Genomic DNA, 57,671 nt, shown 5'->3' with positions numbered 1-57,671 from the left:
GCACGGCCCCGAGCGCGTTGCCGCCGGCGGTGAGCAGGCCGGTCACGTCGTACGTCTGCACCTGGAGGCGGGAGCGGTAGGCGGTGAAGCCGGGGGTGAGCTCGTCGTCGCCGACGCGGTGGCCGTTGAGGAACAGCTCGTAGACGCCGTGGGCGGTGGCGTAGAGGCGGGCGGAGCGCACCGCGCCGGGGAGCGCGAAGCCGTGGCGGAAGAGGTGGGCCGGGCGCCGGCCGGCCGGGGCGGGCGCCGTCTCCACGGGCTCGATCCAGCGCGCCCGCCAGTCGTCCGGCTCCAGCAGACCGGTCTCCCACCACGACGGCTCCGACCAGTCGCTCTCGCCCAGGTCGGTCCACACCTTCACCTGCCAGTCGGTGCGGGTGGCGGAGGCCGGCGCCGGACCGCCGTAGCGGACGAAGGCGGTGTCCGGGGAGGCGACCCGCCCCGAGTCCCAGTCGCCCGCCCGGACGCGGTAGGCGAGCTGGCGGGTGGCGCCCTGTGGCAGCCGCCACGACAGGCGGGGCCTGCGCACGTGCGTACCGAGGGGGCGGCTGAGGTGTTCCACCCGCAGGCGAGTGGGACGGGGCGAGGGCACGGTCGTTCCTTCCGGTCCGGTGTGGGGGTCAGGCGGTGGCCGGGGCTGCTTCTGCGGAGACGGCCTCTCCGGTGGGGCGGCGCAGCCGGGGGATGGCGAGGGAGACCAGCAGGCCGAGGCCGACGACGGCGGCCATGGCGAGGTAGGCGTTGGTGTAGGCCTGGTCCTGGTAGAAGGCCGTGCCCTGCACCACGGTGGCGTCGGCCGCGAGCACCGTGTACAGCATCTGGCTGGTCAGGGTCAGGAAGACCTGGGTCAGCAGCGAGGACATGCCGTTCGCCGCCGCCTGCTCCTCGGGCGAGACCACCGAGACGATCATGGCCTGCTGGCCGGACATCAGGATGCCGCCGCCCAGCCCCATCACCACGCCGGTGAGCACGATCTGGGTGGCGTCACGGTGGTAGAGGGCGGCCAGCGCCATGCCGCCGGCGAGCAGGACGAGCCCGAGGTACCAGACCGTGCGGGGGCTGACCTTGCGGACCGCGTGGCCGACGCCGACGCCCGCGGCGAAGGTGATCAGTCCGGCGGGGATGCCGACGACGGCGTTGTGGGTCGTGGTCCAGCCCAGCCCGTCGGAGACGTGGGGGATCGCCGGGAACAGGGCGAGGAAGATCAGGACGGACTGCGAGGCGAAGAAGGCGGCCTGCGGCACGGAGGAGCCGATGAGGACGGTGGCCACCGGACGGCGCCGGAGCATGCGCAGGTCCAGGATCGGGGTGGTCACCTTCAGCTCCCAGACCGCGAAGGCGGCGAGCGCGACCGCCCCGGCGGCCAGTGCCAGGAGGAACCCGGTGGAGGACCATCCCCAGTCGCCGCCCTGCCCGAGGGCGAAGACCACGAGCGCCAGACCGCCGCCGAGCAGCACGGCGCCCGGCCAGTCGAGCTTGCCGGCGGCGGCCCGGCGCGGGGTCTCCGGCACGGCCAGCAGCAGGAGCATGGCGGCCACGGTCGAGCCGACCAGGAACCACAGGGCGCCGCGCCAGCCGAAGGCGTCCAGGAGCCAGCCGGACAGCAGGGGCGTGATCAGGCTGAGCACACCGACCGATCCGGCCACGGTGCCCAGGGCGACGGCCACCTTCCGCGGCGGGAACAGGTCGCGGACCGCGGCCAGCACCAGGACGGCGACCGGACCGTACATGCCGCCGATGACGCGGCCGGCGACCATCACCGGGTAGGTCGGGGCGACGACGGTGATCACGTCGCCCACCAGTCCGGCCGCCGCCAGCACGAGCATGACGCGCCGCTTGCCGTACGTCTCGCCGAGGCGCACGGCGAACGGGGTCGCGGCGATGGTGGCCAGCGTGAACGCCAGGCTGAACCAGGCGATCTGCGTGGTGTGGAAGTGCTGGGCGATCTGCGGCTGGGCGTTGGCGGCGACGATCCCCGCCACCACCAGGAGCTGACCGGGCCAGATCAGCGCGGCGAGCCGACGCAGTTCGGGTGCGCTCCACCGCGCGGTGTCGGCGCCGGACGGCGCGGTACCAGCCGGGACGGTACCGGTCGTGCCGGTCTCGGTCGTGCCGGTCTCGGTCGTGCCGGTCCCGGCCGAGGCGGTCCCGGCCGAGCCGGTCCCGGCGGCCGGGAGGACGGACGTCGGCGGCTGCGCCGGGTCGGGCGAAGTGTTCATGATCGCTCCGGGGGGAGGTCGGCGCTTCGTTACGCCGAGGTGTCCGGATGATGATGCGAAGCAAAAACCTAGCGCACTAGGTTTTTGGCCGGTGATCCATGTCACATGCACTTCGCGCAGGTGTGCCCCCTCGGTCCTTCCGGGCGACTCCCGGCTGGCTACGGTGAGGTCCATGAGCAGCAGAACCCGAGCCCCGCGCGGCAGCTACTCGGTCGGTATCGCCCGGCGTCAGAGGATCGTGGAGGCGGCCGCGGAGCGGTTCGCCCAGGAGGGCTACCACCGCACCGCGCTGTCCCGTATCGCCGAGGACGTCGGCATCACCGAAGGCGGCCTGCTGCATCACTTCCGCAGCAAGAAGCATCTGCTTCTGGCCGTGATGGAGCACCGCTTCACCACGGCGGCGGAATGGTGGGCCCGCCTGCCCGACGAGACGACCGGCCCCGACGTGCTGCGCGCCATGGTGGGGGCCACCGAACGCCATGTCGCCGAGCCCGGCCTCATCGAGCTGTTCGTGCTGACCTCCGCCGAGGCCGCCGATCCGACCAGCGCGGCCCACACCCTCTTCGCGGAGCGCTACCAGCGCGCCGTCGAGGAACTCGCCCACCACCTCCGGCTCGGCGTGGACCGCGGCACCCTGCTGGCGGACACCGACTGCACCGCCGTCGCCCGCGAATGCATCGCGGTCAGCGACGGGCTCCAGTTGCAGTGGGTCATCGCCAAGGGCGCCCTGGACCTGGCGGGGGCGGTACGCCTGCACGCCGACCGCATCGCCCGCACCATCACCCCCGGCGGCCACGGCCTGTGAAACGCGACGGCCCCCGTGCCCGTGCGGCACCGGGGCCGTCTGCGGTACGGGGCCTCTGCGGTACGGGGCCGTCTGCGGTACGGGGCCGTCTGCGGTACGGGGCCGTCGTGTGCATGCGCGCCGGGCGACCGTATACGAGTAGGGATCGGCTGCGGGGCCGGATATCGGACGCCTGAGGGGGATCGTGGGCCGTGCGCCCGGGCCGCGCGGGCTCAGGCGAGCGGCGCGTGCCGTTCCGCCGCCCGGCCGAGACGGTCCTCGATGCGTGCCAGAACGCCGATGATCGCGTCCTGTTCGTCCGCGTCCAGGTCGGCGACGACGCTGTCCTCGAGTTCCGCCCAGATCTGTTCGACCTCTTTGCGCAGCGCGAGGCTGGCGGCGGTGGGTTCGACGAGGGTGGCGCGCCGGTCGTTCTCGCAGGGGCGCCGGCGGACGAAGCCCGCGTTCTCCAGTCGCCTGACCGTACGGGTCATGGTGGCGGCGTCCGAGCAGAGCAGTCGCACGAGGTCGGTCTGACGCTGTGGACCGAGATCCCACAGCTGCATCATGACCAGTTCCTGCCCGGGGTGCAGACCCACGCGCCGCAGGAGCTGACCGGCGAGCATCCGGTGGAGGCGGGCCACCCGGAAGATCGCGTGGGTCATGGCCCCCGCCCGGACCGAGGGCGGCATCGCGGCACGGGCCACTTCCTCGGAGGGGGTGGCGGGAGGTGTGGCGCCTGGTTCCTTCGACACGTCGTTTCGGGGCCTTCTCGCGCAGATGACTGACCGGACAGGGAGATCTTACCGCCGCCCGGCGTTGTGTGTCTTGTCAGGAGATTTCCGGTACGTCTCCGGCAGGTGTGAGGTCAAAGTGATCCATGCGACCCGGATGCAGGAATGCGTCGAGGTATTTACCTGTTCGGACAAGTAATGGCGCCTAGGGGCGCCGGACACCTTCTCTCCTCCGAACAGGAACCCACTCATGACCACGGCCTTCACCCCCTTCGACCTCGGCGGCGTCCGTCTGTCCAACCGCGTCGTCATGGCTCCCATGACCCGCGGCCGCGCCTACGGTCCCGGCCAGAGCCCGACCGATCTGATGGCGGCCTACTACGCGCAGCGCGCCGGCGCCGGCCTGATCATCGCCGAGGGAACCCAGCCGTCGGCGATCGGCCAGGGCTACCCGGACACCCCCGGCATCCACTCCGCCGAGCAGATCACCGCCTGGCGCAAGGTCACCGACGCCGTGCACGCCGAGGGCGGCGCGATCTTCCTTCAGCTCATGCACTCCGGACGCATAGGCCACCCGAGCCTGACCGGCCTCACCCCGGTCGGCCCCTCCGCGGTCCGGGCGAAGGGGCAGGTCCACACGCAGGCGGGCCCGCGGGACTTCGTCACCCCGCACGCGCTGACCGAGACGGAGATCGAGGAGACGATCGCCGACTTCGCCACCGCGGCGCGCAACGCGATCGAGGCGGGCTTCGACGGCGTGGAGCTGCACGGCGCCAACGGCTACCTCATCCACCAGTTCCTCGCGCCGAACTCCAACCGGCGCACCGACGCCTTCGGCGGCAGCCCCGAGCGGCGCGTCCGGTTCGCCGTCGAGACGGCACGGGCCGTCGCCGAGGCCATCGGCGCCGAGCGGGTCGGCCTGCGCATCTCGCCCGGCAACCCCTTCAACGACATCGACGAGAGCGACCGGGCGGACATGGAGGCCACCTATACCACCCTCGTCGACGCGCTCGCCCCGCTCGGCCTCGCCTACCTGCACCAGATGGAGGCCCCCGACGTCCGCGACCTGGTCGTGCGGCTGCGCAAGGCGTGGCCGGGCGCCTTCCTCCTCAATCCCTACACCGGCACGGAGCCCACCGGCCCCGACGCCCTGGCGCTCCTCGAGGACGGCACCGCCGACCTGATCGCCTACGGCGCCCTCTTCCTCGCCAACCCCGACCTGCCCGCCCGCCTGGCCGCCGGCGGCCCCTTCAACACCCCCGACCGCGCCACCTCCTTCGGCGGCGACCACCGCGGCTACACCGACTACCCCACCCTGGGCTGACGCCCTCCGCGGGTGCCTTCCGCCCGGGTGGGCATCCGCTCTTCCCTCCGGACAGCGGCGCGGCTGCCCGGCCGCACCGGTGTCCGGGCCGAGGACGTTCCGGTCCGGGTCGGGGAACGCCCTGGTCCGGGTCGGGGCCGCTCCGGTCCTACGAGGGGAGCTGCCCCAGGGCCGCCGGATCGAGGAGCAGCCGAAGGCCGTCGCCGAGCCCCGTGACAGACCCCGCGGCCCGGGCGGCTCCGGCGGCCTCGGGGGTCTCGGGGGTCCCGGGGACCGGGAACGGCCGGTCCTCCACCAGTCCCCGGAACAGCGCGGCGGCCTTCTCCTGGTGGGGGAGCGCCTCCGCGTACCGCTTCAGCCGGACGTACGCGATGCCGAGGTGGGTCAGGGAGGCGGCGAGCAGGGGGCGCGCCCCGGCCGGGGGCGCGGCCGACCGCAGCAGTCCCGGCAGTGCCGCACCGCCTCCCGGCCCGTGGCGGCCGACTCCCGGTGGCGGCCGGCGGCCAGCGCGGCGGCGCCGGCCTCGACCGCCAGCCGGGGGACGGCCCGTAACAGGGGGTACAGGCAGCGTGTCCCGACGTGCGGCCAGCGCTCGGGGGCGGCGGTCGGGAAGGTCACGGCGCGGGCACCGGTCTCACGCCTCCCATCTCCCGCGCCCTCACGGCCCCGCCGTGTCTCCCCGTCAGGGCCGGATGCCGTCGCAGGCGATGGGCAGGTGCCGCGGCCCGCGCAGGACGGCGTTCTGCCGGTACGGCGGCGGGTCCTCCAGCAGGCGGGGGTTCTCCAGTCTGCGGGCCAGCTCCGCCAGGGCGAACTGGGCCTCCAGCCGGGCGAGCGGCGCGCCGAAGCAGCTGTGGATGCCGCTGCCCAGGCCGAGGTGCTGGATGTCCCCGCGGTCCGGGTCGAAGCGGTCCGGGTGCTCGAAGCGCTGCGGGTCGCGGTTGCCGGAGGCCAGCACCAGCCACAGGGAGGCGCCCTTGGGGATGGTCACGCCGCGCACCTCGATGTCGGCGAGGGTGGTGCGCTGCGGCACCAGCTGCACCGGCGGCTCGAAGCGCAGCAGCTCCTCGACCACGGGCACGGCGAGCTGTGGATCCGCGCGCAGCCGCTCCAGGACACCGGGGTTGCGCAGCAGCGTCAGCATGCCGTTGGTGACCAGGTTGACGGTGGTCTCATGGCCCGCGATCAGCAGCAGCGCCGCGGTGCTGAGCAGCTCCATCGTGGTCATCGTGCCGTCCGGGCCCGCGGCCGTGGCCAGCTGGGAGAGCATGTCGTCGCCGGGCTTCTTGCGGCGCTCCTCGATCAGTCCGGACAGGTACATGCCCAGCTGCATACGGGCGTCGTGCGACTCCTTGCCCCGCTGCGTGGGATCCGCGTCCGGGTCGGGGTCCAGGCTCGCGGCGATGGTGTCCGCCCAGCTGTGGAAGCGAGCCTCGTCCTCGCGCGGCACCCCGAGCAGCCGGCAGATCACCGTCACCGGGAACGGGTAGGAGAACTGCTCCACCAAGTCGATCCGGCCGGGGTCGCCGATGCCGTCGATGAGACCGGAGACGATGTCGTGGAGCTCCGCGCGCATCCCGTCGACGCGGCGGGGGGAGTGCGGCGGCCCGAAGGGCCGGTTGGTCATGCGCCGCAGCCGGTCGTGTTCCGGCGGGTCGAGCCGCAGGAAGCTGGGCGGCAGGGCGCTCTGCTCCTCCTGGACCGACTCGGCCAGCGGGTCGTGGGAGGTCGACGCGAGATTGCGGGCGTCGGAGCTGATGCGCGGGTCGTGCAGCAGGCTGCGGATCTCGTAGTAGGTGCTGACGACGTACGGCCCGTCCTCCTCGTGGTGGACCGGCGTCTTCCGCAGCTCCTCGTAGATCGGATACGGATCGGCGCGGTTCGCGTGGTCAAGGATCTGGTGCAGCAGCGATGGCGTCATGGCGGGTCCTCGGGGCCGGGCGGGTCAGTGCGCGGGCGTGAACGTCAGCCGGCGGTCGGCGGGCGCGTATCCGCTGAGCGTCACGGTGGGGCCGTGGCTGGGCACCGACGGGTCGGGGAAGTCGGCGTCCACCGGCCGCTGCCCTTCCGGGTGCCGGTCGACCGTGGGGAACGACGGCGGGAACGGCGCCGTCGTCTCGATCAGCTCCTGGTAGAACGGCAGCCACCGGGCATGGTCGAAGGCGACCGCGCCGATGACGCGCCCCTGGTACCCGTAGACGCCGAGGAACCGGTGGGCCTCCAGCGAGCCCTGCGGGACGACGATCTCCGTCCCCAGCGTGGGCACGCCCACCGACTTGATGTTCACGCCGAACTGCGACGACCAGAAGGCCGGCACCCACATGTGCGGGAGCCGGTCGGAGGACGCGCTGAGCATGTTGTGCGCCGCGATCTCCGCCTGGGCGACGGCGTTGCCCCAGTGCTCCAGGGAGAGGAACTGGTAGCCGAACAGGGGGTGCGGGGAGCGCGCGACGTCCCCCGCGACGTAGATGTCGTCGGTCACTATGCCGCGGATGTCGAAGGCGCGGCAGCCGGCGTCGCAGGCGATGCCGCGGGGGCCCGCCCCCAGCCCGGACCCGGTGAGCCACTCGGTGTTCCGGGTGGCGCCGAGCGAGACGACCACCACGTCCGTCTCCACGGTGGAGCCGTCCGACAGGTGGGCGGCACGCACCCGCCCCGAGGCGTCGCCCTCCAGGGCGGTCACCATCACCCCGCACCGCAGGTCGACGCCGTGCTCGCGCTGGAGCTCGGCGGCGACCGCGCCGACCACCCCGCCGAGCGCGCCGACCAGGGGCGCCGCGCCGCGCTCGGCGACGGTGACGGCGAGGCCGCGCTCACGGCAGGCGGAGGCGATCTCCGAGCCGGTGAACCCGGCGCCGATGACGAGGACCCGCCGGGGGCCGTCGGCGAGCCGCCGGGTGAGCGCCGCGCTGTCGTCCCGGGTCCGCAGCACGAACACCCCGTCGAGTTCCGCCTCGGCCTCCCGCGGCCACGGGCGCGCCCGCACGCCGGTCGCGATCAGCAGCCGGTCGTAGGGCACCTCGTCGCCGTCGGCCAGCCGCACCCGGCGGGCGGCCATGTCCAGGCCGGTGGCCGCGACGCCCAGCCGCCACGTCGCGTCCAGGGCCCGGCGCCGGGGCAGCGCGGTGCGGTCGGCGGCCGCCCTGCCCAGCAGCACCTGCTTGGACAGCGGAGGCCGGTCGTACGGCTCGTAGGGTTCGTCACCGATCATCGTCAGGGATCCGGCGAAGCCCTTGGCGCGGAGCGTCTCGGCGGCCCGCAGGCCCGCCAGCGAGGCGCCGACGACGACGATGCGGCCCTCGCGCCGGAGGCTCTCCAGGGACGCGTCCGCGTTCACCGGGCACCGCCCCCGCCGGTCACCGTCTCGGCCGGCGCGTCCACCGCGTCGACGAGGATGGCCTGGACGGGGCAGGCCGTGGCCGCCTGCGTCACCTTCGCGCGCTGCGCCTCGTCGGGCTCGGGGAGGTAGAGCAGTCCCTCCTCACCGTGCATGGTGAAGACGTCGGGCGCCAGGAACGCGCACTGCGCGTACCCCTGGCAGCGGTTCAAGTCGACGGCAATCCTGACCACGGGACCGGTCCTCTCCGACGGCCCCTGCGACCGTCTGCGACCATCGTGGGCGGACGCGGCGGACGCGGCGACGAGAGGGAGCCCGTCGGAGTGAACGCCGCCCCCGTCATCCGGGGCCCGGCCGCCGCGCGCCGGCGGGCCGCCGCCCCCACAGGATGTGCAGGCTGACGACCAGAGCCCAGCCCGGGAAGACCAGCTCCGACCAGGGCAGGTCCGCACCCGCCACGAGCAGCGTCAGACCCGCGAGAAGGCTGAGGACGACCAGCGGGCGGGGGAAGATCCCGAGGCGGCGACCGATGGTCGAGGAGGTGAGGACGAACACCGCCGCCATCCGCATCGCGTACGTGGTCAGCAGGGCGTAGGCGTAGCGGCGGCCGAACGGCGAGTGCTGCCCGCTCTCGTCGAGCACGGTCGCCGCCGCGGCGGCACTGCCGAACAGGGTGGCGACGAAGACCAGGCCGCTGCCCAGGAACACCGTGGCCACGAACCGGTCCTCGCCGGCGCCGGCCTGCTCGCGCAGGGCGCCCATGAACCACAGGAAGGCGATCCCGGCGAACGGGAGCAGCGCCAGCGCCGTCCGCACGGCGCTCCGCTGCCCGGCGTCGACGGTGATCTCGTCCGCGCCGGCCCCGGCGGGCAGGGCGAGGCGCACCAGCACGATCGCCGTGGCCATCAGGACCGCGAACACCACTCCGGCGATCCCGACGGCCCGGGGCGTCCCGAGGTGCTCCTGTCTCTGCCTCATGGCCCCTCGCTCTCCTGTCCGCACCGTTCTGGTCCAGACAGCAGCAATCCGGCACCGCGCGCCACCGGGGCGCCACCCGGGGCCCTCCGTCCGCCCGGCCGCCCCGTGCGGGGGCCGTGCGGGGGCCGTGCGGGGCCCTGTGAGGCGGTGCGCACCTTGCCTGGGCCGCCCGCCCGGCGCAGGCTGAGGGTATGGCTGCTCACGAGGGCCCGACGCTCATCACGTCCGTGCAGCGAGCCTTTCGCCTGCTGGAGGCCGTGGGCGCGCACGAGAACGGCGCGCCGGCGAAACAGCTGGCGCGGGAGACGGGCCTGCCGCTGGCCACCGCCTACCACCTGCTGCGGACCCTGGTGCACGACGGGTACATCCGCAAGCTGGACGACGGCGGCTTCGTCCTGGGCGACAAGCTCCAGGCGCTGCACAGCAACGGCCGCGGACAGGCGCTGCTCAGCCGCGTCCGCCCCACGCTCGCCGCGCTCCGGGACGAGCTGGCGACCGCCGCCTACCTCACCTTCTACGAGGAGGGCGAGATCCGGGTCGCCGAGATCGTCGACGGCCCCCGGGCGCCCAGGGTCGACCTGTGGGTGGGGTTCGAGGACGCCGGGCACGCCACCGCGCTGGGCAAGGCCGTCCTCCGCGAGATGGACGAGGACTCCCGCACGGAGTACCTCTCGCGCCACCACCTCGCCGACCTCACCCCGCGGACCGTCACCAGCCTTCCGGAACTGCTCCGCCGGCTCGACCTCTCCCCCCTGGCCCCGGCCGTCACGGACATGGAGGAGTACGCCCTCGGCACCGTCTGCGTGGCCGTGCCCGTCTACAGCGGCACCACGCTCGGGTCGCTCGGCGTCTCCCTGCCGGTGGACCGGCTGTCCCGTCTCGACGAGGTCCGGGCCCGGCTGCTGCCCGTGGCGAGCCGTGTGACCAGGAGCCTGTCGCTCACTATCTGAAAAACCACCGCTTGTGGCGCCCGGGCCGAACCCCGTTTCCTGTATTAAGTACGACATATCAGTGCTCGTGTACAGATGAGGACCCCGGACGGAACATGAGTCAGGCGCAAGACCATGGTGACGCCCACCGGCCGATACGGCCGTCCAGAGACCGAGCGGTCCCTCCCCGGGCGGGGGCGTGGCGGAAGGGCGCCGCACAGCTGGCCGCCGGCACGCGCGTGCTGCCCGTTCTGATCATCTCCGTCGTCGTGCTCGTCGACTTCGTCGGCGGAGCGCGCATGATCTGGCTGCCCCTGCTCACGGCCGGACCGGCGCTGGCCGCCGTCACCAACGGGCCCCGCGGAGTGCTCTGCGTCGGTCTCCTCGCCGCGGTGCTGAGCGGCACGCACGGAACCGTCCACGCCGTTCCGGGCCGGGAGGTCCTGGCCGTCCTGTCCGCCGTGGTGGCCGTCACCCTGGCGAGTGCCCTGGCCAGCACGATGCGCGGCCGCCGTGAGCGGGTGCTCGCGGACGTCCGCTCCGTCGCGGAGGCCGCCCAGCACGCGCTCCTCACCCCGGTACCCGAGACGGTCGGCCCGTTCCGGGTGGCCGTCCGCTACAGCGCCGCGGCGGCGGAGGCCCGTATCGGCGGCGATCTCTACGCGCTGGTGCCCACCCCGTACGGGGTCCGACTGATCGTCGGCGACGTGCGCGGCAAGGGGCTGCCGGCGGTGGGGACCGCCGCGCTCGTGCTGGGCGTCTTCCGCGAGGCCGCCTACGACGAGCCCGACCTCCTCGCCGTCGTCGGCAGGATCGAACGGAGCCTGGCGCGCAACCTGGGCAGCGACGACTTCGTCACCGCCGTCGTCGCCGGATACCCGCGGGCAGGGGAGCTGGAGGTGGTGAACTGCGGACACGCCCCTCCGCTGCTGGTCCGCGCCTCCGGCGACGTCATACCGGTCGAGTCCGCCCGTCCGGCGCCGCCGCTGGGCCTGCGCGCCCTGTCCGGACAGGTTCCCACCCTCCAGGTGCTGCCCTTCGCCGACGGGGAGCAGTTGCTGCTCTACACCGACGGGGTCACCGAGGCCCGCGACCACGGCCGTGCGTTCTACCCGCTCGCCGAAGGACTGGCGCGCCACGTGTCCGACGAGCCGGCACGCACGCTCACCGCGCTCCACGACGAACTGCTGACCCACGTGGGCGGCCGGCTGCACGACGACGCTGCGCTGCTGCTCCTGTGCAAGCCGCCCCTCCCGGAGCCCGCCGCGTCGGTACGGGCCGTCCCCGCGTCGGCGTCCGACGCCGGCCGGGCCCCCGCCCCCGTCGCAGGCCCGCACCGCTGACGGGCGGCTGAGCGGCAGGTGCGTCCGGCCGCGCATGCCGCAGCGGAAGGCACCGGATAATGGCGCCGGAGTGTCGGGCCGTGCATGCCGCACGGGACAGGCACCGGAGTGTCGGCCGCGCACACCGCACCCGAAGGACGCGCACACCGCACCCGAAGGACTCGTGCCGCGCACGCCGTACCCGAAGGACCCGTTCCGCGCATGCCGCACCCGAAGGACGCCGGAAGGGTCAGACCGCGCACGCCGCACCGGAGTGCGGCCGGTCCGCCGCACTCCGGTGCGGCGCGCGCTCACATCGAGACGAGTTCGGCCCACCGGGTGACGCCACCGGGGTGGACGTGCATGCCGTGCCGAGTCGCCAGCGCGTGGACGATCGTCTCGCCCCGGCCGTGCTCGTCCGGATCGACCTCCGGGCACGCCGACCCGGCGGCAGGTACGGGTCCCCCGTCGGTGACCTCGATGAGCAGGGTTCCGAGCCCGCCGCCGCGGAACCACGACAGCCGCAGCTCCGCCGGGGGCAGGGCGTGGACGAGCGCGTTGGTGAGCAGCTCCGACACCACCAGGAGTGCTTCGTCGGCCGTCTCCGGGGAGACGTCCCAGTGGGCGAGGACCACTCCCGCGTGCTGCCGTACGGCCGAGACCGCCCCGGTGACGGGCGGGAGTCGCCAGACGTGCTCGACGCCCTCCCGCGTCATCCTGTTGAGCTCTACCGCCATCTGCCGTCCTCCGGTGAGAGCTGTCGGCCGAAACTGGCCTCGACGCGCTGTGCCGGGCCTCGATGCACCGTAGGGAGTGACAAGGAGGCGGTCAATGAACAGCGGTCGCCATTGCCGAACGCCCGCGCCCGGTCCGGCGGCGGGACGCCCGCCGCCACGACCGGCGTACGCCGCGCGGCGGTAATAAGCTCGCATCATGGCCGGACCGGTCCAGTCGATCGAACGGGCGGCGGCGATCCTGCGGCTGCTCGCGGGCGGGCCCCGCCGGCTCGGGCTCGGCGAGGTGGCGGCCTCCCTCGGGCTGGCGAAGGGCACCGCCCACGGCATCCTGCGCACCCTCCAGCACGTCGACTTCGTGGAGCAGGACGCCGCGACCGGGAAGTACCAGCTCGGGGCCGCCCTGCTGCACCTGGGCACCAGTTACCTGGACGTCAACGAACTGCGGTCGCGCTCCATCAACTGGGCCGACGCCCTGGCCGCCCGCAGCGGGGAGGCGGTGCGCCTGGGCACCCCCCTGGAGGGCAGGGTGCTCGTCGTCCACCATGTGTTCCGGCCCGACGACACGCTCCAGACGCTGGACGTGGGCTCACTGCTGCCGCTGCACGCCTCCTCGCTCGGCAAGGTGCTGCTGGCCTTCGGCACCGCACCCCTGGAGCCCGCCGTCGACCTCGGCCTGGAGGCGTACACCCGGCACACGCTGGTCGTCCCGGAACAGCTCACCCGGGCGCTCGCCGAGATCCGCGAACTCGGCTGGGCGGGCGAGGTCCAGGAGATGAGCATGGGGGAGGCCGGCATCGCCGCGCCGATCCGCGGGCACGGCGGCCTCGTCGTGGGCGCCGTCGGGCTGTCCGGCCCGGTCGAGCGGATCTGCGACAGCCAGGGCCGCCCGCGGCCGAGCCTGGTCACCCTGCTGCGCGAGGCCGCACGGGCGATCTCCCGGGACCTGGGTGCCGCTCGCTGGTGACACCACCGCCTCTCGGCATGTCGGAAGGCAGACCGATCATGGTTGAACGGTACGTAATGTCCATCGATCAGGGCACCAACTCCACCCGGTGCATCCTGTTCGACCACCACGGCCGGCTGGTGTCCGTCGCCCAGCGGGAGCACCAGCAGCACTTCCCCCGGCCCGGATGGGTCGAGCACGACGCCGCCGAGATCTGGCGCAACGTGCGGCGCGTGGTGCCCGAGGCGCTGACCGACGGCGGTGTCGGGGCCGAGGAGGTCGCCGCCGTCGGCCTCGCCAACCAGCGGGAGACGACGGTGCTGTGGGACCGGCGGACCGGCACCCCGCTGGGCAGGGCGATCGTCTGGCAGGACACCCGCACGGCATCCCTCGTCGACGACCTGCGACGCCACCCCGGGGACGGCTTCTTCCTCGACCGGTGCGCCCTGCCCCCCTCCACCTACTTCTCGGCGCTGCGCCTGCGCTGGCTGTTCGACCACGACCCCGCGCTGGCCCGGCGCGCCGAGGACGGCGAGGTGCTGTGCGGCACGATGGAGAGCTGGCTGATCTGGAACCTCACCGGCGGCGCGGACGGCGGCCTGCACATCACCGACGCCACCAACGCGAGCCGCACCATGCTGATGAACATCCGCACGCTCGACTGGGACGAGGACCTCCTGGCGTTCTTCGGGGTCCCCCGCGCCGTGCTGCCCGCGATCCGGCCGTCCGCCGAGACCTACGGCGTCGCCCGCTCGGTCCTCCCCGGGGTCCGCATCACGGCCGCCCTCGGCGACCAGCAGGCCGCCCTCTTCGGCCAGACCTGCTTCTCCCCGGGCGAGGCGAAGTGCACGTACGGGACGGGCGGCTTCCTGCTGCTCAACACCGGCACCGACGTCGTACGCTCCCGGAACGGGCTCCTCACGACCGTCGCGTACAAGATCGGGGACCAGCCCCAGGCCTACGCCCTGGAGGGGTCGATCGCCGTCACCGGGGCGCTGGTCCAGTGGTTCCGCGACCGTCTGGGACTGATCAGCAGCGCGCCGGAGATCGAGACCCTCGCGCGCACGGTCGAGGACAACGGCGGCTGCTACATCGTCCCCGCCTTCTCCGGCCTGTTCGCACCCCGCTGGCGCAGCGACGCGCGGGGTGTCATCGTCGGCCTCACCTCGTACATCACCAAGGGGCACCTGGCGCGGGCCGTACTGGAGGCCACCGGCTGGCAGACGCGGGAGGTCGTCGACGCCATGAACGCCGACTTCCCGGTCCCCCTGGAGCGGCTCAAGGTCGACGGCGGCATGACGGCGGACAACCTGCTCATGCAGTTCGTGGCCGACGTGCTCGACGTGCCCGTGGTACGGCCCATGGTCGCCGAGACGGTCTCCCTCGGCGCCGCCTACGCGGCCGGGCTGGCCGCCGGCTACTGGACCGACCTGGAGGTGCTGCGCCGCAACTGGCACCGGGCCGGCCAGTGGCTGCCGGACATGGACCCCGATCGACGGGAGGCGGAGTACGACAACTGGCGGCGGGCCGTCGAGCGGTCGATCGGGTGGATCAGACCCGCCTGAGGGCACATGGCGAAGGAGCGTCGGCCGGCACCTGCGGGCGGGAACCCGCCGACCGGCTCAGCCGTCGTGTCCGCGCCGGGGAGACCGTCGGCGGGACGCTGTCCGTGCGCCACCGGGACGGCCACCGGGTGGCGAGGGACATCCCCTGGACCTGCGGCCGCGTCCGGCGGCTGTCTGGTCGGCCGAGCCGGCCACCCCCCACCGGCGGGGGCGGAGGCGGCCGATGCGGGTGCCGCCCTCCGCCGGGAGGACGGAGCGGCGCCTGGCGCGCTCGGCGTAGGCCACCCCGCCCGCCGGTCGGACACCGCCGCCACCCGCCCGCCGGTCGGACACCGCCGCCACCCGCCCGCCGGTCGGACACCGCCGTCACCCGCTCGCCGGTCGGACACCGCCGTCACCGCCCGGCGGCCGGCCGGCACCCTCTGTTTCCGTCGGGCCGTCAGGTCCTGCCGTCCCGCCGTGCGTCCGGCTTCGCGAGCGCCCGGAACTCGGACCACTGCACCGCGGGCCGGGACAGACCGCGGCGCTCCAGATACCGGTCGGTGGCCCGCTTCGTCCGCCGGAGCACCCGCAGCGCGTCGCTCGGCCGTCCCGAGCCCATCGGCTGCACCACTGTGGCGGGCACGAGGGACCAGCCCGCACCGGTCCGCTCCAGCTCACCGCGGACGAGCGTGTTCTCCATGCGGTTGAGCCGTTCGTCGTGCCGGTGCACCAGCAGCGACGCCGGGCCGGGCGCCACGGCGCAGTCGGACGGCACCTCCACCGTGAAACCGGCGTCCCCCGGCACCGGACGGGTCCGGGCGAGCACGGGCGCCCCGGACGCGTCGCGGGCGGCGAGGACCGCGGTGGGGTAGCGGGCGAGCTGAGCGGCCCCGGGCAGCGCTCCACCCCCGTCCGGGCCCGGGGACGCGTGCCCGGACGAGGGCGGAGCGAGCGGAGGACGCACGATCACCCGCTCGGGCGTGACGGTGATGAGCAGCCGCAGGTAGTACCAGTCCATCAGCCACCGCAGGGGAGGGGAGAGGTACGACCGGCTGTGCGGCTGCCGCTCGAAGAGCATCCGCCAGTAGTCCTCGGCGCCCTGCGGACCCGTCATGATCTCGTCGGGGCACTCGGCCCGGCCGCCGACGTAGATCTGCGGGGCGTGGTCGAGACCGCTGCCGGTCGGGTCGGACAGGAGCAGCGCGACGCGTCCGTCCCGGCGGACGTTCAGCGCCTTCTGCGCGAACGCCAGGGACGTGGTCAGCAGGAGGGTCCCGTCCGCGCGGCGCGACACCGCCGCCGGCCAGGCCAGTGGGGTGCCGTCCCGGCCGAGCGTGGCGAACTCGCAGGTGCGGTAGGCGTCGAGGACGTCGAGCGGGGCGGAGTCGAGTACGGTCACCGTCCCGCCTCCCCGTTCAGCGGGCCCCGCACGGCGCGGCAGGCCGCGGCGTACCGACGCCTGCCGACGGCCCGCCACAGCAGCCGGCCGGCCAGCGGTGCCTTCCCGAGGAAGTGGGCCCGCTCCTCGGGCGTGGCCTCCTCGAGGAGCGCGCCGAGGGCGAGCATGAGCTTGTTCCGGGGGACGGTCTCCAGCCCGCGGCGTCCGACCGCGTCCCACTCGGCGACGGACAGGTGCTCGGCGACGAGGGGGAGGACCATCCGCTCCTCGTCGTCGAGGTGGCCGAGGAGCACACGGCGGTGCTCGTCCAGCGCCAGGGCGAGTTCCTCCCCGGCGACACAGTCGGCCGTCCGCCGCCACGCGGGCACCCACCCGGTGACGGCCGCCAGACTGTGGTCGATGCGTTCGTGCTGCTCCTCCATCCGCACGATCAGCCCGTCGTCCGCGGCGCGCGCACGCAGCAGTGGCCAGATCAACTCGTCCTCCACGGTGTGGTGGTGGTGCAGACCCGTCAGGTAATCGTCAAGGTACGCCGCGACCTCGGCGGCGCGCACCGTACCGCCGTCCGGTACGGCGCGTACGAGGCGGGGCAGGAGGGCCGACTCACGGCGGAAGACCCGGTGGACCACGACCATCTCGTGGGTGTACGGACGGCCGGTGACGGGGCGTTCGAAAGCCGTACTACTGGGGGACACGCTTGCTTGCTCCAACAACGGTTCGGACAGGGCATGAGGCGCCAAGGGTGCGGCCGGCCTCTTGGCGAACGCTTGGCGCCGCACTTGGCGCCCCGGGCGCCGCCTCGGCCAGGACGTTCACCGTCCGTCGAGGAGGCCGGTCCGCCCCCCGGCGGATGCGTGCGGCGTACTGCGTCTACGAGCCCTGGGCCCGCCGGGCGCCGACGTCGGGGGGCCGGGGGGGCGGGGGGAGGCCGGTCGCCCTCGGGGCCCGAGGCAGCGCGCCGTCCTCGCGCCGCTGCTCGCGGCCGGCCGGGCCGGGAGGCGGCACACGCCCGACCGGCACTGGTCCGGGCCGACGGCGAACCACGCCTGTCGGCCCGGTGGCGGACCGCGCCTGTCGGGCCGGTGGCGGACCGCGCCTGCCGGTCCGACGGCGGACCACGCCTGTCGGCCCGACGGCGGACCACGCCTGTCGGCCCGGCGGTGGACCCTCGCGACGCAGGGCAGCGGCGCCGGCCGGGCCCGGGGCCGGGCACCCGTCCCCGGGGCGTGCGGCCGGGGCCGGCCGCCGGTCAGTCCCGGGCGGCGTCCGTCCGGGGAGCCGCGTGCCGGGCCGCCCGCTCGTACGGCGGCAAAGGCACGGCCACCGTGTCCCGGACGTCGCGCGGCGCCCCGGCGCGGCGGCGGGGGAGCACCGTGCCCAGCCAGCCCAGCAGGAAGCCGAGGGGGATGGTGACGGCCCCGGTGGTGGCGAGGGGCAGCCAGTTGATGTCATGTCCGGGCAGGACAGCGTCGGGCGTGCCCGAGACGAGGCTCGTGGCGGGGAAGAGGAGCAGTACGCCCGCCGTGCCGCCGATCAGGGTCCACAGCAGTCCCGTCCGGTGGAAGCGGGCCCAGAACAGGGAGTAGAGCAGCGCGGGCGCGATCACCGATGCGCCCAGGGACATGGACAGCATGCTCAGCGCGTGCAGGCTGCGGTGCTGGACGGGGATGGCGAGCGCGACGGCCACGACCCCCACGCCCAGCGCGGCGGTACGCGCGGTCCGTATCTCCCGGCGCGGCGTGGCGGGGGTGCCGTCCCGTGGGGTGAACACGTCGTGCGCGAGCGTGCCCGCGCAGGCCAGGATCATCCCGGCGACGGAGGCGAGCAGCGTCAGGAACAGCGCCGTCGTCACGCCGGTGAGGAGCAGGGCCTCCACCAGCGTGCCGCCCTGGCCCAGCGCCGCACGGGCGGCCAGCAGATAGGCGGTGTCGCCCTGGGGGTCGGCGGCCCGGATCGCCGGGCCGCCCACGAGCGCCGCGGCGCCGAACGCGAACACCACGATGATCAGGACCGACAGGGCGACCAGGGAGACCGCCCACGACATGGACCGGCGGACCTGGCGCGCGCTGCGGGCGCCGTACAGCCGCATGGTGATGTGGGGCAGGCAGGCCGCGCCGAGCGCGAGCGTCACGGTGGTCGCGACCATGTCCAGGCGGGGGTGGGACCCCGTGGCGAACTGGAGCCCGGGCCGCAGGTACGCCTCCGGGGCGAGGGAACGTCTCGCCGCGGCGTCCAGCAGGGCGCCGGCGTCGTAGTCGAAGCGGCGCAGCAGCAGCACGCTCACGACCAGACCGGAGCCGATCAGCGCGACCATCTTGAGGACCTGCACGAAGGCGGTGCCCTGCATGCCCCCGATGGCCGCGTAGCTGATCATCAGCAGCCCCAGGGCGACGATGCACCCGGTGCCGGCCACGGACCCTTCGAACCCGAGGAGGAAGGCCACCAGATCTCCGCAGGCGGCCAACTGGACCAGCATCAGGGGCATGAGGGCGATCACGGTGACGACGGCCGTCGTGACGCGCGGGGAGCGGCCCGGCATGCGGCGGGCGAGGGTGTCGCCCATCGTGAAGCGTCCGCTGCCGCGCAGGGGTTCGGCCAGGACGGCCATCAGCAGGGCGAGGGAGACCGAGGTGGCCAGGGCCAGGACGATGCCGTCGTACCCGGCGAGGGCGATGACGCCCCCCGTGCCGAGGACCGTGGCCGCCGAGATGTAGTCACCGGCGATCGCCAGGCCGTTGCGCAGGGGGGAGAACCGGCCGTAACCGGTGTAGAACTCCTCCAGGCTCTCGCTGTCCGGGCCGGAGATCACGCACAGCATGAGCGTGACGGTGACGATCGCGGTGAACGCCATGAGCGCGAGGCTCTGGAGGGAGGTTCCGCCGCTGTTCACCGCGGCTCACCGCCGCGGCCCGCGTCGTCCGCCGGCGCCGGCGGGACATCGCCCCCGCGACGGGCGGCGCGCTCGAACCACCACAGGACGCCCGCCATGAAGGGCAGTTGCGCCAGACCCGCCAGCACGCCCACGGGCGGCCCGTCACCGGTGACGGGCCGGGACATCGGACCGGGCGCCCACGCCGACAGCAGCAGGAACGTCAGGAACGTCCCGCCCGTCAGCACGGCCGCCGTACGACGGGGTCCGCGCAAGGCGGCGTACGGCGGTCCCGCGGGACGCCGTCCGGCATCCGTGGACCGTCCGGTGGGGGCTGCTCTCCAGACCATGCTCGACTCTCTCGTGGCGTCGTTCGGGAGTGTCCGGCCCGCGCGGAAAGCCGGGGCACGGGAAGCCGCGCTCCCCCGGGCGTCCTGGCCGACGACAGCGTCACCGGACGGTGACCGCTGGTGAGTCTGGGGCACGGGGGAGGGCGACGGCGCCCCGAACACGACACCGCGTGCCCCGGGAACAGTCCCGCGCGGACAGATCTGTGCCCTCGCACAACGGCGCCCTCGCACAACGGCGCCCCACCGGGCGGGGGCGTGGGGACCGGGCGGGCCGCCGCACTGCTCCATCCGTGTACAGCAATCACCGCAGTGGCGGTGTGTCGCTGCCGCGCGACGTCGCCTCCGGCTGCGGGCGGCCAGGATGGCGGCGGACGCACGCACGGCGCGGACGAGCCGCGATCACGGGAGAAGCACGCTTTGAGCATCGTCGACGAACCTCAGGGTGCCGCGGCACCAGGGTCCCACTACGAGGACGAGCTGCCGGTCCGGCGCCAACGCCGCGGCGAGGTCGTCGTCAAGTGGCTCAGCACCACGGACCACAAGACGATCGGCACGCTGTACCTCTCGACGTCGTTCATGTTCTTCCTCATCGGCGGCGTGATGGCGCTGGTCATCCGCGCCGAACTGGCCCGGCCGGGCATCCAGATCGTCTCCAACGAGCAGTACAACCAGGCGTTCACGATGCACGGCACCGTGATGCTCCTGATGTTCGCCACCCCGCTGTTCGCCGGATTCACCAACTGGATCATGCCGTTGCAGATCGGCGCGCCCGACGTGGCGTTCCCGCGGCTGAACATCTTCGCCTACTGGCTCTACCTCTTCGGCTCGCTGGTCGCCGTCGGCGGCTTCCTCACTCCGCAGGGCGCGGCCGACTTCGGCTGGTTCGCCTACACCCCGCTGTCGGACACGATCCGCACCCCCAACGTCGGCGCCGATCTGTGGATCATGGGCCTGGCCTTCTCCGGCTTCGGCACGATCCTCGGCGCGGTCAACTTCATCACCACGATCATCTGCATGCGCGCCCCCGGCATGACCATGTTCCGCATGCCGATCTTCACCTGGAACGTCCTGCTGACCAGTGTCCTGGTCCTGCTGGCCTTCCCGGTCCTCGCGGCCGCGCTGTTCGCCCTGGAGGCGGACCGCAAGTTCGGCGCCCACATCTTCGACCCGGCCAACGGCGGCCCGCTGCTGTGGCAGCACCTCTTCTGGTTCTTCGGACACCCGGAGGTGTACATCATCGCCCTGCCGTTCTTCGGCATCATCACGGAAGTCATCCCGGTCTTCAGCCGCAAGCCGATCTTCGGCTACATGGGCCTGGTCGCCGCGACGATCGCGATCGCCGGCCTCTCCGTGACCGTGTGGGCCCACCACATGTACGTCACCGGCGGTGTGCTGCTGCCGTTCTTCGCCTTCATGACGTTCCTCATCGCCGTCCCGACCGGGGTGAAGTTCTTCAACTGGATCGGCACGATGTGGAAGGGCTCGCTGTCCTTCGAGACCCCGATGCTGTGGGCCGCGGGCTTCCTGGTGACGTTCCTCTTCGGCGGTCTGACCGGGGTGATCCTGGCGTCGCCGCCGATGGACTTCCACGTCTCCGACTCGTACTTCGTGGTGGCGCACTTCCACTACGTCGTCTTCGGCACCGTCGTCTTCGCGATGTTCGCCGGCTTCCACTTCTGGTGGCCGAAGTTCACCGGCAAGCTCCTCGACGAGCGCCTCGGCAAGATCACCTTCTGGACGCTGTTCGTCGGCTTCCACGGCACCTTCCTGGTCCAGCACTGGCTGGGCGCCGAGGGCATGCCCCGCCGGTACGCCGACTACCTGGCCGCCGACGGCTTCACCGCACTGAACACGGTCTCCACGATCGGCTCCTTCCTGCTCGGCCTGTCGATGCTTCCGTTCCTCTACAACGTCTGGCGGACCGCCAAGTACGGCAAGCCGGTCGGCGTCGACGACCCGTGGGGCTACGGCCGCTCCCTGGAGTGGGCGACCTCCTGCCCGCCGCCGCGGCACAACTTCCTCACCCTGCCGCGCATCCGCAGCGAATCCCCGGCCTTCGACCTGCACCACCCCGACATGGCGCTGGCCGAGGCCGAAGCCCAGGTCCACTGACGAACGACGAGGGGACGCAGGTGAGCGAGCCGTCGTACCGGCAGGCCGGAGGCACCGGTCTCGGCGAAGAGGTCGAGGGGTACCTCCTGTGGCAGGCCACCATCGCGGAGGCGGAACGACGAGCGCGCGAGTTCGTCCGCCCCCTGGAGTGGACCACCACCGCACAGCGCATCGAGATCGAACAGCACTACGTCACCGACCGGCTCGAACGCGCCCGCGAGGACCTGGAGAGGATCGCGAACCGGTGCGTGTCCCTGCGCGGTGAGTACGAACGGCGCTACCGGACGCTCCGGCTGCGCTGCGTGGGCTGGACGGTCGCCGCGAGCGCCTGCTGCGCCGCCACCGGCGCCCTGTCCCTGCTGTGGCCCCACTGACGCGTGCCCGGGCCCGCCGCCGGTCGGCGCCCGGTGTGCCGCCGGGCAGCGTGAGCCGCGTCGACACCGACGCGTACGCAGTGACGGTGAGTTGACCGGTCCGCGCTCGTCCGCCGCCGCGGGAAGCGTTGTCGGCGGGGGCCCGCCAGAACCCCCGCCGGAGGCCGGCGACTCCCACCCGGGACTCCGGCCGGGGGCAGCAGCGGCGGGAGGAGCACAGCGGTGTCCTCCACGCCCGTGCCGCGTGGACGTAGGCCCGGTGGTGGTCGAGTTCCGGGGACGCCCCGCATCCCGGGGACGGGCATCCCGCCCTCGACGAGGCGATCGCGGAGCAGATCGCGGAGCACGAGCGGTGCCGCGGCGCGGCACCGGGCTCGTCCACGAGCACGACAGGACCGCGGAACGCTGGGACCAGGTCGTCCGGACGGAACGGGGCGACTGACTCCGCGGTGCCCACCCCACAGCGGGGGCCGCACCACGAAGTCAGTCCGAAGTCAGCCCCAACCCCTCCCGTCACCGGGGCGCGGCCCTCGGCCGTCCCGCGGGGCGGCCTGCCCGCTGTAGTGGGCGGATCCGGCCTTCCGGCACTGGAGCTTGACCGTCTGCCCGGCGAACCCGTGGTACTTGAGGTCCTCCCAGTCCGCCCGGCCCGCGACACGACGCACGGCGGGCGTCGCACCGCCAGCGCGCCCGGCACTTCGGGACTGGTGGTTCACGCGGTCCCCGGCGCCCGGTGGCCGACCAGACTCCGACGACCGTTGTCATCCATCCCCACGGAGGTGCCGATGTCCGGCCCAGCGAGAAGAACGGCGGTCCCGTGCCGCCGCACCTGGTCGTCGATCCGACGGACAGCAGTGCGGTCGGTGGTCGTCGCGGGGGTCCTGCTGCTGTCCGCCGCCGGCCTGGCCGTCACACCGGCCGCGGCCGCCGACGCGCCCGTCGTCACGACCCGGTACGGGCAGGTGCAGGGGAAGGCGGACGGGACCGCCACCTCCTACCTCGGCATCCCGTACGCCGCTCCACCGGTCGGCCCCCTGCGCTGGAAGCCGCCCGCTCCCCCCGCGCGCTGGTGGGGAGTCCGGGACGCCGCCACCCCGGGCGACCCCTGCGTGCAGCGCATCCAGTCCAGCCCCTGGGGCAACCTCGCGGGACCCGGCACACCCAGTGAGGACTGCCTGTACCTGAACGTCCACACCCCCACCCAGCGGTCCCTCCACGGGCGACCGGTGATGGTGTGGATCCACGGGGGCGGCTTCACCGTCGGCTCCGGCACGTTCTACGACGGCGGCGACCTGGCCGCCGAGGGCGACGTGGTCGTCGTCACCCTCAACTACCGGCTGGGCGCCTTCGGTTACTTGGCCCACCCGGACCTGGCCCAGGAGTCGCCGCAGGGAACGTCCGGCAACTACGGACTGCTCGACCAGCAGGCCGCCCTGCGCTGGGTCAGGGACAACATCGCGGCGTTCGGCGGCGACCCCGGCAATGTGACGATCTTCGGCGAGTCCGCGGGAGGCGGCAGCGTCTGCCACCACCTGGTCTCGCCCCGCACGACCGGCCTGTTCGACCGGGCCATCGCCCAGTCCGGCTGCGGTTTCCCCCTGCCCACCCAGGAGTCGCAGCAGAACAACGGCCGGACCTGGGCGGACTCCCTGGGCTGCGCGGACGCCGCCTGCCTGCGCTCCAAGAGCGCGGACGAACTGCTCACCGCCTCGGCCGCGCCTACCGCCCGCTGGGTGCCCAACGTCGACGGCAAGGTCCTCCCCCTCCAGGTGCCGGACGCCCTGGAGAGCGGACGCTTCCACCACGTTCCCGTCCTCCAGGGCACCACCGCCGACGAGGGCCGGCTCACGGTGGCGACCACCTACGACCTGGCCGGCCGGCAGCTCACCGCCGCGGGCTACCCGGTCGCGGTCCGCGCGCTCCACGGTGAACGAGCCGACGAGATCCTGGCCCGCTATCCGCTGTCGGACCACGGCACGCCCGCCGAGGCCCTGGGCGCGATCCTCACGGACTCCCAGTTCGCCTGTCTCCAGTCCCGCACCGCACGCCTGATGGCCGAACACACCCGGTCCTACCAGTACGAGTTCGCCGACCGTCACGCCATGGACTACCTGAACCTGCCGATCAGCTTCCCGATCGGCGCTCCCCACGGCTCGGAGATCCGGTACGTCTTCGGCGGCGTCTCGGGCACCCCGGCCCAGAACGCCCTGGCGGACAGCATGCTCGCCTACTGGACCACCTTCGCCAGGACCGGCATCCCGTACGCCGTGAACGCGCCACGCTGGGACCTCTTCCCGCAGGTTCAGGTCCTCGCCCCGGAGGCGATCACCTCGGTGGACACCTTCCCCGAGAACCACCAGTGCGACCTGTGGAACCCGGCCACCTCCTGACGGCCGGTACGGCGGCCCCGCTTCCGCGGCGGGCGCTGAGGCCGGCCGCCTCCGCCGCCCCAGCCGGGGCCGTGCAGGCGGAACCGTCCTGCACGGCGCGGTCGGGCCGCCCCGGCACCGAGACGCCCGACGGCTCGGTGCCGGGACCGCCGTCACTCATGGGGTCGGCTCGCGCCGCATGAAGACGTCCACCGGATCCTCGGCCTCGACGGCGAACCCGTGCCGCTCGTACAGCCGGCGGGCCTGACTGCCCCGCAGCACGTTCAGCCGGACGGGGACACCGTCGCGGTCGCACCGCTCCAGCAGCCCGCGCAGCACGCCCGAACCGATACCGCCGCCCTGGAGACGGGGGGCCAGGTAGAAGTGCTCCAGCCAGTGGGAGTCCGCGGCCGGTCGCAACGCCACGCAGCCGGCGAACGCGCCGCCGACCTCGATCACCCAGGTGTGGGCCGGGTCGAACCCGTCGCGCAGCCGCTGCCGCACCCGCCGCGCGTCGTACCGCCCGAGCCGCTCCAGATCCGCCCGCAGCACCGTCGCCCGCAACTCGGCCACCGCCTCGACGTCCGACGCCGACGCGGGCCGAACACCCCACGCCACCATGATCGTCACACTAACGCCCTGCCCGGCGTTCCGGCGTGCTGTCCGTCAGCCGGCTCAGAGGCCCGCGACCTTGGAAGTGGCCGTCAGTTCGTAGACCAGGGTGACGGTGCGGTGGCCGCCGGGCGGGAGGGGGAGGTCCCAGCGGGCGATGCCGTCGGCGTCGACGGTGTCGGGCGCGGGGGAGCAGGCTTCCTTGCGGAGGCGTACCTGCACCGCCGCGACCTCGGAGACCGGGATCCGCTCCCGCAGGGTGATCACCCGGTCGTCGTGCTCCTCCGGGCCGGAGAAGCGGGACAGGTCCAGCCGGACCGTGCGGGTGAGCACGGTCCGCTGGGTGATGCCGGCGGTGTCGCGGGTCTCCTCGGTGCGGCGGACCACCCGGTGGTCGTCGCAGCTGCCGAAGGCGAGTTCGACGGGGGCGCCGGGGGCGGTGAAGGCCAGCGTGCCGCGTCCGCTGAAGCCGCTGCCCCGGACGAGGTCCACGGGCCCGGCGAGCAGGGCGTGACCGGACCGGTTGTCGAACCGTGCCGTCCGCGTGACCAGCGGGGACAGCTCGGGCGAGCAGGCGTACTCGCTGCGCGCGGCCGTGGTGAAGGAGGAGAGCGGCACACGGTGGGCGCGGCCGTCCGCGGGCACGGAGACCGGCGCGGGGGAGTGCAGCACCCGTACCTCCCCGCCGTCGTCCACGCCCGGCAGGCCGAGCACCGGGGCCGGGCCCAGGTCCGCGATCTCCTCCTCGCGCAGCTCGACGTCGACCGTGCGGCGCTCCTCGGGGGACCGGTCCTCCAGCGTCAGCCGGTCCTGGTCCAGCCGCGGCGGGTCGGTGGCCAGCGACGAGCGGGCCGTCGACAGCGTCAGCCGTACGTCCGACCAGTCCTCGCCGGTGCGCTGCCAGAGCATCGCGTCGGTCTCCAGCGTCAGGGAGTCCCCGTCGAGGACGGCCCGGTAGGCGGGCCGCCACAGCGCGCAGGGCGTGAGGTGGGTCAGACGCAGCCCGACCGGTCCGGCGGCCGCGGTCTCCACGGTCAGCTCGACGTGGCCGACCAGCTCGGCGGGCTCCTCCTCGCTGAGGTCGATGGCCCGCTGCACCTCGGCGCGTTCGACGGCGACGGCGGCCAGCCGGGCCTCCACGGCGCGCAGTCGCTCCCCGTGGGTGTCGCGCTCGGCGTCCACCCGGTCCAGTTCGCGGGCCCAGCGGGCCCCGTCGCTCTCACCGGATCCGGCGCCCTCGCCGATCTCCCGCAGCAGATCGGCGGCGAGCCGGCCCAGCGCGTCGAGGCGGGCGCGCAGCCGGTCCCGCCGCTGCTCCAGGGCGATCCGCTCCTCTTCGAGCGCCGCCGCCCGGTGGCGCAGTGCGGAGTCGTCCTCGGTGGGGGGCTGCGGCCCGCGCGGGGTCCAGGCACGGACGATCCGCACGTCGAGCACGGTCGCCGGGTGGTCGGCGGTCAGCTCGGCGTGGACGGTGCGGTCGACGGCCAGCGCGCTGACCGGTCCGAGACGCAGCCGCTGGACGCCGGCCGCGAGGTCGAGCACGACGGCGCGCTCGACGTGGGCGCGGTCCTCCAGGCAGGTGACGGCGGTGACGGGGAGGGCGATCGGCTTCGGGGCCGTGGACATGGGGTGCGTCAGCTCCTGCGGTTGCCGCCGACCAGGGCCTTGCCGGCCGGGATACGGATCTCGTAGCCGCCGTCGAGGGCGGCGGTGCCGCCGGCGGGCAGGTCCACCCGCCAGACACGGGTGCCCGGCGCGTGGTGCTCCGGCCCCGGGGTGTCCCCGGGTGCCGTCCAGTCGGACCGTTCCTCGATCCGCACGTCCGGTTCGGAGGTGACCGGCACCCGTTCGCGGACCTCGACGGTGACGGGACCCGCGAGCCGGTTGGCCAGCTCCACGTGGACCCGGTGGTCCAGCACGGTGGTGTTGTTGCGCAGGCCCGAGGTCGACTCGTGCAGGTTCGTGCGGCGGGTGACCCGGATGCCCTCGGCCGGCCCGAGCCCCACCCGGCACACACCGCCGGGGGCCAGCGTGGGCAGTGCGGCGGTCAGCAGGAAGTCGTCGTCTACGGTGACCTCCACCGGGCCGGCCAGCAGGGCCTGGCCGGTGGCGTTGGAGAGCACCAGCGTCGCGTACACGGTCTGCTCCACGGACGGTACGCAGAGGTACTCGGTGCGCAGACCGACCGGGATCTCGCCGACGGTGACGGTGTGCCAGGTGCCGTCCGACGGGATGTCGGCGCGCGCGACGGCGTCGAAGCGGTGGTCGAAGGAACCCGCCGACTCGCGGGGCCGCACGGCGTGCCCGGGCAGCGGCAGCGCGGCCACCGACGCGGCGCGGCGGCGGTACTCGGCCCCCACCGGGTCGAAGGGGGAGTCGGGGAACAGCCGGCCCCGGCGGCCGCCCTGCTCGTCGGGGCCGCTCAGGACGAGGGCGCCGTAGTCGAGCTCGGCGCCGCTCGGCTGCGGGGGACCGGCCGCCGGTGCCGGTGCCGGTGCGGCAGGCGGGGGCGGCGCGGCACCGAAGGGAGCCGCGGGCGCCATCGCGGCCGGAGCCGCCAACGGGCCGCCGCCGGCGCGCGCCTTCGCGGCCCGGTGGGGCCGGAGCGGCGGCGGGGGCGCCGCGAGGTCGGGCGTCTCCCCGGCGAAGGGCGCCGGCGGGGCGCCGAACACGCCGCCGGGCACCGGGGGCGCGCCGGCCGGGCCGCCGTAGCCCCGCGGTGCCGACGGCACGGGCGGTGGCGGTGGCGGAACGGGAGCGGACACGGGGCCGCCCGCGGCGGCCACGGGCACGGGAGCGGCACCGGCCACGACGGCGTCGCGCGCGGCGGGCGTCGCGGGGCGGGGGCCCGCCGCGTCGTACCCGGCGAACAGGTCGGCGAGCCCCGCCGGCGGCTCGCGCCAGCCGGACGACGCGGGGGTGGGCTGGCGGCGCCCGATCCGGACCGAGCGGAGCCTCGGCAGGTCGGTGGCGCGCCGCAGGTCGGCGGTGGCCAGGGCGACGCGGACGCCCGTCCAGTCCTCGCCGGTGCGCTGGGCGACCGAGGCGCGCAGCACCAGACGGCCGCCGTTGTCGCCCCGGCGGTGGAAGAGGCGGTAGGCCGGCACCCAGACGGCACCCGGCACCCCGTATTCCAGCTCCAGCTCCACCTCCGTGCCCGCGGTGCCGTCGAGGGCCAGGACGGCGGAGACCGTGGTGTCCACATGGGCCGACGGCGCGTCGGTGGAGGCGCGGGCGAGCCGGTCCAGGGCGACGGTCAGCTCGTGCTCGACGCGGCGCAGCGCCTCCTCCCGTTCGACGAGCCGGCTGTGCAGTCCCGTCAGCCGGTCGTCGACGAAGTCGGCCAGCTCCAGCCACGCGTCGACGGGGGTCCGGCGGTGCGGGTCGTCCTTGCGGCGGGGCGGCGGCACCGGGCGGAGGGCCCTGACCTCCTCGATCAGGCTCAGCTGACGGTCCCGGCGGCCCCGTGCCGCCGCGCACTCGTCCCGCAGCCGTTCCACCTCGCGCCGCAACCCGTCGGGCACGCCGGTGTCGTACGGTTCGGCCTCGACCTCGATGCGGGCCTCGGTGACGCGCACCCCGGGGGCGCCCAGGGCACGGGCCCGCAGGGAGCCCGGGTCCAGCGAGCGGGGCAGTCCCGTGACGCGCACCCGGCCGTCCGCGGGCACGCTGCCGCGGGCCAGGCGGCGGCAGAGCGCGCCCTGCGCGTACACCACCACCGCGTCGAGGGCCGACCCCCACCTCTGTGCCGCCTCGGCCGTCGCCATGTGCTCCACCCCCGCCGTGTCCGTGCTGACCGAAGCCTACGCCCGGACGGCCCGCGCGTCCGCGCCGATTCCGATCTTCCCGCGGCCCGCCCCCGCCCGCTCGGCGGTGACCCGGGCGGGGGTGACCCGGGCGGGGGTGACCCGGGCGGCGGACGCTCCGGCACCAGGGTCACCGCCGTGGCGTCAGCCGAGCAGGAAGACGTCCAGTTCCACGCTGTCGGGCCGGCGTTCCCCCGTCGCGACGAAGAGGCGCTCGTTGATCCATGCCAGCCTGGGGGCGGCGGTGGTCAGGCGCGGGAAGCTGCGGAAGTAGATCCGCTCCGGCGCCACCTCCTCGCCCCGCACGACGGCCGCGATGTCCTCGGCGCTGCCCGAACGGATGCCGGTGTTGTGCACCGCGATCCGCTCGCCCCGGTCCGTCTCCAGGGCGTACTGGGCGTCGAGTTCGGTCAGGGTGGCCGTGCGCAGGACCTGGTGGTCGGCCCCGCCCCGCAGGACCGTGCCGTGCACGTCCGGCCCGTCGAAGCGGCCGCCGGTCAGGGGCACCAGCCGGCGGTGGCCGTCGGGCGCCTCACCGAGGTCGTGCGGGGCGTCGACGCGCACCGACAGGTGGGCGAAGAAGGTGAGGGGCGGGGCCGCGGGGGTCTCGGGTGTCATGGCGTCGTCGTCCTTTCGGTTGACGCGGTCGGCGAAGCCCTCGGGGCCCACCGCGAGCTGCACCGGGTCCACCTCCTGGTCCTTCACCCAGCGGCCGCCGACCATGCCCGTGGGGATGCGGTAGTCGATGGTCGTGGCGTTCTTCACGTACATCTCGTACTGCCGGCCGTCGGCTCGGGTGGCCGCCGGACCGGGGGTCTGCCGGGGCCGTGGCGGCGCGCCGTCCTGCGCGCCACCCACAGCGCCGAGGGGCTGCCGGACCTGCCCGAGGCGCGCTTCGAGCTGCTGCGGGCGCCGTCCTCCTCGGCCGGGGGCTCAGGCCCGGCGCGGCCGCCGCACGGCTGCGGGTGGCGCCGTCCACCGTCAGCAACCTCGTCCGGACGATGTCCGCCGGCCGGCTGGTGGAGCGGGTCCGGCCCGAGCACGACCAGCGGACCGTGGTGCTCACCGCGTCGGGCCGGGCGCTGGAGCTGCTGGAGCGCTACGACCGCGCCGGCACCGCGGCCCTCGTCCGGGTCGTCCGGGAACTGCCCGACGCCGACCGGCCGGCGCCGGACCGGGCACTGCCCGCCCTCGATCGGCCGGTCGCCGCGCTGGCGGCCGCGGACGGCACCGGCGGTGACGCGTCCGCGGGGTGAGCGGGGCGACGGCCCGCCGCGGCTTGTCCGGCCCCGGTGAAGGGGTCGGTCCCGCTCCGGTGAAGTGGTCGGTCCGGCCCCGGTGAAAGCTGTCGGTCCGGCCTGGTGGAGCAGCGTCGTCGGCTAGGTGGAGCAGCCCGTCCGGCCCGGTGGAGCAGCCCGGTCGGCCTGGTGGAGCAGCCCGGTCGGCCTGGTGGAGCAGCCCGGTCGGCCCGCTGGAGCGGTCCTCCGGCCTGGTGGAGCAGCCCGGTCGGCCTGGTGGAGCAGCCCGGTCGGCCTGGTGGAGCAGCCCGGTCGGCCTGGTGGAGCAGCCCGGTCGGCCTGGTGGAGCAGCCCGGTCGGCCCGGTGGAGCCGTCGGTCCGGCCCGGTGGAGCAGCTCGGTCGGACCCCCGTGCGTGCCCGGTGCGGGCGAGGTGGCGGTCCGTTCGTCGGGGCGTCCACGTCAAGGGGGCCGAAAATCCGGTGAACCTGCACACGGCCCTCCCATGGTCCAGGGGGACTTCCGGCAGACGGCGCGAAGGGGGCACGGCCGGCGCGGCGGGCCGGCGATCGCCGGCCGGTCGGCCGCGCGAGGGGGGTGTGGAGGGCGGCGGGACGGGAGACCGTGTGAAGAACACGGCCTCCGCGGGCACCGCGGAACCACACGCGTGAAGCCCGCCGCCGGGAGCGGCCCGTCCGGCGGGCCGGCCGCTGGCCCCTCGCTCCGCGGGCGTGCTTTGATCCGCGTCGTGCAGGGCGCCGCGAACGGTTCCGGACCGTGGGACCGGGCGCACCTGGCACGGGTCAAGCCGTCTGAAGGGAAAACACGCGTGGAAAACCTCGCCTCTCGCATCGAGTCCGCCGAGCTGTCCGACTCCGCCCTGGACAACGTCTCCGGGGGCCTCGGGCTCGGCGCGTTCGCCGGAGTGCACCTGGAGACGCCCGTCGCGGACGTCTGCGCCGACGTCCTGGCCGTCGCCTCGGCGGACGGGGTCGTGTCGGCCGCGAGCGTGCACGTCGCCGCTCTGTGACGACAACGGGCAGGTAGCCAGGAGCCCCGGATCAGGCGATCCGGGGCTCCCGGCCGTCCGGCCCGCGTCCGACCGCGGTGCCCGTCGGCGGCGCGCCTACCTGAACCTGGCCAGAGCCTCCTCCCAGAAGTCCGAGGGGTACGCGAGGGTGCCGGCGGCGATCGCCTCCGTGACCATGTGGTCGACGCCGGGGAGCACGGTGTAGGTGTGCGGGATGCCGTACCGCGTCAGCAGCTTGCTGAAGTTCTCCGTGATCTTCTTGCCGTCCTTGTCGTAGAGCCAGTCGCCGTCGCCGACGAGGAGACGGACCCCGACCCCCGCGGCCTTGATGGCGCGGGCGTTGTGCTCGACGTAGTGATGAGGCCGTACGGAGTCGAACCAGGCGGCCGAGGCCGGGTCGTCGAGCGGGCCGAAGGTGTTGGTCACGTACTGCTTCATGGGCTCGTCCTCGAAGTCGATGACGGCGCCCGCGAGGCTGGAGGCGTGGCCGAACGTCCCGGGGTACTTGAAGGCCAGGCGCAGTGCGCCGAAGCCGCCCGCCGACCAGCCCTCGATGCCCCGGCCCTCCCGGCCGGCGACGGTCCGGTAGGTGGCGTCGACGTGCGGGACCAGGTCCTTGACGATCACGTCCTCCACGGGGCCGCTCAGGACGCCGTCGGCCGCCACGTTGGCGTTCACGTACCAGCCGATCGGCAGGCCCTGGACGCACACGACGATGGTCGGCGGGAGCTTGCCCGCCTTGATCAGACCGTCGACCTGCACCATCAGCCAGTTCTTCGCCTCGCGCTGGTTGCCGTTGCCGCCGTGCAGGAAGTAGATCACCGGGAAGCGCCGGCGCGGTGACCTCGTGTACGCCTCGGGCAGGTAGACGGCGTAACTGGCGTAGGTGCCCCGGCCGCGGGAGGGCGTCGGGAAGACGCGGTACTCGCCGAGCTCGCTGGTGTGGACGCAGGGGTCGACCCAGGCGACGTCCGGGGTGCTCATGGTGATCGGTTCGTAGCCGGGGTCGTAGGTCCCGCCGATGTGGGACGCGAAGTACTCGACGATCCGTGCGGTGTTCGCGGGGGTGATGAGGGCCCGGTAGTCCGCGTCCGCGCGTGCCGCGATCGTCAGGTCGGGGACGTCCGCCGTGCCGCCGTCGCTGACGGCGATGCTCGCGACGTAACCGGTGCCGGTGGCCGTGAGGACGCCGATGTTGTCCGTGTCGAGGACCAGTTCGTCGGCGTGCGCCTTCAGATACCCGATCAGGAGCCTGACGTCCTTCTCCCGCGATGCCCGGGAGGCGTACGTGGCGCTGACGACCGCGTATCCGTAGGCCAGGTAACTGGCGATCGGGGTGGGGAACTTGCTGTCCACGTTGGTGTGGTTGCGCCCGGCGACGTACTCCTCCAGGCCGTACTCGGGAACCCAGACGACCACCGGCGTGGGCGTTCTGGGCGGGGTGGCAGGGGTCTCCGGGCCGACGTCGGCCGGTTTGACGGTGCCCTGGTAGAAGTCGAACCTCAGGTCCGCGCCGCTGGCGACGGCGTAGGAGACGTCCTGGGTGAAGGTCAGGCCGCTGATCACCAGGTCGGCGTCGGTGTCGGTGGTGTCGGCGGCCCTCGCCGGGGCCGCCGACGAGGCGGCCAGCAGGCCGCCCGCACCGAGCAGGCCGGCCGAGGCGGCGGTTCCGGCGAGGCTCATGAAGCCGCGTCGGGCGAGGCCGCCGCCCGTCGGGAGTCCGGTTCGGTCGTCGTGCATTCTTCCTCCTGCTCGCTGGACGGGTGTGGTTCTCGTGCGTGCTCCGGATCAGGCCGCGTCGATGACCACCGCCTTCACCTGCGTCCAGTCCTCCAGGTAGTCCGGACCCATGGAGCGGCCGAAGCCGCTGTGCTTGTAGCCGCCGAAGGGCGCGCCGATCGCCCCGGCCGGTCCGCCGTCGCCAAGGGTGTTGACCGCGACCTGACCGGCCTGCACCCGGCGGGCCAGCCGCACCGCCCGCCCCACGTCCCGCGTCCAGAGGGTGGCGGTGAGGCCGTAGCGGGTGCCGTTGGCGATCGCGACCGCCTCCTCCTCGTCCTCGTAGGTGAGCACCGACAGCACCGGGCCGAAGATCTCCTCCTGGGCGATGCGCATTCCGGGGCGCACCCGGTCGAAGAGCGTCGGTTCGACGAAGTGGCCGTCGTCGTACGGCGCTCCGGTGAGCTTGCCGCCGCCGACGACCACCTCGGCGCCCTCCTCCCGGCCGATCGCCAGGTAGTCCAGCACCCGCCTCTCCTGCCGGGCGTTGATCAGGGGACCCATGTCGACGGGCTGGTGCCACTGCCCCACCCGTACGGCGCGGAAGCCCTCGGCGAGCGCCTCGACCAGCCGGCCGTGGAGGGAGGAGTGGACCAGGACGCGGGAGCCGGCCGCGCAGACCTGGCCACTGTTCAGCACGATGCTGCGCACGATCGCCGGTACGGCGCGGGCGAGGTCGGCGTCGGGCAGCACGATCTGCGGGGACTTGCCGCCCAGTTCCAGCTGGAGCGGGATCAGGTTGCGGGCGCAGGCCTCCATCACGGCGGTGCCGGTGGCGGGGGAGCCGGTGAAGCTCATCTTGCGGATGCCGGGGTGCGCGGGCAGGGCGGCGCCGGCTTCGGAGCCGTAGCCGGTGACGACGTTGAGGACACCGGGCGGGATGCCCGCCTCCAGCGCCAGCCGGGCCAGGTAGAGGGCGGTGAGCGGGGCGTCCTCGGCGGGCTTGAGGACGACGGTGTTGCCGGCGGCGATCGGGGCGGCGGTGTTGAAGACGGTCATGGGGCCTGGCGCGTTCCACGGGATGATCGCGCCCACCACGCCGTACGGCTCGCGCAGTGTCAGGCCCAGGACGTCGGGGGAGCGGGTGGGCAGGGTATCGCCGAGGATCTTGTCGGCCTTGCCCGCGAGATGGGTCAGCCGCGCGGCGATGGGGGAGGGGCCGACGGGGTGGCCGACCTCCATCGCCTCCAAGCGGTTGACGGTGTCGTCGTGCTCGCGCACCGACTCCGCCCAGCGGTACAGGAGTTCGCCGCGTACGGCGGGGCTGGTGTCGCGCCAGGCGGGCAGCGCCGCCTCGGCGGCCCGCACGGCGTCGTCGACGTCTTCGGCCGTGCCGCGCGGGACGCGGGCGAGGAGGGTTCCGGTGGCCGGGTCGACGACGTCGAGGGTGGCCCTGGTCCGGGCGGGGACCCACTCGCCGGCGACGAGGTGGGTGCCGTCCGGCAGGAGGGAGGCGATGTCGAGGGGGGCGGGGGCGGTGGTGGTCATCGAGATCCTTAGGAGAGGCGTCATGCCTGGTCGGCGGCTATCTCGTCGTACCGGTGGCAGGCGACGGCGGTCCCGTGGCGCTCGACGAGTGCGGGCGGGGCCGTCCAGCAGGCGTCCTGGGCGAACGGGCAGCGGGGTGCGAACGCGCAGCCCTCGCTGGTACGGCCGGCGGTCGCCGCCCCGGCCGTCCAGCGCTGCCGCTCGGCCCGGCGGCGGCGCTGGACCACGGGGTCCGGGACCGGTGCGGCGGCCAGCAGCGCGCGTGTGTACGGGTGGGAGGGACGGCCGGCGACCAGGGCCGCCGGACCGCGCTCGACGACCCGGCCGGCGTACAGGACCACGACCGAGTCGCTCAGGTGGCGCACCACGGCCAGGTCGTGGGAGATGAACAGGTAGCTCAGTCCACGGGCGCGCTGGAGCCGGGTCAGCAGGTTGAGCACCTGGGCCTGCACGGACAGGTCCAGCGCGCTGACCGCCTCGTCGCACACGATGAAGTCGGGCTCCATGACCAGCGCCCGGGCGATGGCGATGCGCTGGCGCTGGCCCCCGGAGAAGGACGCCGGATGACGCCGTGCGGCACCGGGGGGGAGCCCCACGTCGTCGAGGGCGCGCACCACCCGCTCCCGGATCTCCTCCGCGGGCAGTCCCAGGTTGTGCCGCAGTGCCTCGCCGAGCGTGTCGCCCACGGTGTGCGCCGGATTCATGGAGCCGTACGGGTCCTGGAAGACCACCTGCATACGGCGGGCCAGCAGCCGGCGGTCCGCGCGGGAGCCGTGGGTGACGTCCGCGCCGTCGAACTCGACGGAGCCGCCCGTCGCGGGGACCAGCCCGAGCACGGCCGAGCCGATGCTCGACTTCCCGGAGCCGGACTCGCCCACGAGGCCCACGGTCTCCCCGCGGCGCACCGTGAGGTCGACGCCGCGCACGGCGTGCACCGTGCCGCCGCGCCTGCCCGACCGCCGGTAGGAGACGTTCAGATCGCGCAGCCGCAGCAGGGCCGTGTCCCGCTCCGGGGCCGCCGTGCCGGTGTGTTCAGTCATGAGCCGCTTCTCCGATCAGCTCTGCGGGCCGGATGCAGCGCGTCGAGCGCTCCGGGGACGTGAGGCGGGAGATGACGACCGGCTTCTCCCGGCAGGCGTCGGTCACCCGCGGGCAGCGGTTCTGGAAGTGGCAGCCGACCGGCCACCGGTTCGGGGGCGGTACGGCGCCTTCCACGGCGGGCAGCGGTTCGCCCGGGACCGCGCGGTGCGGGTCGGAGCTCAGCAGTCCGGCCGTGTAGGGGTGGGCCGGTGCGGTGACCAGCGCGCCGACCTCGGCCTCCTCGACTACCTCCCCGGCGTACATCACCACGGCCCGGTCGCACAGGTCGGCCAGCACCCCCCAGTCGTGGGTGACGAGGATGACGGCGGTGCCGTTCCGCCGCAGGTCGCGCAGCAGGTCCAGGATCTCGGCCTGCACGGTCACGTCCAGCGCGGTGGTCGGCTCGTCGGCGATCACCAGCGCGGGATCCCCGGCCAGCGCGGCGGCGATATCGACCCGTTGGGCCATGCCGCCCGACAACTGGTGCGGGTGACTGGCGGCGACCCGCTCCGGGTCGGGCAGCCGTACCCGTGCGAAGAGTTCGAGCGCCCGCCGCCGGGCCTCCTGGCGCGTGCACCCGGTGTGGACCCGTACCGCCTCCGCGACCTGGGCGCCCGCGGTGAACGACGGGTCCAGGCCGGACAGCGGGTCCTGGGAGATCCAGCCGATACGGCGGCCCCGCACCCGGCGCAGGGCGGCCGCGTCGGCGCGGGCGAGGTCGGCGCCCTCGAAGCGGATGGTGCCCGCCGTGATCTCGCCCCCGGCGGGCACCATGCCCAGCAGGGACGTCGCGGTGACGGTCTTGCCGCAGCCGGACTCGCCGACGATGCCCAGCACCTCACCGGCCCGCAGGTCGAAGGACACGTCGCGGATGACGTCGGTCGGCGTGCCGTCGATGGGCAGCGCCACGGTCAGTCCACGGACCGACAGCAGCGCGTCCACGGCCGGTCCGGCCGCCGCAGTGACCGTCCTGGGCGCTTCGAGCAGTGCCTGACGGGTCGCGCGCCGGCGGGACGGCGGCTTGTCGGCCGGGGGCGAACACCGCTCGGCGAGGGTGTCGCGCAGACCGTCGCCGAGCAGACCGAGCGCCAGGACGAAGCTGATGATCACCGCGCCGGAGGGCACCAGCAGCCAGGGATCGGTGCCGACGTTCTCGGACGCCTCCGCGATCATGTTGCCCCAGCTGGCCCGGGTGGTGCCGAGACCGAGGAAGCCCAGCCCGGTCTCCAGCAGCACGGCGTACGCGCCGTACACGGACGCCTGGACCAGGACGACACCGGTCACCCGCGGCAGCACGTGCCGGCGGACGACGACCGCGTCCCGGACGCCGTTCGCGACGGCGGCACGGACGTACAGCTCCTCTTTGACGCCGAGCGTGGCCGAGCGGACGACCCGGGCGAGCAGGGGCGCCCCGAGCAGGCCGTTGGCGGCCATGGCGGCGCTCTCGTCGTCGGTGAAGACCGAGAGGACCACCAGCAGCACGATGATGACGGGGACGGCGGAGACCAGGTCGGCGCTCTTGAGCACGAACCGGTCGAACCAGCCGCCCCGGTAGCCCGCGACCATGCCCGCCGGGACCCCGAGCGTCAGATACACCGCCAGGGTGATCAGCACGCCGAGGAGGGTGACCTGCCCGCCGTGCATCAGCCGGCTCAGCACGTCCCGGCCCAGCTCCCCGGTGCCCAGCCAGTGCGCGCCGTCGGGCGCGCCGAGCGCGGCGGTGAGGTCCTGCGCGTCGGGGTCGTAGGGGGCCAGCCGGTCCGCCAGGAGCGTGACCAGCAGGACGAGGACGAGGTAGCAGGCCGAGACCAGCGCGGCACGTTTGCGGACGAAGCCCTTGACGAGGCTCTTCATGTCCGCACCTTCGGGTTCAGCATCGCGTACACCACTTCGATCAGCAGGTTGATCAGCATCACGGTCACCGTGAACACCAGGGCGACGCCCTGGACCATGGGGATGTCCTGGGTGGAGGCGGCGGTCACGGCCAGGCCGCCCAGCCCCGGCATGACGAAGAGCGTCTCGGCGAGCACGGTCCCGCCGAACAGGGTCACCACCACCACACCGAGGACGGTCACGACGGGGGCGGCCGCGTTGCGCAGCACGTGCCGGAAGAGGACGGACCGTTCCGGGATGCCGCGGGCCCGCAGCACCCGGACGTAGTCGCGGCCCAGTTGGGTGAGCACGCCGTCGCGGGTCTGTTTGGCCACCGGCGCGGTGGCCGGCACCCCCAGGGTCAGCACCGGGAGCACCAGCGACTGGAACCACTGCACGGGGGACTCGGTGAACGGGACGTACCCGGTGGCCGGGAAGACCGGCAGCTGCACGGCGAACGCCGTCATCAGCACCAGGCCGAACCAGAAGTTCGGCACGGCCAGTCCGACCAGGGCGATGCCGTCCACGGCCCGTCCCGGCCAACCGCCCTTGAGCGCGCTGAGGACGCCGAGCGCCACGCCCGCCACCGCGGCCACCAGGACGGCGCCGCCGATCAGCGAGAGGGTGACCCCGAGGCGGGAGGTGAGCTGGTCGCCGACCGGCACGCCGGAGGTGAGGGAGTAGCCCAGGTCGCCGTGGAAGGCGCCGGTGAGCCAGTCCCAGTAACGGACGGGAAGGGGACGGTCGAGGCCGAGCTGCCGGTCGAGTGCCTCGACCTGGGCGGGGCTCGCGTTCGCGCCGAGGATGGTGCGGCCGGGGTCGCCCGGGACCAGACCGGTGAGGACGAAGGTCAGGGCGGAGACGCCGAACACCACCGGGACGGCGCCGACGAGCCAGCGGAAGAGGATCCGGTGCATGTCACCTCGCTCCTTGCCTACTTGGTGGCGTAGAAGGCCAGCGGGCTGGCGAACGGCGCGCCCGCGCTGACCTTCACCCCGCCGACGCCGGGGCGGACGTAGTAGTTGACCGGGGTGAACGCGACCGGCGCGAACCAGGCGTTCTCCACCAGGTACTCCTGCATTCGCCGGTCCAGGTCCGCCCGCTCCGCGGTGCCGGCCGCGGCGGCCTTCCAGAACAGGTCCTCCAGCTCGGGCGAGCTGGTGCCGAAGCCGTTGAAGACCTTCGAGCCGGGCATGAACAGGTCCAGGCCCTCCAGGTACATCGGCTCCTCGGTGAAGCCGCCCGAGACCGCCGGGTACGTGTGGTTGGTCTGGTTCTCCACGAAGGAGGTGATGCTGGTCAGCGCGGTGACCTTCACCTCGATGCCCACCTCGGCCAGCTGGCCCGCGATCGCCTGCGCCATCGTGTCGAAGCCGACGAACGTGGCGGCCAGGACGGGCAGTTCGAAGCCGTCCGGGTAACCGGCCGCCGCCAGCAGCCGCTTCGCCTTCGCCGGGTCGTGGGCGTAGTGGCCGGCGTACTCCTCGGAGTAGCCGTCCCCGCCCTTGATCACGGTCTGCACGGTGGGCTGCCCGCTCGCGCCGAGCAGGGCCTCGGTCACGGCCTCCCGGTCGATGGCGTAGTTGATCGCCTGTCGCACCCGGACGTCGCCGAGCGGCTCCGACACCTCGCCCGCGCGGTCGATCAGGTTCAGGCCCTGGAGGATCACGGGCAGGCCGACGGTCCCCATGCCGGCGGACTTCGCCTGGGCGGCGGTGGTGTAGTCGCCCTTGTAGACGTCGACCTGCCCGGTCTTCATGGCGTTGACCGCGGTCTGGCCGTTCTGCACGATCCGAATGACGATCTTCTTGTAGTTCTGGCGGGACTTGTCGTAGTACGCGGGGTTGGCGGTGTACGTGTAGTGGTCGCCGGCCACGCTGTCCGAGGGCTGGTAGACGTAGGGGCCGGCGCCCTGGCTCGGTCCCGTCGGTGTCAGGGCCGCCGCGTCCGCGAGACCCTTCGGGCTGATGATCTGGCCGATGCCGTAGGACTGGGTCAGCAGGTAGGGGATGACCGGGTTGGACCTGGCCGTCCTGATGGTCAGGGCCAGCGGCCCGGTGGCCTCGACCGTCATGCCGGTGAGGTAGTGGGCCTGGTTGCCCTGGGCCTTCATGGCGTATTCGAGGGACGCCTCGACCGCCTGGGCCGTCACGGCGGTCCCGTCGGCGAACCGCACCCCGGAGCGGAGGGTGACGGACAACTCCTTGTTGCCGGAGCCCACGTACGTCCAGGACTTCGCCAGGGCCGGCTTCACCTCGCCCTCGGGGGAGAGGTAGAACAGCGACTCGTACGACAGCATCGTGAAGTCGACGAAGCCGAGGTCGATGCTGCCGGGGTTCAGTGACGGCGGTGCCTGCTGCTCGGCGATCGTGAGGGTGCCACCGGGCACCTTGGTGCCGCCGGTGCTCGCGCCGCCGGCGGTGGCGCCGGTGCCGCCGCCGCACGCGGCCAGTGTGAGGGTGAGCGCGGTGCCCAGGGCGGCGAGGCCCGCGCGGGAGGCCCGGAAGGTTCTCGGGGCAGCGTCGTGGGAGGTCATGGTCTCTCCTTGCTCGGAGCTGGGCGGGCGTCGGCGCCGTGCACCGCTGTGGATCCGCCGCGACGGTGGAGCCCGGGGCGGAGGGGGCCACCCGCGCCCGTCGGTGGGGGGCGGGGGCGAGCGGCCCACGGGCCGAGGAGGGGGGGGAGGCGTCCGTCGGGGGAACCGCCGCGCGGTGACGGCCGGGGCCGTGCGGGGCGGGCGGTGACGGATGAGCGGCGACGAACCGGAGGCGCTCCCGCTGCTCGCGAGGTCGTGCTGGAGGTGCTGCCGCACCGGGGGCTGGCCGGTGCGCCGGACGCTGGCGGTCCGGTGCTGCAACCCTGCTGAAACGGGGCGGTGGTGTCTACCGGTCGTACAGGAGGAGAAGGGCGACCGGGACGCAAGATAAGCGTGCGGATCGGGTGTGGATCTTGTGGGTTGCGGCGCCCGCCGCGGGGGACGGCGCGTGCGCGGTGGGGGCTGCGCATACGTCCGGTACGCGGTGGGGGTCGTGCAAGTCCGCAGGTGGTGAGGACCGTGCAGGTCCGCACGTGGTGAGGACCGTAGAAGTCCCGCACGTGGTGAGGGGGCGCGCCCTGGTCGCCGGGCGCGCCCCCTCTGCCGGGGCCGGAACGGTCAGCCCAGCAGGCCGTGCAGCGCGTCCGCCGCCCCGCGCACCAGCTCCGTCCAGCCCAGGAGCGCCTCCCGGGAGTCGACGTAGGTGATAGCCGAGATGCTGACGCCGCCGATGACGCCGCCCTTCGCGTCGCGGACCGGGGCGCCCAGGCAGCGCACGCCGATCTCGTTCTCCTCCTCGTCGAGGGCGAAGCCCTGGGTGCGCACCCGCGCCAGTTCGGCGCGCAGCGTGTCCAGGTCGGTGATGGTGTGCTCGGTGCGGGCCGGCAGCCCCACCCGCCCGATCAGCGCGGTCAGCGCGGCGTCGTCCAGGCCGGACAGGACGCACTTGCCGATCGACGTCGCGTGCAGCGGGAGATGCATGCCCACGCGGGACGCCGTCTGCACCGGCTTCGGACCGGTCACCTTGATGAGACAGGTCGCGGCGTCCCCGGTGCGCACCCCCAGGTGCACGGTGTTGCCGACGCGCCGGCTGAGCACCTCCAGCTCCGCCCGCATGATCTGGTCCTCCTCGCACCCCTGGGTGACCCGGGCGGCGAGGGCCCGCAGCCGGGGGCCGGGGCCGTAGCCGCCGGTGCCGTCGGAGGCCAGGAACGAGGTCGCCACCAGGTTCTGGAGGATGCGGTGCGCACTGGCCTTGGGTACCCCGGCGGCCGCCGCCACCTCACCGAGCCGGTGCGGGTGGCCGGGGGCCACGGCGGCCTCCAGCAGGTTGAGCGCCTTGTCGGTGGCGTTGCCCGCGAGGGAGCTGCGTCCCCCGCGGCCGCCCGCCTGAGAGTCCTCTGAAGTTTCGATCCCGGCCATTGACAGGTCTCCCGTCACACGCTTTCACTGTTGAGCGTTCCGCCACAGGATACGCCATTCTGCGTAGTGGAACGCCCGGGGAGCGGGGCCGGAGGGCTGCCGGCGCCCGCCCCGGAGGATCCCGGGCCGTGAGTGAGAACCCACCGAGAGGACAGCACCGTGGTACAGAAAGTTCACCAGGTGAGCACGACCCCGGAACAGATGGCGGAGATCGAACAGCAGTGGATCGACCCGGTCCGGGAGGACCAGGAACTCACCACGTTCCGGCTCTACCCGCAGCCCTCGCGCGGCAGCGCGGACGCCCAGGGCAGCTACCAGCTCTATCTGCCGCCCCAGTACGAGACCGAACCGGAACGGCGGTTCCCCGTCGTCTACTGGCTGCACGGCGGCTTCGGGAACTCCCGCCAGGGTTCCGCAATGGTTGCGCGGATCGACAGGGCCGTCCGCGACGGCGTGATGCCGCCCGCGATCGTCGTCCTCCCGCAGATCCTGCCGATCGGCTGGTACGTCGACTCCAAGGACGGCGCCCGCCCCCTCGCCCAGATCACCGCCTTCGACCTGGTCCACCACGTCGACACCACCTACCGGACCGTCCCCGAGGCCGCCGCCCGCACCGTCGAGGGCTTCTCCATGGGCGGGTTCGGCGCCCTCCACCTCGGCCTGAAGTACCCGAAGGTCTTCGGGAAGGTGTCGGCGGTCGCCCCCGCGATCCTGCGCGACCTGAAGGACGAGCCGGAGGACCGGGTGAACAACACCTACTTCGGCGACCAGGAGTACTACGACCTCTGCCACCCGTGGAGCCTCGTCCTCGCCAACGCCCCGGAACTGCGCCGCACCAGCCGGGTCCGCTTGCTGTCCGGCCGGCTCGACACCCGCCTGGCACCCACCATCCGCGACCTGGACACCCGCTTCACCGACCTCGGCGTACCCCACGACTTCTTCGAGTTCCCGGACGCCGACCACGAGTACCCGGACATCATGGACGGCTACGGCGACCGGTACTTCGCCTGGTGGCGCACCTCCTGACGGACTCCCCTCTCCTCCCGGCCCGCCGCCGCGCGCACCCGCCCGCCCCGCGGCGCGGACCGCTCCCCGGCGTCCCCGGACCTCTCCCTCCCCGCCTCCGAAAGGCACCGGCACCGTGCGACTGACCCCGCTGACCAGCCTGACCCCCGAGCAGACCGACCTCCTCGAGACCGTCGTCGGCCCCGGCGTCGAACCACCGCCGCCGTTCCTCGTCTGGGCGCGCAACATGGAACTCGCCCACTGGGTCGAGAACCTCGGCTCCTACTGCCGCAACCGGTCCCGGTTCCCGCAGCGCCTGCGCGAGCTGAGCGTCCTGATCGCCGCCCGCCACTTCGACAGCCAGGCCGCCTGGAACGCCCACATCCAGCAGGCGGTCGAGGAAGGCGTCCCGGCCGAGTGCCTGGACCGCCTCGCGCGGGGCGAGGACCCCGCCTTCGAGGCCGAGGACGAGCGCGTCTTCCACGCCTTCGCCCACGAGATGCTCCACGACCACTTCGTCACGGACGAGACCTGTGCCGCCGCCCTGGCGCTCTTCGGCGAGGACGGCGTACTGGACCTGATCGGCTGCGTCGGCAGCTTCAGCATGTCCGCGATGATGCTGAACACCTTCCACGTCCCGCTCCGGCCACACCTGCCCCGGCCGTTCCCCGACATCGACGGCTTCCGGCGGGTCCCCGCGGACGACTGACCCCGCCCGCGGAACGCACCCCCGCCCACCGACGGCTCGCATCGACATCGAAAGGGTGTGGCCCGATGCCGCATACCCCCCTGAACGCGCTCGACAGCCTCCTCGACCAGGACGGCACGGAGACCGCGGCGCACCGGTTCGTCCTCGGCGGCGCCTTCGGGGCGGAGCCGCCCGCCGCCTCGGCCGAGCGGCTCACCCACTTCGCCGACGCCGGCGGACTGCTCGTCGAGACCTCCCACAGCTACGCCGGCGGACAGGCCGAGGCGGCGGTCGGCGCGTGGCTGCGCGCCCAGCCCGGCAGGCTCGGGGTGGTCACCAAGGTCGGCCACGACACGACCGGGACGGACGTCCCGCTCAGCCGCGCCACCGTGCACGCACACGTACGGGCCGCGCTGGCCGGCCTCGGCGTCGAGACCATCGACGTCCTCCTCTACCACTGCGACGACCCCGCCCGGCCGGTCGCCGAACTCGCGGACACTCTGGTGAGCCTGGTCGAGGCCGGCCACGCCCGCCGCGTCGGGGTCTCCAACTGGCGGGCGCCGCGACTGGCCGAGCTCGCCGTAGAACTCGCCGCGCGGGCGCACACCCCCGTCGCCAGCTACCAGTTCAGCCTCGCCGAACCCGACCCGGCGCTGCTGGGCGGCAGCCTCCACGCCGACGCCGCCGTGCTCGACGTCGTCCGCGAGCACCGGCTGCCCCTGTTCGGCTGGTCCTCCCAGGCCCGCGGCTACTTCGCGCGCACCGGAGCGCGGGAGCTCAACGGCCGACCGGACCCGTACGACACCGAGGACAACCGTGCCCGCCGGCGCCGCTGCCGGGAGCTCGCGCAACGGCTCGGCACCCGGCCCGAGACGGTGGCCCTCGCCTGGACCCTGCACCACCCCGGGATCTGGCCGTCGATCGGCCCGAGGACGACCGGGCAGACCGACCGCTCGCTCCAGGCGCGCCGCCTCACCCTGACCGCCGAGCAGGTCCACTGGCTCCGGCACGGCCGGTGAACGCCGCACACCCGCCCGGGACCGGACCACTGCCGCCGCGCACCGGCCGCCGGATCTCCGCGAAGGCCGCCGTCTGCGGGGTGTTCGTCGCCGCGAACTTCATGGCGATCATGGACACCACGATCGTCAACGTGGCCCTCCCGGCCATCGGCCGCGACCTCGCCGTGGACGCCTCCGGCCTCAGCTCCGTCAACGTCGGCTACCTGGTGGCCCTAGCCGTCTTCATCCCCGTCTCCGGCTGGCTCGGCAACCGCTTCGGCACCCGGCGCACCGCGCTCGCCGCGCTGCTGCTGTTCACCGCGGCCTCCGGTCTGTGCGCCACGGCAGGCACCCTCGCGGCGCTCACCGGCTACCGCGTCCTCCAGGGCGTCGGCGGCGGACTGCTCGCCCCCGTCGGCATGACCATGATGCTGCGGGCCTTCCCCGTGGCCGTACGGCTGCGCGCGCAGCGGTACGTCATGCTGCCGACCGCCGTCGCCCCCGCCCTCGGACCGGTGCTGGGCGGCTGGCTCGTGGACACCGCCACCTGGCACTGGGTCTTCCTCGTCAACCTGCCCGTCGGAGTGCTCGCGCTGCTCTTCGGCCTGTGCTGCCTGCCCGACTTCCCCGGCCCGGGCGCGCCCCGCTTCGACCTCCCCGGATTCGTCCTGGCGGGCGGCGGACTCGCGGCGGTCCTGTACGCCCTGACCGCCGCCCCTGACCGGGGCTGGGGGAGCGGACAGGTGCTGGTCCCGCTGGTGGGCGGGGTCCTGGCACTCGCCGTGACGGTGCCCTGGGAGCTGCGGGCCCGACACCCCATGATCGATCTGCGGGTCGCCGGGGACCAGCTCTTCCGCAGGACCCAGCTGGTCCTGCTCCCCACCGGCGCCGCCTTCATGGGCGCCCTGTACCTGTACCCCCAGTTCCTCCAGACCGGTCTGGGCCACGACGCCCTGCACTCGGGCCTGGCCACCTTCCCGGAGGCGCTCGGCATGCTGACCTCCTCACAGGTCGTCCCCCGGCTCCACGACACGGTCGGCCCTCGCCGGCTGATGGTCGCGGGCGGTGCCGGGGCCGCGCTGGTCATGGCCTTCATGGCGACCTTCACGCAGACCACGCCCGCCTTCGTGCCGTACCCGTCGATGTACCTGCTCGGTCTCAGCGTCGGCTTGCTCTTCGCGAGCGCCCAGAACGCCGCCTTCGTCACGATCCCGCCCGCCCGGACGGCCGACGCCACCACCCTGCTGGGCATGCAGCGGCAGACCGCCGCGGCCTTCGGCGTGGCCCTGGCCGGAACGCTCTCGGCGGCCCTCGGCGCCGGCGGCACCCTCGCCTTCCGCGCCGGCTTCCTGACCCTGGCCGCGTTGTGCCTGGGCGCCTCGCTGCTGGCGCTGCGCGTCAGCGACCGCCGGGTCCGGGACGGGTACCGCGCGGCCGGCCCGCACCCCGCTCCCGATGAGTCCGCGCGCCTGGGACCGGCAGGCGGCCCGTGACGCCCCCCTTGCCCGGCCCGCGGTCCTGAACACCCCGCTCCCGATGAGTCCGCGCGCCTGGGACCGGCAGGCGGCCCGTGACGCCCCCCGCCCGGCCCGCGGTCCTGAACACCCCGCCCCCCCACGGCGGGGCGTTCAGGACACTCAGCCACTCTGGGCACTCAGCCGCTCAGCACCTTCGGCCGCTCAGGGCGCCCAGGGCGCCGCGAGCACCCAACTGCTGTCGGCGGTCAGGGTCTGCGGGCGGTCGAAGCCGCCCACCGCACCGTTCCCGGAGGCGATGTACACATCCGACGCGTGGTGCCTCAGGTAGGAGCCGGGGAAGTTGAGCGATTCGAAGGTGACGCCGGTCCCGCCGAGCCCGGGACGGGCGCAGAACGTGGCGTCCTCGCGGAACAGCGCCGATCCGTCGTCGGAGGCGAGCCGCACCCGGCTGTCGGCGTGCCGCAGGAACCGGCCGGGGTAGTTCACGGACTCGAACGAGTAGCAGGACGAGTCGGCGAGCCCGCGCCGCAGCGTGTACGTCGCGTCCTGCTTGAGCAGATCGCCGCTGCCCGCGTCGACGACCTCGGTGAAGGCCAGGCTGTCGGCGTGCCGAAGGTAGCGGTCCGTGTACCCCCAGGTGGTGACCCGCAACGACTGCCGCACGTCCGTGGGCAGCAGCACGGAGCTGCGCCACAGCGCCGGCTCGCCGACGTTCCACGTGGCGTCGGCGGCGAAGGACGACGCGGTGTCCCAGGCGTTCGGGCCGCCGCTGCGGGCCAGGTACACGGCGTCGGCGTAGTGCCGCAGATAGTGGCCGGGGTGGTTCAGCGACTCGAACGACGTGCCGCCCGCGGCGAGGCCGGGCCGGCCGCACCAGGTGGCGTCCGCGGCGAACGAGCCGCCGGTGTCCGCGTCGATGCGCACCCGGCTGTCGGCGTGCCGCAGATAACGGCCGGGGTAGTTCACCGACTCGAACGAGTAGCAGCGCGGGTCGGCCAGCCCGGTGACGGTGCGGAAGGAGGCGTCCTGGCGGGCCACGTCGCCGGAGGCGGCGCTCAGCACGTCGGTGCGGGCGGCGGAGTTCGCGTGCCGCAGGTAGCGGTCGGTGTGGCCGGGGGTGGTCACCTTGAACGACCGGACGTGCCCGAGGGTGAGGGTGACGGGGGAGTTGAGGTTGCGCGAGGCGGCGATGAGCGCGCCGTGCGCGGCGCGCAGTTGCCCGGTGTCGACCTTCTGCACGCGCCGGTCGTAGGTGAGCAGGCCGTTGTACTCGCCCTCGACGTCGGTGATCTCGGTGTAGACGTAGGCGGACAGGCCCTTGGTGGTCATGAGCCGCTGTACGTCGCGGACCATGCCGGTGTAGCGGTCGTTGAGCTGCTCCGGGCCGGCGACCTGCTCGTAGGCGAAGAACCGGCCGTCGGGGCTGTACTCGTGGCCGGGCGTGCGCAGACCGATGCCGCCGAACTCGCCGAGGACGGAGACCCGGGTGGCCGAGGGGCGGGGTGCGTCGGGCCCGGTGTAGACGTGCCAGTCGATGATGTCGCCGGTGCCCGGGTCCCCCTTCGAGGCACAGCAGTTGTAGCCGCTGTGCGGGTTCATCAGCCGGGTCGGGTCGCGGTTCTCCAGCTCGGTGGTGACCCGGCGGGTGGCGGCGAGGTCCCACTCGCCCCAGCCCTCGTTGAACGGGACGTAGGCGACGACGGCCGGGGAGAACCGGTGCTCGTCGACGATCTCCCGGGCCTCGGCCTCCAGTTGGGCGGTCTGGGCCGGGGTGCGGTCGGCGTCGGACGTGGGGGTGGAGGGGATGTCCTGCCACACCAGCAGTCCGAGCCGGTCGGCGTGGTAGTACCAGCGTGCGGGCTCGACCTTGATGTGCTTGCGCACCATGTTGAAGCCGAGTTCCTTGTGCTTCTGGAGGTCGGAGGCGAGGGCCGCGTCGGTGGGCGCGGTGTACAGGCCGTCCGGCCAGAAGCCCTGGTCGAGGGTGCCGATCTGGAAGACGAACTCACCGTTCAGGGTGGGGCGCAGCACCCCGTCGACGACCTTCGTGCCGATCTCCCGCATGCCGAAGTAGCTGGTGACGGTGTCGACGGCGGCGCCGGAGGCGTCGCGCAGCGTGACGCGCAGGTCGTACAGGAACGGGTCGTCCGGCGACCAGAGGCGGGCGTTCGGCACCGGGACGGAGAACTCGGTGAAGCCGCCGGTGGCCCGGCCCACCACCTGGGAGCCGGAGATCGCCTCGGCCAGGACGGTGTGGCCGCCGACGTCGCCGCGGGTGAGGACCCGTACCCGTGCCGTGCCGGCCGACAGATCCGGCGTGATGTCGACGGAGGAGACCGAGGAGGCGGCGGTGGGCTCCATCCAGACGGTCTGCCAGATGCCCGAGGTCGGCGTGTAGAAGATGCCGCCGGGACTGTTCACCTGCTTGCCGACGGGCTGCTTCTCGCCGCGTCCGTCGGTCGGGTCGTAGACGCGCACGACCAGTTCGTTCGCCCCGCCGTTCAGCTGGGGTGTGATGTCGGCCTCGAACCGGTCGTAGCCGCCCCGGTGGGTGGCGACCTGGGTGCCGTTGACCCAGACCGTGGCCTCGTGGTCGACGGCCCCGAAGTGCAGCTGCACCCGTCTGCCGCTCCAGCTCCGCGGGACGGTGAAGGAGCGCTTGTAGAACATCAGGTCCCGGTTGTCGTTGCGCATGATGCCGGAGAGCGCCGATTCCACCGGGTAGGGCACCAGGATGCGTTCGGGCAGGGTCTGGCCGAGCGGCGGCGCCGCGTAGCGGTCGACGCCGCCCGCGCTGTCGGCCGGCGGGTTGAGGAACTCCCACTCCCCGTTGAGCGACTGCCATTCCGGCCGTGTCATCTGCGGCCGTGGGTACTCCGGCAGCGGGTCGACGGTGGACACCTGGCCGGTCCACGGAGTCGTCAACGGCGGTGTCTTGGGCACGACAGCGGCGGAGGCGGTGCCGGTGAGGGCGAGGCCTCCCGCCAGGGTCAGCAGGATCGCCAGACAGGCGATGATCCGTCGCATCCATCTCCTCCAGGGCAGGACGGTGCGCGGAACCCGGCGCGCCGCGCGGTCGGCGGCCCTGGCGGCGTGCGGGGGTCCGGGCGGGATCGGGGCGAGCGGCGCGCGACGCGGGGTCACCGACCCCGCACCTCGGTCCCGCCCATTTGGCCTGGACCAAGGCGTGGGGGAACCTAGCACGGAACACACTCCGACGGAATCACTCAGTAACCCCCAACTTCCCCAGCCGGTCGGGGTCCCGGCGGGCGTGTCGAGTGCCCGGCCGCCGGGACCGCTTCTCGCCGGGGGCGCCCGCGGCGGCGACGCGGGCGCCGAGTCGTCAGGCGGGCCGGACGGTGATGGTGCAGAGGCGCTTGGTGGCCCGGGTCAGGGCTACGTACAAGTCCCTTTCCCCACCGGGGCGGGCCGTGATGATTTCCTCGGGGTCCATGACGACGACCCCGTCGAATTCCAGGCCGCGTGCCTCGGACGCCGGCACGATGCGCGCGTGGTGGGCGATGCCCCGGGCCGTCAGCTCGCTCACCCTGGTGTCCGCGCAGATCACTCCCAGGAGCTCGCCGGGGTGCGCGGCGCTCTGGGCGCGGAGTTCCCGGACGACGGCGGTGACCAACCCGTCCGGAGGGGTGGTCACGGTGCGGGGGCTCTCACCGCTGCGCAGTGACCGGGTGGGTTTCTGGTCCGGAGCGATCCGCAGGAGCAGGTCCCGGACGCTCTCCAGGATCTCCTGCGTGGTGCGGTAGCTGACGGTCAGCTCGTGCAGTCTGAACCGCGGTCCGAGGTGGGGGCTCAGTGCTTCCTTCCAGTCGCGTGCTGGCGCGACCGGGCCTGCCTGGGCGAAGTCACCCACCAGCGTCATCGCCCTTGCCGGGCAGCGGCGGACGACCATCCGCCACTGCATGGCGGTCAGTTCCTGCGCCTCGTCGACGACGACGTGCCCGTACGTCCGCTCGGGTGGGCCGTCGACCAGGCTCGCCGCCTCGTCCAGCAACGGCACGTCGGCATCGGTCCACGGGTCGTCCGGACCGCGCAGCAGAAGGGACCGCTCCCGCGCGGTCAGGCGGGGCAGGCGCTCGGCGAGAGCGCCGGCGTCCGTCAGGAGTGCCTTCACGAGGTCACCGGGTGCCAGCCGCGGCCACAGCGCCTCGACCGCCCGGTCGACGCCGGCGTCGTCGAGGAGATCGGCCCGGACGGCGTCCAGGTCCAGTTCGTGGACCGGCCCTGCGCCGGCCGCACCTTCGGCACGGTGCTGGGCGACTCCCGTGAACCGGTCGAGGTCGATGCCCGTCATCCTTTCGGCATCGGCGTCGATCCGCTCCAGGAGGTCGCCCATGTCTCGTTGCATCGCGTCGGTGACGGCGTCGACCAAGAGCTCCTTGAACACCTGGCGCGCGGGGTTGTGCCCCGGTACGGCTGCCACGGCGGCGTCGCGTGCCGTGGCGACGTCCTCGCCGGACAGGCGCACCGTTTCCTGTCCGACCCGCACGGTGAAGTCACCGGCGGGTGCCTGGTGGACGCGCAGCAGGCCGGCCAGGGCGTCGGCGAGGTCGGAGCTGCCCTTGAGGCGCGCCGCGTCGAACGGGCCCATCGCGTCCGCGTCCGTGCCCGCGTCCGTGCCCGTGCCCGTGTCCGTGTCCGTGGACACTCCGGCCAGTTCCCGGCAGGTCGCCAGAACGACGTCGTTCTCCCCGAGCGAGGGGAGGACCTGGGAGATGTAGTCGAGGAACCGGGCGTTCGGGCCCACCACCAGGACACCCTCCTCCGCGGCGCGCGGGAACGCGTACAGGACATAGGCCGCCCGGTGCAGGGCGACCACCGTCTTGCCGGTGCCGGGCCCGCCCTGCACCACGGTCACCCCGCGGTGGGCGGAGCGGACGATCCCGTCCTGCTCGGCCCGCAGCGTCGCGACGGCCGCGTGCATCCTGCCCGTACGCCGTGCCGACAGGGCCTCGGTCAACGGGCCGTCCCCCACGACGTCCTCGTCGGTCGGGGCGCTCCCGTCCAGCAGTTCGTCGCTCACCGAGACGACCGTGCGCTCCTCGAGGCGCAGGTGCCGGCGCCGCCGCAGGCCCATCGGGTGGACCGGTGTCGCCTCGTAGAAGGGCCGCGCCGCGTTCGCGCGCCAGTCCACGAGCAGGGGCAGGTCGTCCTCCTCCCTGTGCAGTCCGATCCGCCCGATGCGCAGGACCGTGCCGTCCGTCCCGTCGATGCGCCCGAAGACCAGCCCCTTTTCGGCGCCCTCCAGCCGGCTGATCTCCTTGGCCAGACGCTCGGCGGCGTTTTCCCTCTCGTATGCCTCACCGGCGCTGTCCGCCGCGGCTTTCAGCACACTCGCTCGGTGTACTCGCGCCTCGGAAATCCGCTCGGTGAGCAACTCGTACAAGGAGGACACATAATTCCGCTCCGCTTCAACCGCACGCACAGCGGGCTCATTCATCTTCGGCAACAGGGGGCTCCTTCGATTCGAGCCACACCGTACGGTCGAAGTCCCTGATGGGTAAGTCTTGATTTGCTTGGTGAAGTTGTGGCCTCACGGGGGAATCCATGGCGGCTGACGGTAGGGCGTATCGCGCATTCCGCCGTTGCGTATATCGCTGATTGCGCTCCCGATGCCGCCTGCGTTATGGGGCGATCCCGCCCTTGGACGCCGGAGATGTTCTGCCGCGCTCGGGAAAAGGGGAAGGGGCCTGTCTGTCCGGACCGGGCTCGGACCGACGAGCGCGGGGCGGCCCGATCACGGACCGGCGCGTGACGAGCGGTCATTGAACGGTTTCAACTCTCACCCTCACCTTTAGCGTGAGGGTGGCGCTGTGTCTGCGATGCGAGTGGAACAGTGCCTGCTGGAAGTGTGGACAGTCACTCCCGTCGTCGCTAACTTCGTCCGCCAGTCGGACTGAATCGATACAACTCCAAGCGGCCGGAGGGACAACGGCATGAACCATGGAGCAGACCGCGCGAGAAGCGGGGACGTGCGCCGCAGGACCGTGCTCACCACAGCGCTCGGAGCCGCCTCGGTCACCCTGGCCGGTGGCCCCGGCGGCGCCACCCCGGCGGCCGCGGCCCCGGCGTCCGCCGCACCGGCCGCCGGCACGGCGTCCGCCTCCTCACGCACGTCCGTGACCGGCCTGACCGTGGAGCACCGCACCGAGCCGCTCGGCGTGGACGCCGCCCGCCCGCGATTCGGCTGGCGCATGGATTCCCCGGTCCGCGGCCGGCGCCAGACGGCGTACCGGATACTGGTCGCCTCCTCGGCCGAACGACTGGCCCGCGGCCGCGCCGACGTGTGGGACAGCGGCCGCGTCACCTCCGCCGACTCGGTGGCGGTGCCCTACGGCGGCGATCCGCTGGAGCGCTCGACGCGCTACCACTGGACGGTCCGCGCCTGGGACGAGAAGGGCCGCCCCGTCACCGGCGCCCCGACCGCGTCCTTCGAGACCGGTCTGCTCGGCACCGACGGTGTGGCCGGCTGGGACGGCGCCCGCTGGATCACCATGGCGGGCAAGGAACCCGGCAGCCCCGGCGCCCCGCTGCTGCGCGGACAGGCGGCGCTCGGGCGCGGCCGGATCGAGGCGGCCCGGCTGTACGTGTCCGCCCTCGGCGTCTACGAGGCGTACGTCAACGGACAGCGCGTCACCGTGCCGCACGGCGACGGCACCACGCTCGAACTGCTCACACCGGGCTGGACCAACTACGACCGGACCGTCGACTACATGGCCTACGACGTGACCGGCCTGGTCGCGGGGGAGCGGCAGGTCACCCTGGCGGCGGTGCTCGGCAACGGCTGGTACAACGGCCGCGTCTCCGAGGGCAGCACCTACCTCGCCGAGGACGGCAACCGGCTCGCCCTGAAGGCCAAGCTCCTGGTCCGCTACGCCGACGGCTCGACGCGGACCCTGGTGACCGCGCCCGGCGCCGGCTGGCGGGCGACCGACACGGGCCCCTACCGCGCGGACGACATCTACGACGGGCAGACCTACGACGCCCGCAAGGAGATCCCGGGCTGGACGGCGAACGGCTTCGACGCCTCCGCCTGGAACGCCGTCGAGGAGCACGACCACACCACCCGCTTCCCCGACGCCCGGCTCGTCGCCCACCAGGGCGAGACCGCCCGGCTGATATCCGAATGGGACCGCACCGCGCGGTCGGTCACGGTGTACACCGGCGTCACCGGCGAAGCGGGCAGCGCCAACGGCAAGGGCCGGATCGTCGTCGACGCCGCCCGCACGGTCACCGACCCGGCCGCGGCGTCCGCCGCCGTCACCACCCTGCGCCCCGGCGAGACGGCCGTCCTCGACCTCGGCCAGAACATGGTCGGCGTCCCCCGCTACACCCTGAAGGGCCCCGCGGGCGCCGAGGTCTCCTTCCGGTTCGGCGAGATGCTCAACGACGACGGCGCCGGCGCCGACGGCCCCGCTGGCTCCGTCTACCGGGAGAACCTGCGCACCGCCAAGGCCACCAGCACCTACGTCCTGCGGGGCGACGAGCGGGGCGAGACCCACCAGGACTCCCTCACCTTCTACGGCTTCCGCTACGTGTCGGTCACCACGACCCAGGAGGTCACCCTCACCGGCCTGACCGGCCGGGTCGCCACCTCCGCCACCCGTGACACCGGCTCCGTCACCACCGACGACGACCAGGTCAACCAGCTGATCAGCAACGTGCGGTGGGGACAGCGCGGCAACTACCTCTGGATACCGACCGACTGTCCGCAGCGCGACGAACGCCTCGGCTGGACCGGAGACACCCAGGTCTTCGCGGGCACCGGCCTGTACAACACCGACGCGACGGCCTTCCTGTCGCACTTCCAGGACATCCTGATCGACTCACAGCGGATCTACGGCCTCGACGGCGCCCAGTTCACCGCCGTCGCACCCGGCAACCGGTACAACGCCAAGGCCCCCGTCAGCGGCTGGGCGGACTGCGGTGTCGTCGTCCCCTGGACGGTGTGGCAGATGAGCGGCGACACCACCGTCGTCGACCGCAGCTGGGACGCGATGACCCGCTACCTGGACTGGATCCGCGCCAGGACCGGTGACACCTACGCCGGGCAGGGCGCCCTGTTCGCCGACTGGCTGGCCCCCCAGAGCACCGGCACCCAGCTGATGAGCGACGTCTACTACGGCCACAGCACCCGCCTGATGGCCCAGATGGCCCGCGCCACCGGACGCACCGCCGAGGCCGCCGCCTACGACGACCTCTTCGCCCGCATCAAGCGCGCCTTCACCGCCAAGTACCTCACCACCCGGGACGGACAGCTCACCGTCCGCTCCAGCCTCGGCGGCAAGCCGCTCATCGGCGAGGCACCCGAGGACAACAGCCAGACCGCCCTGCTGTGGGTCCTCAAGCTCGGCCTGTACGACACCGAGGCCCAGCGCCGCCAACTGGTCGCGCTGCTCGCCGAGAACATCGGCAACGACGCCGCCTACAAGGCAGCCCACCCCGACAGCACCCGAGTGCGGTACGCCGAGGACACCCTCTCCGTGGGCTTCCTCGGGGTCAACGTCCTGGCTCCCGTCCTCACCGACGAGGGCCGCGCCGACCTCGCCTACCGGCTCCTCCACCAGAACGCCATGCCGTCCTGGCTGTACTCCGTGCGCAACGGCGCCACCACCGTCTGGGAACGCTGGAACTCGTACTCCGAGGACGACGGGTTCGGCCCGGTGGAGATGAACTCGTTCAACCACTACTCCTACGGCGCGATCATGGAGTGGATGTACGAGGGCATGGCCGGCATCGCCAAGGACCCCGACCACCCGGGCTTCCGGCACTTCTTCCTCCGGCCGCACCCCGACCCCACCGGGAAGATCACCCGGGTGACCGGTTCCCACCTGTCGCCCTACGGCACGATCGAGAGCGCGTGGACGGTACGGAACCGCGCGCTGACCTACCGCGCGACGGTCCCCGCGAACAGCACGGCGACCCTGAGCCTGCCCACCTCCGACCCCGACACCGTGCGCGAGGGCCGCACCCCCTTGTCCCGCGCCGACGGCGTCACCTACCTCGGCCACGCGGACGGCACCGCCTCCTACCGGCTCCCGTCGGGCCGCTACGAGGTGACGGCCACGCTGACCTGACCCCCACCCCGGGGCGCGCCCACCGCGCGCCCCGGCACGGACGTGGACCCGGCCCACGGACACCGTCCGGCGGACGCGCTTACCATCGTCGGGTGACCGCCCGCCCGCAGGTAGCCCGCCGTTCGCTGCTCGCCCTGGCGACCGCCGTCGCCGCGGCCGGCCCCGCCGCCGGGCCGGCGAGGGTGCGGCAGCGGCCGCTCGTCCTGGCCACGGGGCTGGCGGGAGCGCCGTACGGCATCTTCGGCAGACGGCTGGCCCGGGAGATCAACCGCCGGCAACCCTCCCTGTCGCTGCGCGTCCGCAACACGTCGGCGAGCGTCCGCAACCTGCGTCTGCTCGGTTCGGGCGACGCCGATCTGGCCCTGGCCCTCGGCGACAGCGCCGCCGACGCGTTCGAGGGCGCCGGTGCGTTCGCCGCCCCCGAGCCGGTGTCCGCCCTCGCCCGGATCTACCTCAACTACACCCACCTGGTCACGCACGCCGGGACGGAGGTCACCTCCGTGCCGGACCTCGCCGGGCTGCGGGTGTCCCTCGGGGCGCGGGAGTCGGGGACCGTCACGGTCGCGCAGCGCGTCCTGGCCGCCGCGGGCGTCGGAACCCGGATCAGCCCCCGCTACCTCGGACTCGACGACTCGGTCCAGGCCCTGCGGCGGCGCGAGATCGACGCGTTCTTCGCGTCCAGCGGAGTACCGGCCGGCGCCGTCCGCGCCCTGGCGGACGACCGGCGCATCACACTGGTGCCGCTGGACGGGCTGGCCGAGATCCTGCGCCGCGCCCACGGACCGGCCTACGTGGACGTGTCGATCCCCGCGGGCACCTACGGACAGGCCGCGGAAGTGCCTACGGTCGGAGTGCCCACCTACCTGATGGCCCGCGCCGGCCTGCCCGACGAGGCGGCCTACCAGGTGACCCGGACGATGTTCGCGGCCCGGCTGACCCTGCCCGGGCCCGAGGTGCCGGGCGCCTACCTCGACGAGCGGTACGCCATCGGCACCGGCCCGGTGCCGCTGCACACCGGCGCCGTGCGCTACTACCGCAGCGTCTACGGCTGACGGCCCGGCCGCCCCGGGCCGGCCCGGGGCAGCCTGAACTCCACCAGCAGTCCCCGCGGCCGGCCCGCCCGCAGCACCAGCGTGCCGCCCGCCGCACGGGCCAGTTCGTCGGCGATGGCCAGGCCGAGTCCGCTGCCGTCGACGCCGCCGTGCCGCGGCGAACGCCAGAAGCGGCCCCGGGCCGCGTCGAGTTCCTCCGCGTTGAGCCCCGGCCCGTCGTCCTCCACCCTCAGCAGGACGTCACCGTGCTCCTCGGCGCCGTCCGCCAGCGTGACGGTGATGTGCCCGCCGCGCGGAACGAACTTGACGGCGTTGTCGACGGCGATGTCGGTGACGCGGCCCACGGTGTCGGGCGGGCAGAGCGCCACCAGGGCGCCGGGCAGCGCGGTGCGCAGGGTCAGCCCGGCGGCGTCGGCCACCTCCGCCCAGACTCGCAGCCGGCGTTCGAGCTCGGCGACGAGGTCGACCCTGCGGGCCTGCGCCGGCCCCTTCGTCTCGATGCGCCCGAGGGTGAGGAGGTCCTCCAGGAGAGCGCCGATCCGGTCCATCTCCTCCATCACCCGGGCGTACCGCTCGGCGCCCGACTCCGTGAGATGGCCGCGCAGGTTCTCCAGCCGGAGCGAGAGCACCGCGAGCGGGGTCCGCAACTCGTGGGAGGCGTCGGAGACGAAGGCGCGCTGCCTGTCCAGCGCGGAGGCCACGGCGTCGGCCATGGCGTTGAACCGGTCCTCCAGCCGCCGCAGTTCGGACGGCCCGCCGCCCGTGTCGGCGATGCGCGCGCTCATCCGGCCCTGGGCGATCGCCTCGGTGACCGCGTCCAGTTCGGCCACCGGGCGCAGGGTCCAGCGCGCGAGCCGGCGTGCGGCCTCGACGGCCAGGAGGAAGGCGCACACGGCGGCCGCCGCCAGGGCCAGCCACACCAGCGCGGCGTCGCCACGGGCCTCGGAGGTCGGCGCGGCCAGCAGCACGACACCGATCACCTGGGCGTCACTGCCCACCGGCTCGGCGATCACCACGCGGTCCGGGCCGAACGGCGTGACCAGCGGGAGGTGCTCGGTGGTCCGGCCGGCCAGCGCCCGCCGCAGCGGGACGGCACTGCGGGGCATCCCGCCCCCGGCCTCGACCAGCACCCCGCCGGTGCCCCGGCGGATCTCGACGGGAGCACCGTAGAGCGAGGCGTAGCGGGTGACCTCGGCCCGCAGCACGGTCACGTCGCTCTCCTGGATGGCCTGCTCGGCGAGGTCCGCGAGGCGCGTGGCGTCCGCCCGCCGGGCCAGCAGCAGCTCGGCGGTGCGCTCCTGGGCGTACGCCAGCCCCAGGGGGACGGCCAGGGCGAGCAGCACCCCGCCGATGAGGGCGAGGTAGGTGGCCAGGAGCCGGCGGCGCATCAGCTCCCCAGCCGGTAGCCGACGCCGCGCAGCGTACGGATCAGGTCGGGCCGGCCCGTCTTCGTACGGATGCCCCACACATGGACGTCGAGGGAGCGCGAGGCCGCGAGGAAGGCGTCACCCCACACCGCGTCCATGATCTCCGCACGGCTCCTGACCACGCCCGGGGCGCGGGCCAGCAGACCGAGGACGTCGAACTCGCGGGCCGTCAGACAGACGGCCCGCCCCGCCACGGTGACGGTCCGCGAAGCCAGGTCGATGACGACGTCCCCGACCTCGAGCTCCTGCCGCTCCGGCTCCCGTACGGCGGCCGCGGGACCCTGCCCGACGCGGCGGCGCACCGCGTCCATCCGGGCCAGCAGCTCCTTCACCCGGAACGGTTTGGTGAGGTAGTCGTCGGCCCCGACGCTCAGGCCCTGAAGCACGGTCCGCTCGTCCCCCCGCGCGGTCAGCACGATCACGGGAACGGACGAGACACGGCGCAGCCGGCGGAGCATGTCCAGGCCGTCCATGTCGGGCAGTCCGAGGTCGAGGAGCACGAAGTCGGCACGGTCCTTGCGGCGCAGGCCCTCGTCGGCGCGGGACACCCGCTCGACGAAGTGCCCGCGCTCGCGGAGGGCCAGGGCGAGGGCGTCGGCGAGCCGCTCGTCGTCCTCGATCAGCAGCACGTGCATGGTGCCCCAGCCTAGGCGGTGTCTTCAATTGATCTTGGATGGTGGATCATGGTCGGGTGATACGTCGTCATGAACTGTCCGACGCCGAGTGGGAGTTCGTCCGG

The 57,671-nt window shown here is 73.7% G+C and carries 45 protein-coding genes and 2 pseudogenes (1 of these 47 running past the window's edge); 18 read left to right on the top strand and 29 right to left on the bottom strand.

Going from position 1 to position 57,671, the window contains the following annotated elements; all coding sequences use genetic code 11:
- On the bottom strand, positions 1-592 hold the start of the coding sequence (locus ACZ3KJ_RS32110) for a family 78 glycoside hydrolase catalytic domain (protein ID WP_467532138.1). Its footprint begins 2,084 nt before the window's first position; only the first 592 of its 2,676 coding nucleotides appear in the window; the start codon lies at positions 590-592; the stop codon falls past the left edge of the window.
- Positions 593-620: 28 nt separating this feature from the next.
- On the bottom strand, positions 621-2,219 hold the full coding sequence (locus ACZ3KJ_RS32105) for an MFS transporter (RefSeq protein ID WP_467532136.1): 1,599 nt from the start codon (positions 2,217-2,219) through the stop codon (positions 621-623).
- 172 nt (positions 2,220-2,391) lie between these two features.
- Here ACZ3KJ_RS32105 and ACZ3KJ_RS32100 point away from each other — a divergent pair, with 172 nt between their 5' ends.
- Positions 2,392-3,024, top strand: a complete 633-nt coding sequence (locus ACZ3KJ_RS32100; RefSeq protein WP_467532135.1) for a TetR/AcrR family transcriptional regulator — start codon at positions 2,392-2,394, stop codon at positions 3,022-3,024.
- Between the two features lie 212 nt (positions 3,025-3,236).
- Here the strand turns inward: ACZ3KJ_RS32100 and ACZ3KJ_RS32095 are convergent, their stop codons facing one another.
- On the bottom strand, positions 3,237-3,695 hold the full coding sequence (locus ACZ3KJ_RS32095) for a MarR family winged helix-turn-helix transcriptional regulator (protein WP_467532247.1): 459 nt from the start codon (positions 3,693-3,695) through the stop codon (positions 3,237-3,239).
- Positions 3,696-3,987: 292 nt separating this feature from the next.
- On the opposite strand from ACZ3KJ_RS32095, the gene ACZ3KJ_RS32090 reads away from it, so the two are divergent.
- Positions 3,988-5,061 (top strand): alkene reductase, encoded by a 1,074-nt coding sequence (locus ACZ3KJ_RS32090; RefSeq protein ID WP_467532133.1) that lies wholly within the window; start codon positions 3,988-3,990, stop codon positions 5,059-5,061.
- 384 nt (positions 5,062-5,445) lie between these two features.
- Here ACZ3KJ_RS32090 and ACZ3KJ_RS32085 read toward each other — a convergent pair whose 3' ends face one another.
- From ACZ3KJ_RS32085 to ACZ3KJ_RS32065, 5 genes are all read right to left on the bottom strand, one after another.
- Positions 5,446-5,679, bottom strand: a complete 234-nt coding sequence (locus ACZ3KJ_RS32085) for a hypothetical protein (protein ID WP_467532131.1) — start codon at positions 5,677-5,679, stop codon at positions 5,446-5,448.
- A gap of 64 nt (positions 5,680-5,743) precedes the next feature.
- The gene (locus ACZ3KJ_RS32080; RefSeq protein WP_467532129.1) at positions 5,744-6,982 is read right to left on the bottom strand and encodes a cytochrome P450; all 1,239 of its coding nucleotides are present in this window, start codon (positions 6,980-6,982) and stop codon (positions 5,744-5,746) included.
- A gap of 24 nt (positions 6,983-7,006) precedes the next feature.
- Positions 7,007-8,398 carry an NAD(P)/FAD-dependent oxidoreductase gene (locus tag ACZ3KJ_RS32075; RefSeq protein ID WP_467532127.1) on the bottom strand — a complete coding sequence of 464 codons (1,392 nt, stop codon included), beginning with the start codon at positions 8,396-8,398 and terminating at the stop codon, positions 7,007-7,009.
- Positions 8,395-8,631, bottom strand: a complete 237-nt coding sequence (locus ACZ3KJ_RS32070; RefSeq protein ID WP_467532125.1) for a ferredoxin — start codon at positions 8,629-8,631, stop codon at positions 8,395-8,397. The genes ACZ3KJ_RS32075 and ACZ3KJ_RS32070 overlap by 4 nt, the downstream gene beginning before the upstream one ends.
- 106 nt (positions 8,632-8,737) lie before the next feature.
- Positions 8,738-9,376: a hypothetical protein gene (locus ACZ3KJ_RS32065; protein WP_467532123.1), complete on the bottom strand. Its 639-nt coding sequence runs from the start codon at positions 9,374-9,376 to the stop codon at positions 8,738-8,740.
- 191 nt (positions 9,377-9,567) lie between these two features.
- Here ACZ3KJ_RS32065 and ACZ3KJ_RS32060 point away from each other — a divergent pair, with 191 nt between their 5' ends.
- Together ACZ3KJ_RS32060 and ACZ3KJ_RS32055 are read left to right on the top strand one after the other, a co-directional pair.
- Complete coding sequence (locus ACZ3KJ_RS32060; RefSeq protein WP_467532121.1) at positions 9,568-10,326, top strand: IclR family transcriptional regulator; 759 nt, start codon at positions 9,568-9,570, stop codon at positions 10,324-10,326.
- Positions 10,327-10,421: 95 nt separating this feature from the next.
- On the top strand, positions 10,422-11,648 hold the full coding sequence (locus ACZ3KJ_RS32055) for a PP2C family protein-serine/threonine phosphatase (protein ID WP_467532120.1): 1,227 nt from the start codon (positions 10,422-10,424) through the stop codon (positions 11,646-11,648).
- Between the two features lie 290 nt (positions 11,649-11,938).
- On the opposite strand, the gene ACZ3KJ_RS32050 is transcribed toward ACZ3KJ_RS32055, so the two are convergent.
- Positions 11,939-12,364 carry an ATP-binding protein gene (locus tag ACZ3KJ_RS32050; protein ID WP_467532119.1) on the bottom strand — a complete coding sequence of 142 codons (426 nt, stop codon included), beginning with the start codon at positions 12,362-12,364 and terminating at the stop codon, positions 11,939-11,941.
- Positions 12,365-12,560: 196 nt separating this feature from the next.
- Here ACZ3KJ_RS32050 and ACZ3KJ_RS32045 point away from each other — a divergent pair, with 196 nt between their 5' ends.
- Together ACZ3KJ_RS32045 and glpK are read left to right on the top strand one after the other, a co-directional pair.
- Entirely contained in the window at positions 12,561-13,328 is a 768-nt protein-coding gene (locus tag ACZ3KJ_RS32045) for an IclR family transcriptional regulator (protein ID WP_385075981.1), read from the top strand.
- A gap of 38 nt (positions 13,329-13,366) precedes the next feature.
- A complete protein-coding gene (gene glpK, locus ACZ3KJ_RS32040; protein WP_467532246.1) occupies positions 13,367-14,872 on the top strand; it encodes a glycerol kinase GlpK in 1,506 nt (501 codons plus the stop codon).
- A gap of 439 nt (positions 14,873-15,311) precedes the next feature.
- On the opposite strand, the gene ACZ3KJ_RS32035 is transcribed toward glpK, so the two are convergent.
- The 4 genes from ACZ3KJ_RS32035 to ACZ3KJ_RS32020 form a co-directional block, all read right to left on the bottom strand.
- Complete coding sequence (locus tag ACZ3KJ_RS32035) at positions 15,312-16,253, bottom strand: pyridoxamine 5'-phosphate oxidase family protein (protein ID WP_467532117.1); 942 nt, start codon at positions 16,251-16,253, stop codon at positions 15,312-15,314.
- Positions 16,250-16,948, bottom strand: a complete 699-nt coding sequence (locus ACZ3KJ_RS32030; protein WP_467532116.1) for a hemerythrin domain-containing protein — start codon at positions 16,946-16,948, stop codon at positions 16,250-16,252. Before ACZ3KJ_RS32030 ends, ACZ3KJ_RS32035 begins: the two co-directional genes overlap by 4 nt.
- A gap of 554 nt (positions 16,949-17,502) precedes the next feature.
- Positions 17,503-19,104: a sodium/solute symporter gene (locus tag ACZ3KJ_RS32025; RefSeq protein ID WP_467532244.1), complete on the bottom strand. Its 1,602-nt coding sequence runs from the start codon at positions 19,102-19,104 to the stop codon at positions 17,503-17,505.
- Between the two features lie 35 nt (positions 19,105-19,139).
- Complete coding sequence (locus ACZ3KJ_RS32020) at positions 19,140-19,472, bottom strand: DUF485 domain-containing protein (protein WP_467532114.1); 333 nt, start codon at positions 19,470-19,472, stop codon at positions 19,140-19,142.
- A gap of 417 nt (positions 19,473-19,889) precedes the next feature.
- Between ACZ3KJ_RS32020 and ctaD the strand changes: the two genes are divergently transcribed.
- From ctaD to ACZ3KJ_RS32005, 3 genes are all read left to right on the top strand, one after another.
- Positions 19,890-21,584, top strand: coding sequence for an aa3-type cytochrome oxidase subunit I (ctaD, locus tag ACZ3KJ_RS32015; RefSeq protein ID WP_467532112.1), 1,695 nt, complete (start codon positions 19,890-19,892; stop codon positions 21,582-21,584).
- 20 nt (positions 21,585-21,604) lie between these two features.
- Complete coding sequence (locus tag ACZ3KJ_RS32010) at positions 21,605-21,958, top strand: cytochrome C oxidase subunit I (protein WP_467532111.1); 354 nt, start codon at positions 21,605-21,607, stop codon at positions 21,956-21,958.
- Positions 21,959-22,821: 863 nt separating this feature from the next.
- Positions 22,822-24,348, top strand: a complete 1,527-nt coding sequence (locus ACZ3KJ_RS32005; protein ID WP_467532110.1) for a carboxylesterase/lipase family protein — start codon at positions 22,822-22,824, stop codon at positions 24,346-24,348.
- Positions 24,349-24,504: 156 nt separating this feature from the next.
- Here ACZ3KJ_RS32005 and ACZ3KJ_RS32000 read toward each other — a convergent pair whose 3' ends face one another.
- From ACZ3KJ_RS32000 to ACZ3KJ_RS31980, 5 genes and pseudogenes are all read right to left on the bottom strand, one after another.
- The gene (locus ACZ3KJ_RS32000; RefSeq protein ID WP_467532108.1) at positions 24,505-24,948 is read right to left on the bottom strand and encodes a GNAT family N-acetyltransferase; all 444 of its coding nucleotides are present in this window, start codon (positions 24,946-24,948) and stop codon (positions 24,505-24,507) included.
- A gap of 54 nt (positions 24,949-25,002) precedes the next feature.
- Positions 25,003-26,565: a DUF4139 domain-containing protein gene (locus tag ACZ3KJ_RS31995; RefSeq protein ID WP_467532106.1), complete on the bottom strand. Its 1,563-nt coding sequence runs from the start codon at positions 26,563-26,565 to the stop codon at positions 25,003-25,005.
- A gap of 8 nt (positions 26,566-26,573) precedes the next feature.
- Entirely contained in the window at positions 26,574-28,706 is a 2,133-nt protein-coding gene (locus tag ACZ3KJ_RS31990; protein WP_467532104.1) for a DUF4139 domain-containing protein, read from the bottom strand.
- Positions 28,707-28,889: 183 nt separating this feature from the next.
- Positions 28,890-29,363: a DUF3237 domain-containing protein gene (locus tag ACZ3KJ_RS31985; RefSeq protein WP_467532242.1), complete on the bottom strand. Its 474-nt coding sequence runs from the start codon at positions 29,361-29,363 to the stop codon at positions 28,890-28,892.
- A 54-nt stretch (positions 29,364-29,417) separates the two neighbouring features.
- Positions 29,418-29,543: pseudogene (locus ACZ3KJ_RS31980) on the bottom strand (phenolic acid decarboxylase); the annotation flags it as partial.
- A 29-nt stretch (positions 29,544-29,572) separates the two neighbouring features.
- Between ACZ3KJ_RS31980 and ACZ3KJ_RS31975 the strand changes: the two are divergent.
- The 3 genes and pseudogenes from ACZ3KJ_RS31975 to ACZ3KJ_RS31965 all read left to right on the top strand — a co-directional run.
- Positions 29,573-29,737: pseudogene (locus tag ACZ3KJ_RS31975) on the top strand (hypothetical protein); the annotation flags it as partial.
- 9 nt (positions 29,738-29,746) lie between these two features.
- Positions 29,747-30,001 carry a hypothetical protein gene (locus ACZ3KJ_RS31970; RefSeq protein ID WP_467532241.1) on the top strand — a complete coding sequence of 85 codons (255 nt, stop codon included), beginning with the start codon at positions 29,747-29,749 and terminating at the stop codon, positions 29,999-30,001.
- Between the two features lie 810 nt (positions 30,002-30,811).
- The gene (locus ACZ3KJ_RS31965; RefSeq protein ID WP_389518723.1) at positions 30,812-31,012 is read left to right on the top strand and encodes a hypothetical protein; all 201 of its coding nucleotides are present in this window, start codon (positions 30,812-30,814) and stop codon (positions 31,010-31,012) included.
- 96 nt (positions 31,013-31,108) lie between these two features.
- Here ACZ3KJ_RS31965 and ACZ3KJ_RS31960 read toward each other — a convergent pair whose 3' ends face one another.
- The 7 genes from ACZ3KJ_RS31960 to ACZ3KJ_RS31930 form a co-directional block, all read right to left on the bottom strand.
- On the bottom strand, positions 31,109-32,752 hold the full coding sequence (locus ACZ3KJ_RS31960) for an alpha/beta hydrolase (RefSeq protein ID WP_467532102.1): 1,644 nt from the start codon (positions 32,750-32,752) through the stop codon (positions 31,109-31,111).
- 48 nt (positions 32,753-32,800) lie between these two features.
- The gene (locus ACZ3KJ_RS31955) at positions 32,801-34,279 is read right to left on the bottom strand and encodes an aldehyde dehydrogenase family protein (protein WP_467532101.1); all 1,479 of its coding nucleotides are present in this window, start codon (positions 34,277-34,279) and stop codon (positions 32,801-32,803) included.
- A 20-nt stretch (positions 34,280-34,299) separates the two neighbouring features.
- Complete coding sequence (locus ACZ3KJ_RS31950; RefSeq protein ID WP_467532100.1) at positions 34,300-35,319, bottom strand: oligopeptide/dipeptide ABC transporter ATP-binding protein; 1,020 nt, start codon at positions 35,317-35,319, stop codon at positions 34,300-34,302.
- Positions 35,312-37,213, bottom strand: coding sequence for a dipeptide/oligopeptide/nickel ABC transporter permease/ATP-binding protein (locus ACZ3KJ_RS31945; protein ID WP_467532098.1), 1,902 nt, complete (start codon positions 37,211-37,213; stop codon positions 35,312-35,314). Before ACZ3KJ_RS31945 ends, ACZ3KJ_RS31950 begins: the two co-directional genes overlap by 8 nt.
- Positions 37,210-38,148: an ABC transporter permease gene (locus ACZ3KJ_RS31940; RefSeq protein WP_467532097.1), complete on the bottom strand. Its 939-nt coding sequence runs from the start codon at positions 38,146-38,148 to the stop codon at positions 37,210-37,212. Before ACZ3KJ_RS31940 ends, ACZ3KJ_RS31945 begins: the two co-directional genes overlap by 4 nt.
- A 17-nt stretch (positions 38,149-38,165) precedes the next feature.
- On the bottom strand, positions 38,166-39,767 hold the full coding sequence (locus tag ACZ3KJ_RS31935) for an ABC transporter substrate-binding protein (RefSeq protein ID WP_467532095.1): 1,602 nt from the start codon (positions 39,765-39,767) through the stop codon (positions 38,166-38,168).
- Between the two features lie 618 nt (positions 39,768-40,385).
- Positions 40,386-41,189 carry an IclR family transcriptional regulator gene (locus ACZ3KJ_RS31930; RefSeq protein ID WP_467532093.1) on the bottom strand — a complete coding sequence of 268 codons (804 nt, stop codon included), beginning with the start codon at positions 41,187-41,189 and terminating at the stop codon, positions 40,386-40,388.
- 180 nt (positions 41,190-41,369) lie between these two features.
- Between ACZ3KJ_RS31930 and ACZ3KJ_RS31925 the strand changes: the two genes are divergently transcribed.
- From ACZ3KJ_RS31925 to ACZ3KJ_RS31910, 4 genes are all read left to right on the top strand, one after another.
- Positions 41,370-42,215 (top strand): alpha/beta hydrolase, encoded by an 846-nt coding sequence (locus ACZ3KJ_RS31925; protein WP_467532092.1) that lies wholly within the window; start codon positions 41,370-41,372, stop codon positions 42,213-42,215.
- 115 nt (positions 42,216-42,330) lie between these two features.
- Positions 42,331-42,903, top strand: coding sequence for a carboxymuconolactone decarboxylase family protein (locus tag ACZ3KJ_RS31920; protein ID WP_467532091.1), 573 nt, complete (start codon positions 42,331-42,333; stop codon positions 42,901-42,903).
- A gap of 65 nt (positions 42,904-42,968) precedes the next feature.
- The gene (locus ACZ3KJ_RS31915) at positions 42,969-43,901 is read left to right on the top strand and encodes an aldo/keto reductase (RefSeq protein ID WP_467532090.1); all 933 of its coding nucleotides are present in this window, start codon (positions 42,969-42,971) and stop codon (positions 43,899-43,901) included.
- Positions 43,898-45,373 (top strand): DHA2 family efflux MFS transporter permease subunit, encoded by a 1,476-nt coding sequence (locus tag ACZ3KJ_RS31910; protein WP_467532089.1) that lies wholly within the window; start codon positions 43,898-43,900, stop codon positions 45,371-45,373. Before ACZ3KJ_RS31915 ends, ACZ3KJ_RS31910 begins: the two co-directional genes overlap by 4 nt.
- 186 nt (positions 45,374-45,559) lie before the next feature.
- Here ACZ3KJ_RS31910 and ACZ3KJ_RS31905 read toward each other — a convergent pair whose 3' ends face one another.
- Both ACZ3KJ_RS31905 and ACZ3KJ_RS31900 read right to left on the bottom strand, forming a co-directional pair.
- The gene (locus ACZ3KJ_RS31905; protein WP_467532088.1) at positions 45,560-48,385 is read right to left on the bottom strand and encodes an AbfB domain-containing protein; all 2,826 of its coding nucleotides are present in this window, start codon (positions 48,383-48,385) and stop codon (positions 45,560-45,562) included.
- Between the two features lie 316 nt (positions 48,386-48,701).
- Complete coding sequence (locus ACZ3KJ_RS31900; protein WP_467532086.1) at positions 48,702-50,708, bottom strand: HelD family protein; 2,007 nt, start codon at positions 50,706-50,708, stop codon at positions 48,702-48,704.
- Positions 50,709-51,312: 604 nt separating this feature from the next.
- Here ACZ3KJ_RS31900 and ACZ3KJ_RS31895 point away from each other — a divergent pair.
- Both ACZ3KJ_RS31895 and ACZ3KJ_RS31890 read left to right on the top strand, forming a co-directional pair.
- Positions 51,313-54,453: a family 78 glycoside hydrolase catalytic domain gene (locus ACZ3KJ_RS31895; RefSeq protein ID WP_467532085.1), complete on the top strand. Its 3,141-nt coding sequence runs from the start codon at positions 51,313-51,315 to the stop codon at positions 54,451-54,453.
- A gap of 92 nt (positions 54,454-54,545) precedes the next feature.
- Positions 54,546-55,505 (top strand): TAXI family TRAP transporter solute-binding subunit, encoded by a 960-nt coding sequence (locus ACZ3KJ_RS31890; RefSeq protein WP_467532084.1) that lies wholly within the window; start codon positions 54,546-54,548, stop codon positions 55,503-55,505.
- On the opposite strand, the gene ACZ3KJ_RS31885 is transcribed toward ACZ3KJ_RS31890, so the two are convergent.
- The gene (locus ACZ3KJ_RS31885) at positions 55,496-56,893 is read right to left on the bottom strand and encodes a sensor histidine kinase (RefSeq protein WP_467532083.1); all 1,398 of its coding nucleotides are present in this window, start codon (positions 56,891-56,893) and stop codon (positions 55,496-55,498) included. The two genes, ACZ3KJ_RS31890 and ACZ3KJ_RS31885, sit on opposite strands and share 10 nt — an antisense overlap.
- Positions 56,893-57,567: a response regulator transcription factor gene (locus ACZ3KJ_RS31880; RefSeq protein WP_467532081.1), complete on the bottom strand. Its 675-nt coding sequence runs from the start codon at positions 57,565-57,567 to the stop codon at positions 56,893-56,895. The genes ACZ3KJ_RS31885 and ACZ3KJ_RS31880 overlap by 1 nt, the downstream gene beginning before the upstream one ends.
- Between the last annotated feature and the right edge of the window lie 104 nt (positions 57,568-57,671).

This window comes from Streptomyces sp. NPDC003248 (assembly GCF_055563235.1).
Note: the sequence above shows the minus strand (reverse complement) of the source record. Positions and strands in the feature narration are given on the sequence as shown.

Coding starts and splice junctions, on each gene's coding strand:
- ACZ3KJ_RS32050 (WP_467532119.1), bottom strand. CDS start 12,364: ATGGCGGTAGAGCTCAACAGGATGACGCGGGAGGGCGTCGAGCACGTC.
- ACZ3KJ_RS32020 (WP_467532114.1), bottom strand. CDS start 19,472: ATGGTCTGGAGAGCAGCCCCCACCGGACGGTCCACGGATGCCGGACGG.
- ACZ3KJ_RS31940 (WP_467532097.1), bottom strand. CDS start 38,148: ATGCACCGGATCCTCTTCCGCTGGCTCGTCGGCGCCGTCCCGGTGGTG.
- ACZ3KJ_RS32045 (WP_385075981.1), top strand. CDS start 12,561: ATGGCCGGACCGGTCCAGTCGATCGAACGGGCGGCGGCGATCCTGCGG.
- ACZ3KJ_RS32090 (WP_467532133.1), top strand. CDS start 3,988: ATGACCACGGCCTTCACCCCCTTCGACCTCGGCGGCGTCCGTCTGTCC.
- ACZ3KJ_RS31915 (WP_467532090.1), top strand. CDS start 42,969: ATGCCGCATACCCCCCTGAACGCGCTCGACAGCCTCCTCGACCAGGAC.
- ACZ3KJ_RS31990 (WP_467532104.1), bottom strand. CDS start 28,706: ATGGCGACGGCCGAGGCGGCACAGAGGTGGGGGTCGGCCCTCGACGCG.
- ACZ3KJ_RS31995 (WP_467532106.1), bottom strand. CDS start 26,565: ATGTCCACGGCCCCGAAGCCGATCGCCCTCCCCGTCACCGCCGTCACC.
- ACZ3KJ_RS31895 (WP_467532085.1), top strand. CDS start 51,313: ATGAACCATGGAGCAGACCGCGCGAGAAGCGGGGACGTGCGCCGCAGG.
- ACZ3KJ_RS32060 (WP_467532121.1), top strand. CDS start 9,568: ATGGCTGCTCACGAGGGCCCGACGCTCATCACGTCCGTGCAGCGAGCC.
- ACZ3KJ_RS32080 (WP_467532129.1), bottom strand. CDS start 6,982: ATGACGCCATCGCTGCTGCACCAGATCCTTGACCACGCGAACCGCGCC.
- ACZ3KJ_RS31885 (WP_467532083.1), bottom strand. CDS start 56,893: ATGCGCCGCCGGCTCCTGGCCACCTACCTCGCCCTCATCGGCGGGGTG.
- ACZ3KJ_RS31930 (WP_467532093.1), bottom strand. CDS start 41,189: ATGGCCGGGATCGAAACTTCAGAGGACTCTCAGGCGGGCGGCCGCGGG.
- ACZ3KJ_RS32100 (WP_467532135.1), top strand. CDS start 2,392: ATGAGCAGCAGAACCCGAGCCCCGCGCGGCAGCTACTCGGTCGGTATC.
- ACZ3KJ_RS31960 (WP_467532102.1), bottom strand. CDS start 32,752: ATGCACGACGACCGAACCGGACTCCCGACGGGCGGCGGCCTCGCCCGA.
- ACZ3KJ_RS32095 (WP_467532247.1), bottom strand. CDS start 3,695: ATGCCGCCCTCGGTCCGGGCGGGGGCCATGACCCACGCGATCTTCCGG.
- ACZ3KJ_RS32000 (WP_467532108.1), bottom strand. CDS start 24,948: ATGGTGGCGTGGGGTGTTCGGCCCGCGTCGGCGTCGGACGTCGAGGCG.
- ACZ3KJ_RS31985 (WP_467532242.1), bottom strand. CDS start 29,363: ATGACACCCGAGACCCCCGCGGCCCCGCCCCTCACCTTCTTCGCCCAC.
- ACZ3KJ_RS32105 (WP_467532136.1), bottom strand. CDS start 2,219: ATGAACACTTCGCCCGACCCGGCGCAGCCGCCGACGTCCGTCCTCCCG.
- ACZ3KJ_RS31935 (WP_467532095.1), bottom strand. CDS start 39,767: ATGACCTCCCACGACGCTGCCCCGAGAACCTTCCGGGCCTCCCGCGCG.
- ACZ3KJ_RS31970 (WP_467532241.1), top strand. CDS start 29,747: ATGTCCGCCGGCCGGCTGGTGGAGCGGGTCCGGCCCGAGCACGACCAG.
- ACZ3KJ_RS31880 (WP_467532081.1), bottom strand. CDS start 57,567: ATGCACGTGCTGCTGATCGAGGACGACGAGCGGCTCGCCGACGCCCTC.
- ACZ3KJ_RS31945 (WP_467532098.1), bottom strand. CDS start 37,213: ATGAAGAGCCTCGTCAAGGGCTTCGTCCGCAAACGTGCCGCGCTGGTC.
- ACZ3KJ_RS32055 (WP_467532120.1), top strand. CDS start 10,422: ATGAGTCAGGCGCAAGACCATGGTGACGCCCACCGGCCGATACGGCCG.
- ACZ3KJ_RS32025 (WP_467532244.1), bottom strand. CDS start 19,104: ATGGCGTTCACCGCGATCGTCACCGTCACGCTCATGCTGTGCGTGATC.
- ACZ3KJ_RS32065 (WP_467532123.1), bottom strand. CDS start 9,376: ATGAGGCAGAGACAGGAGCACCTCGGGACGCCCCGGGCCGTCGGGATC.
- glpK (WP_467532246.1), top strand. CDS start 13,367: ATGGTTGAACGGTACGTAATGTCCATCGATCAGGGCACCAACTCCACC.
- ACZ3KJ_RS31955 (WP_467532101.1), bottom strand. CDS start 34,279: ATGACCACCACCGCCCCCGCCCCCCTCGACATCGCCTCCCTCCTGCCG.
- ACZ3KJ_RS31950 (WP_467532100.1), bottom strand. CDS start 35,319: ATGACTGAACACACCGGCACGGCGGCCCCGGAGCGGGACACGGCCCTG.
- ACZ3KJ_RS31905 (WP_467532088.1), bottom strand. CDS start 48,385: ATGCGACGGATCATCGCCTGTCTGGCGATCCTGCTGACCCTGGCGGGA.